General features: G+C 59.2%; 58 protein-coding genes and 1 tRNA gene (1 of these 59 only partly in view). 29 read left to right on the top strand and 30 right to left on the bottom strand.

Annotation, left to right across the window (positions count from 1 at the left end; translation table 11 throughout):
- From ACSMDR_RS08590 to pepA, 3 genes are all read right to left on the bottom strand, one after another.
- Positions 1-1,522: the 5' portion of a valine--tRNA ligase gene (locus ACSMDR_RS08590; protein ID WP_436467929.1), read on the bottom strand. The gene continues 1,343 nt to the left of window position 1, outside the view; only the first 1,522 of its 2,865 coding nucleotides appear in the window; the start codon lies at positions 1,520-1,522; its stop codon lies off the left edge, out of view.
- A gap of 47 nt (positions 1,523-1,569) precedes the next feature.
- The gene (locus tag ACSMDR_RS08585) at positions 1,570-2,025 is read right to left on the bottom strand and encodes a DNA polymerase III subunit chi (RefSeq protein WP_436467928.1); all 456 of its coding nucleotides are present in this window, start codon (positions 2,023-2,025) and stop codon (positions 1,570-1,572) included.
- Between the two features lie 260 nt (positions 2,026-2,285).
- Complete coding sequence (pepA, locus tag ACSMDR_RS08580; RefSeq protein WP_005906556.1) at positions 2,286-3,794, bottom strand: leucyl aminopeptidase; 1,509 nt, start codon at positions 3,792-3,794, stop codon at positions 2,286-2,288.
- 171 nt (positions 3,795-3,965) lie between these two features.
- Between pepA and lptF the strand changes: the two genes are divergently transcribed.
- Both lptF and lptG read left to right on the top strand, forming a co-directional pair.
- Positions 3,966-5,078: an LPS export ABC transporter permease LptF gene (lptF, locus tag ACSMDR_RS08575; RefSeq protein ID WP_005906554.1), complete on the top strand. Its 1,113-nt coding sequence runs from the start codon at positions 3,966-3,968 to the stop codon at positions 5,076-5,078.
- A gap of 138 nt (positions 5,079-5,216) precedes the next feature.
- On the top strand, positions 5,217-6,287 hold the full coding sequence (gene lptG, locus ACSMDR_RS08570; RefSeq protein ID WP_436467927.1) for an LPS export ABC transporter permease LptG: 1,071 nt from the start codon (positions 5,217-5,219) through the stop codon (positions 6,285-6,287).
- A gap of 64 nt (positions 6,288-6,351) precedes the next feature.
- Here the strand turns inward: lptG and ACSMDR_RS08565 are convergent, their stop codons facing one another.
- Positions 6,352-6,873, bottom strand: a complete 522-nt coding sequence (locus tag ACSMDR_RS08565; protein WP_436467926.1) for an RDD family protein — start codon at positions 6,871-6,873, stop codon at positions 6,352-6,354.
- Between the two features lie 143 nt (positions 6,874-7,016).
- On the opposite strand from ACSMDR_RS08565, the gene ACSMDR_RS08560 reads away from it, so the two are divergent.
- Positions 7,017-7,101 (top strand) — tRNA-Leu (locus tag ACSMDR_RS08560).
- Between the two features lie 282 nt (positions 7,102-7,383).
- On the opposite strand, the gene ACSMDR_RS08555 is transcribed toward ACSMDR_RS08560, so the two are convergent.
- Positions 7,384-7,941, bottom strand: a complete 558-nt coding sequence (locus ACSMDR_RS08555; RefSeq protein WP_005907254.1) for a dihydrofolate reductase family protein — start codon at positions 7,939-7,941, stop codon at positions 7,384-7,386.
- Between the two features lie 54 nt (positions 7,942-7,995).
- Between ACSMDR_RS08555 and ACSMDR_RS08550 the strand changes: the two genes are divergently transcribed.
- The 13 genes from ACSMDR_RS08550 (at position 7,996) to ACSMDR_RS08490 (ending at position 20,685) form a co-directional block, all read left to right on the top strand.
- On the top strand, positions 7,996-8,352 hold the full coding sequence (locus ACSMDR_RS08550) for a hypothetical protein (RefSeq protein ID WP_436467925.1): 357 nt from the start codon (positions 7,996-7,998) through the stop codon (positions 8,350-8,352).
- Between the two features lie 141 nt (positions 8,353-8,493).
- Positions 8,494-9,912, top strand: coding sequence for an ammonium transporter (gene amt / locus ACSMDR_RS08545; RefSeq protein WP_436467924.1), 1,419 nt, complete (start codon positions 8,494-8,496; stop codon positions 9,910-9,912).
- A 212-nt stretch (positions 9,913-10,124) separates the two neighbouring features.
- Positions 10,125-11,474 (top strand): 23S rRNA (uracil(1939)-C(5))-methyltransferase RlmD, encoded by a 1,350-nt coding sequence (gene rlmD / locus ACSMDR_RS08540; RefSeq protein WP_436467923.1) that lies wholly within the window; start codon positions 10,125-10,127, stop codon positions 11,472-11,474.
- A gap of 156 nt (positions 11,475-11,630) precedes the next feature.
- Positions 11,631-12,104 carry a GNAT family N-acetyltransferase gene (locus ACSMDR_RS08535; RefSeq protein ID WP_436468229.1) on the top strand — a complete coding sequence of 158 codons (474 nt, stop codon included), beginning with the start codon at positions 11,631-11,633 and terminating at the stop codon, positions 12,102-12,104.
- A gap of 78 nt (positions 12,105-12,182) precedes the next feature.
- The gene (locus tag ACSMDR_RS08530; RefSeq protein ID WP_436467922.1) at positions 12,183-12,347 is read left to right on the top strand and encodes a DUF5363 family protein; all 165 of its coding nucleotides are present in this window, start codon (positions 12,183-12,185) and stop codon (positions 12,345-12,347) included.
- 170 nt (positions 12,348-12,517) lie between these two features.
- Positions 12,518-13,291 carry a TatD family hydrolase gene (locus ACSMDR_RS08525; protein WP_436467921.1) on the top strand — a complete coding sequence of 258 codons (774 nt, stop codon included), beginning with the start codon at positions 12,518-12,520 and terminating at the stop codon, positions 13,289-13,291.
- A 225-nt stretch (positions 13,292-13,516) separates the two neighbouring features.
- Positions 13,517-14,791 (top strand): NupC/NupG family nucleoside CNT transporter, encoded by a 1,275-nt coding sequence (locus tag ACSMDR_RS08520; protein ID WP_005907221.1) that lies wholly within the window; start codon positions 13,517-13,519, stop codon positions 14,789-14,791.
- A gap of 122 nt (positions 14,792-14,913) precedes the next feature.
- On the top strand, positions 14,914-15,084 hold the full coding sequence (locus ACSMDR_RS08515) for a XapX domain-containing protein (RefSeq protein WP_005907220.1): 171 nt from the start codon (positions 14,914-14,916) through the stop codon (positions 15,082-15,084).
- Between the two features lie 387 nt (positions 15,085-15,471).
- Positions 15,472-16,245 (top strand): deoxyribose-phosphate aldolase, encoded by a 774-nt coding sequence (gene deoC / locus ACSMDR_RS08510; protein ID WP_436467920.1) that lies wholly within the window; start codon positions 15,472-15,474, stop codon positions 16,243-16,245.
- Between the two features lie 105 nt (positions 16,246-16,350).
- Complete coding sequence (gene deoA / locus ACSMDR_RS08505) at positions 16,351-17,682, top strand: thymidine phosphorylase (protein ID WP_436467919.1); 1,332 nt, start codon at positions 16,351-16,353, stop codon at positions 17,680-17,682.
- 14 nt (positions 17,683-17,696) lie between these two features.
- Positions 17,697-18,905 (top strand): phosphopentomutase, encoded by a 1,209-nt coding sequence (locus tag ACSMDR_RS08500; protein WP_436467918.1) that lies wholly within the window; start codon positions 17,697-17,699, stop codon positions 18,903-18,905.
- A 148-nt stretch (positions 18,906-19,053) separates the two neighbouring features.
- Complete coding sequence (deoD, locus tag ACSMDR_RS08495; RefSeq protein ID WP_436467917.1) at positions 19,054-19,767, top strand: purine-nucleoside phosphorylase; 714 nt, start codon at positions 19,054-19,056, stop codon at positions 19,765-19,767.
- A gap of 132 nt (positions 19,768-19,899) precedes the next feature.
- Positions 19,900-20,685, top strand: coding sequence for an RT0821/Lpp0805 family surface protein (locus tag ACSMDR_RS08490; RefSeq protein ID WP_436467916.1), 786 nt, complete (start codon positions 19,900-19,902; stop codon positions 20,683-20,685).
- Between the two features lie 3 nt (positions 20,686-20,688).
- On the opposite strand, the gene ACSMDR_RS08485 is transcribed toward ACSMDR_RS08490, so the two are convergent.
- Positions 20,689-21,327, bottom strand: coding sequence for a YtjB family periplasmic protein (locus ACSMDR_RS08485; protein ID WP_040318873.1), 639 nt, complete (start codon positions 21,325-21,327; stop codon positions 20,689-20,691).
- Between the two features lie 117 nt (positions 21,328-21,444).
- Between ACSMDR_RS08485 and serB the strand changes: the two genes are divergently transcribed.
- Both serB and ACSMDR_RS08475 read left to right on the top strand, forming a co-directional pair.
- A complete protein-coding gene (gene serB, locus ACSMDR_RS08480) occupies positions 21,445-22,470 on the top strand; it encodes a phosphoserine phosphatase SerB (protein ID WP_436467915.1) in 1,026 nt (341 codons plus the stop codon).
- Positions 22,470-23,381, top strand: coding sequence for an alpha/beta fold hydrolase (locus ACSMDR_RS08475; protein ID WP_436467914.1), 912 nt, complete (start codon positions 22,470-22,472; stop codon positions 23,379-23,381). Before serB ends, ACSMDR_RS08475 begins: the two co-directional genes overlap by 1 nt.
- A gap of 97 nt (positions 23,382-23,478) precedes the next feature.
- Here the strand turns inward: ACSMDR_RS08475 and ACSMDR_RS08470 are convergent, their stop codons facing one another.
- Positions 23,479-25,893, bottom strand: a complete 2,415-nt coding sequence (locus ACSMDR_RS08470; protein WP_436467913.1) for a PilZ domain-containing protein — start codon at positions 25,891-25,893, stop codon at positions 23,479-23,481.
- Between the two features lie 100 nt (positions 25,894-25,993).
- Between ACSMDR_RS08470 and radA the strand changes: the two genes are divergently transcribed.
- On the top strand, positions 25,994-27,358 hold the full coding sequence (gene radA, locus ACSMDR_RS08465) for a DNA repair protein RadA (RefSeq protein ID WP_436467912.1): 1,365 nt from the start codon (positions 25,994-25,996) through the stop codon (positions 27,356-27,358).
- A gap of 70 nt (positions 27,359-27,428) precedes the next feature.
- Here the strand turns inward: radA and ACSMDR_RS08460 are convergent, their stop codons facing one another.
- Together ACSMDR_RS08460 and ACSMDR_RS08455 are read right to left on the bottom strand one after the other, a co-directional pair.
- Entirely contained in the window at positions 27,429-27,809 is a 381-nt protein-coding gene (locus ACSMDR_RS08460; protein WP_005893704.1) for a PilZ domain-containing protein, read from the bottom strand.
- Between the two features lie 85 nt (positions 27,810-27,894).
- Complete coding sequence (locus ACSMDR_RS08455; RefSeq protein ID WP_005893701.1) at positions 27,895-28,380, bottom strand: Rsd/AlgQ family anti-sigma factor; 486 nt, start codon at positions 28,378-28,380, stop codon at positions 27,895-27,897.
- A gap of 337 nt (positions 28,381-28,717) precedes the next feature.
- On the opposite strand from ACSMDR_RS08455, the gene hupA reads away from it, so the two are divergent.
- Positions 28,718-28,990, top strand: coding sequence for a nucleoid-associated protein HU-alpha (hupA, locus tag ACSMDR_RS08450; protein ID WP_005305063.1), 273 nt, complete (start codon positions 28,718-28,720; stop codon positions 28,988-28,990).
- Between the two features lie 102 nt (positions 28,991-29,092).
- Entirely contained in the window at positions 29,093-29,518 is a 426-nt protein-coding gene (locus tag ACSMDR_RS08445; protein WP_436467911.1) for a hypothetical protein, read from the top strand.
- A 71-nt stretch (positions 29,519-29,589) separates the two neighbouring features.
- Here ACSMDR_RS08445 and ACSMDR_RS08440 read toward each other — a convergent pair whose 3' ends face one another.
- The 5 genes from ACSMDR_RS08440 to ACSMDR_RS08420 all read right to left on the bottom strand — a co-directional run bounded on the left by ACSMDR_RS08440 (position 29,590) and on the right by ACSMDR_RS08420 (position 32,530).
- The gene (locus ACSMDR_RS08440; protein WP_436467910.1) at positions 29,590-30,006 is read right to left on the bottom strand and encodes a DUF4426 domain-containing protein; all 417 of its coding nucleotides are present in this window, start codon (positions 30,004-30,006) and stop codon (positions 29,590-29,592) included.
- A 21-nt stretch (positions 30,007-30,027) separates the two neighbouring features.
- Entirely contained in the window at positions 30,028-30,330 is a 303-nt protein-coding gene (gene yggU / locus ACSMDR_RS08435; RefSeq protein WP_436467909.1) for a DUF167 family protein YggU, read from the bottom strand.
- Entirely contained in the window at positions 30,330-30,881 is a 552-nt protein-coding gene (locus ACSMDR_RS08430) for a YggT family protein (RefSeq protein WP_005893683.1), read from the bottom strand. Before ACSMDR_RS08430 ends, yggU begins: the two co-directional genes overlap by 1 nt.
- A 13-nt stretch (positions 30,882-30,894) precedes the next feature.
- Complete coding sequence (gene proC, locus ACSMDR_RS08425) at positions 30,895-31,719, bottom strand: pyrroline-5-carboxylate reductase (protein WP_436467908.1); 825 nt, start codon at positions 31,717-31,719, stop codon at positions 30,895-30,897.
- 109 nt (positions 31,720-31,828) lie between these two features.
- A complete protein-coding gene (locus ACSMDR_RS08420; RefSeq protein ID WP_436467907.1) occupies positions 31,829-32,530 on the bottom strand; it encodes a YggS family pyridoxal phosphate-dependent enzyme in 702 nt (233 codons plus the stop codon).
- A 39-nt stretch (positions 32,531-32,569) separates the two neighbouring features.
- On the opposite strand from ACSMDR_RS08420, the gene tapT reads away from it, so the two are divergent.
- From tapT to yaaA, 3 genes are read left to right on the top strand one after another with little or no spacing between them, the layout of a single operon-like run.
- On the top strand, positions 32,570-33,604 hold the full coding sequence (gene tapT / locus ACSMDR_RS08415) for a type IVa pilus ATPase TapT (RefSeq protein ID WP_005893678.1): 1,035 nt from the start codon (positions 32,570-32,572) through the stop codon (positions 33,602-33,604).
- A gap of 8 nt (positions 33,605-33,612) precedes the next feature.
- Positions 33,613-34,722, top strand: a complete 1,110-nt coding sequence (locus tag ACSMDR_RS08410) for a PilT/PilU family type 4a pilus ATPase (protein ID WP_436467906.1) — start codon at positions 33,613-33,615, stop codon at positions 34,720-34,722.
- Positions 34,723-34,755: 33 nt separating this feature from the next.
- Positions 34,756-35,529: a peroxide stress protein YaaA gene (gene yaaA / locus ACSMDR_RS08405; RefSeq protein WP_436467905.1), complete on the top strand. Its 774-nt coding sequence runs from the start codon at positions 34,756-34,758 to the stop codon at positions 35,527-35,529.
- A gap of 222 nt (positions 35,530-35,751) precedes the next feature.
- Here yaaA and srmB read toward each other — a convergent pair whose 3' ends face one another.
- Positions 35,752-36,975, bottom strand: a complete 1,224-nt coding sequence (gene srmB / locus ACSMDR_RS08400) for an ATP-dependent RNA helicase SrmB (RefSeq protein ID WP_005893674.1) — start codon at positions 36,973-36,975, stop codon at positions 35,752-35,754.
- Positions 36,976-37,094: 119 nt separating this feature from the next.
- Here srmB and ACSMDR_RS08395 point away from each other — a divergent pair, with 119 nt between their 5' ends.
- Both ACSMDR_RS08395 and brnQ read left to right on the top strand, forming a co-directional pair.
- Positions 37,095-37,805, top strand: a complete 711-nt coding sequence (locus ACSMDR_RS08395) for a tRNA1(Val) (adenine(37)-N6)-methyltransferase (RefSeq protein WP_436467904.1) — start codon at positions 37,095-37,097, stop codon at positions 37,803-37,805.
- Positions 37,806-37,996: 191 nt separating this feature from the next.
- Complete coding sequence (gene brnQ, locus ACSMDR_RS08390) at positions 37,997-39,307, top strand: branched-chain amino acid transport system II carrier protein (protein ID WP_436467903.1); 1,311 nt, start codon at positions 37,997-37,999, stop codon at positions 39,305-39,307.
- Between the two features lie 94 nt (positions 39,308-39,401).
- Here brnQ and ACSMDR_RS08385 read toward each other — a convergent pair whose 3' ends face one another.
- The 10 genes from ACSMDR_RS08385 to ytfQ all read right to left on the bottom strand — a co-directional run bounded on the left by ACSMDR_RS08385 (position 39,402) and on the right by ytfQ (position 47,065).
- Positions 39,402-39,749 (bottom strand): AzlD domain-containing protein, encoded by a 348-nt coding sequence (locus ACSMDR_RS08385; protein WP_436467902.1) that lies wholly within the window; start codon positions 39,747-39,749, stop codon positions 39,402-39,404.
- A complete protein-coding gene (locus ACSMDR_RS08380; protein ID WP_005893666.1) occupies positions 39,742-40,473 on the bottom strand; it encodes an AzlC family ABC transporter permease in 732 nt (243 codons plus the stop codon). The genes ACSMDR_RS08385 and ACSMDR_RS08380 overlap by 8 nt, the downstream gene beginning before the upstream one ends.
- On the bottom strand, positions 40,470-41,000 hold the full coding sequence (locus ACSMDR_RS08375; RefSeq protein WP_005893665.1) for a helix-turn-helix domain-containing protein: 531 nt from the start codon (positions 40,998-41,000) through the stop codon (positions 40,470-40,472). Before ACSMDR_RS08375 ends, ACSMDR_RS08380 begins: the two co-directional genes overlap by 4 nt.
- 176 nt (positions 41,001-41,176) lie before the next feature.
- Positions 41,177-41,401, bottom strand: coding sequence for a hypothetical protein (locus tag ACSMDR_RS08370; RefSeq protein ID WP_436467901.1), 225 nt, complete (start codon positions 41,399-41,401; stop codon positions 41,177-41,179).
- Positions 41,402-41,406: 5 nt separating this feature from the next.
- Positions 41,407-41,868: a chemotaxis protein CheX gene (locus tag ACSMDR_RS08365; RefSeq protein WP_436467900.1), complete on the bottom strand. Its 462-nt coding sequence runs from the start codon at positions 41,866-41,868 to the stop codon at positions 41,407-41,409.
- A complete protein-coding gene (gene zur, locus ACSMDR_RS08360) occupies positions 41,858-42,316 on the bottom strand; it encodes a zinc uptake transcriptional repressor Zur (RefSeq protein ID WP_005893662.1) in 459 nt (152 codons plus the stop codon). Before zur ends, ACSMDR_RS08365 begins: the two co-directional genes overlap by 11 nt.
- 165 nt (positions 42,317-42,481) lie before the next feature.
- Positions 42,482-43,495 (bottom strand): galactofuranose ABC transporter, permease protein YjfF, encoded by a 1,014-nt coding sequence (yjfF, locus tag ACSMDR_RS08355; protein WP_005893660.1) that lies wholly within the window; start codon positions 43,493-43,495, stop codon positions 42,482-42,484.
- A complete protein-coding gene (gene ytfT / locus ACSMDR_RS08350) occupies positions 43,488-44,504 on the bottom strand; it encodes a galactofuranose ABC transporter, ATP-binding protein YtfT (RefSeq protein WP_005893657.1) in 1,017 nt (338 codons plus the stop codon). Before ytfT ends, yjfF begins: the two co-directional genes overlap by 8 nt.
- An 8-nt stretch (positions 44,505-44,512) precedes the next feature.
- Positions 44,513-46,015: a sugar ABC transporter ATP-binding protein gene (locus ACSMDR_RS08345; RefSeq protein ID WP_005893655.1), complete on the bottom strand. Its 1,503-nt coding sequence runs from the start codon at positions 46,013-46,015 to the stop codon at positions 44,513-44,515.
- A 90-nt stretch (positions 46,016-46,105) separates the two neighbouring features.
- Positions 46,106-47,065 carry a galactofuranose ABC transporter, galactofuranose-binding protein YtfQ gene (ytfQ, locus tag ACSMDR_RS08340; RefSeq protein ID WP_436467899.1) on the bottom strand — a complete coding sequence of 320 codons (960 nt, stop codon included), beginning with the start codon at positions 47,063-47,065 and terminating at the stop codon, positions 46,106-46,108.
- 552 nt (positions 47,066-47,617) lie between these two features.
- On the opposite strand from ytfQ, the gene dusA reads away from it, so the two are divergent.
- A complete protein-coding gene (dusA, locus tag ACSMDR_RS08335) occupies positions 47,618-48,601 on the top strand; it encodes a tRNA dihydrouridine(20/20a) synthase DusA (RefSeq protein ID WP_436468228.1) in 984 nt (327 codons plus the stop codon).
- A 2-nt stretch (positions 48,602-48,603) separates the two neighbouring features.
- Positions 48,604-48,759, top strand: coding sequence for a hypothetical protein (locus ACSMDR_RS08330; protein ID WP_005893651.1), 156 nt, complete (start codon positions 48,604-48,606; stop codon positions 48,757-48,759).
- Positions 48,760-48,883: 124 nt separating this feature from the next.
- Here the strand turns inward: ACSMDR_RS08330 and ACSMDR_RS08325 are convergent, their stop codons facing one another.
- Positions 48,884-49,210 (bottom strand): hypothetical protein, encoded by a 327-nt coding sequence (locus tag ACSMDR_RS08325; RefSeq protein WP_436467898.1) that lies wholly within the window; start codon positions 49,208-49,210, stop codon positions 48,884-48,886.
- 147 nt (positions 49,211-49,357) lie between these two features.
- A complete protein-coding gene (locus ACSMDR_RS08320; protein ID WP_436467897.1) occupies positions 49,358-50,962 on the bottom strand; it encodes a peptide ABC transporter substrate-binding protein in 1,605 nt (534 codons plus the stop codon).
- Positions 50,963-51,125: 163 nt separating this feature from the next.
- On the opposite strand from ACSMDR_RS08320, the gene ACSMDR_RS08315 reads away from it, so the two are divergent.
- Positions 51,126-51,827 (top strand): ParB-like protein, encoded by a 702-nt coding sequence (locus ACSMDR_RS08315; RefSeq protein ID WP_436467896.1) that lies wholly within the window; start codon positions 51,126-51,128, stop codon positions 51,825-51,827.
- Positions 51,828-51,918: 91 nt separating this feature from the next.
- Here the strand turns inward: ACSMDR_RS08315 and ACSMDR_RS08310 are convergent, their stop codons facing one another.
- The 3 genes from ACSMDR_RS08310 to ACSMDR_RS08300 are packed head-to-tail and all read right to left on the bottom strand — an operon-like array spanning position 51,919 to position 54,907.
- Positions 51,919-53,322, bottom strand: coding sequence for a TRAP transporter large permease (locus ACSMDR_RS08310; RefSeq protein ID WP_436467895.1), 1,404 nt, complete (start codon positions 53,320-53,322; stop codon positions 51,919-51,921).
- Between the two features lie 5 nt (positions 53,323-53,327).
- Entirely contained in the window at positions 53,328-53,864 is a 537-nt protein-coding gene (locus ACSMDR_RS08305) for a TRAP transporter small permease (protein WP_005893642.1), read from the bottom strand.
- 56 nt (positions 53,865-53,920) lie between these two features.
- Entirely contained in the window at positions 53,921-54,907 is a 987-nt protein-coding gene (locus ACSMDR_RS08300) for a TRAP transporter substrate-binding protein (RefSeq protein WP_436467894.1), read from the bottom strand.
- Between the last annotated feature and the right edge of the window lie 114 nt (positions 54,908-55,021).

Below are 55,021 nucleotides of genomic sequence, written 5' to 3'. Positions count from 1 at the left end.
CGCTCATCAGCACGTCGGTCGGGTGGAAGGTCTTGAGCGCCTCGGTGTTGTTCGGCCAGCCCAGGGTGGAGAAGGTCCACAGGGCGGAACTGAACCAGGTGTCGAGCACGTCTTCATCCTGACGCAGCACGGTCACGGACGGAATATTGTGTTTGGCGCGCACTTCGGCCTCGTCACGGCCGACATAGACCTTGCCGGCCTCGTCATACCAGGCCGGGATGCGGTGACCCCACCACAGCTGGCGGGAGACGCACCAGTCCTGAATGTCGCGCATCCAGGAGAAGTACATGTTCTCGTACTGCTTGGGAACGAACTGGATGCGGCCATCTTCTACCGCGGCGATGGCGTCCTTGGCCATGGGGGCCACCCGCACATACCACTGGTCGGTCAGCATCGGCTCGATGGGCACGCCGCCACGATCGCCGTAGGGCTGTTGCAGCACGTGATCCTTGATCTCGTCCAGCAGACCCAGTTCATCCAGCTTGGCCACAATCGCCTTGCGGGCAGCGAAGCGCTCCAGGCCAGCGAATTCGCTCGGCAGGGCGGCATCATAGGCGGTGCTGGGGTTGCCGTTGCCATCAACGACTTCCGCCTCGGCACGCACATGGGCATCCAGGGTGAAGATGTTGATCATCGGCAGGTTGTGGCGCTTGCCCACTTCGTTATCGTTGAAGTCGTGGGCCGGGGTGATCTTCACGCAACCGGTGCCCTTCTCCATGTCGGCGTGTTCGTCGGCGACGATGGGGATCAGACGATTCACCAGCGGCAGCAGAATGTGTTGTCCGATCAACGCTTTGTAACGGGGGTCTTCCGGGTTCACGGCAACGGCGGTATCACCCAGCATGGTTTCCGGGCGAGTGGTGGCGACGATCAGGTGATCCTGGCCATCGCTGGTTTTTGCGCCGTTCGCCAGCGGGTAGCGCAGGTGCCACATGTGGCCCTTGATCTCGCGGTTTTCCACTTCCAGATCGGAGATGGCGGTGTTGAGCTTGGGATCCCAGTTGACCAGGCGTTTGCCACGGTACATCAGGCCATCTTCGTAGAGGCGCACGAACACTTCCTGTACGGCTTCGGAGAGACCCTCATCCATGGTGAAGCGCTCGCGCTCCCAATCCACGGAGTCGCCCAGACGACGCATCTGGCGAGAGATGGTGCCGCCGGACTCTTCTTTCCACTGCCAGATCTTGTCGATGAAGGCATCACGGCCGTAGTCGTGGCGGGTCTTACCCTCTTCGGCGGCTATCTTGCGTTCAACCACCATCTGGGTGGCGATACCGGCGTGGTCACAACCTGCCTGCCACAGGGTGTTCTTGCCCTGCATGCGGTTGTAGCGGATCAGGGTGTCCATCAGAGTCTGTTGGAAGGCGTGACCCATGTGCAGGCTGCCGGTGACGTTCGGCGGCGGGATCATGATGCAGAAGGAGTCTTTGCTGGTGTCACCGTGGGGCTTGAAGTAACCCTGGGATTCCCAGTGCTGATAGAGCGCCTGTTCGATGGCATTGTGATTAAAAGTCTTTTCCATGGTCTCGCCGTATGCTGATAGGTTCTGATGGATAAAAATGGGGGCAGTCAGGGCTGCGCCGGATTGTGTGCTGCAAGTGCGGGCTGGTCTCTCATCTCGAGAGCATGGCCTGCCTGGCGATAGTGCTTGTAGCGCTCGCGGGCTTGCTGCTTCTGCGTGTCGTCAGTGGGGACAAAATCTACCACTTGAGGGAAGTTCCCTGCAAACAAAGGTACCTCCCAGGCCAGATTGATGAGCCGGGCGTAGCGCCGTTTGGGGGGCTGATGGCCAATTTCTACCGGGGCTTGGCCCGCTTCGCCCTGTAGCTGATGGGGCACGAAGCGATCCGGCGGCAGCTGCCAGAGCAGCTCGTCGAGTCGCTCGGCCTGAGCCTGGTCTGCACAATGCACATAGAGGTGACCGCTGCTCCAGCTCTCGGCCGCCAACTGGCAGGCGAGCCGCTCGCAGGCGCTGGCTCCGGTCTCATCCGGTTCGCTCATCAGGTAGAAGGTCACTTGGCTCATCAGGTTCGATCCCGTGTGGCGGTGACGGCGCTTGGCGCAAGCTGGGCTGCGCGCCGCAGATTTGTCGGCGGGAGCGCAGCGGTTGCCCTGCCCGTCAGTTCTGTAATGAAACAAGGAAGAGGCGAGCCTCTTCCTTGTGCGTTAAGGGTAACAGGAGGGCCAGGGCATGGGTAGCACAGGCCCACCGGGTGTCACTCCTTCTCTTTGATGTCCATGCTAGTCCTGTTGAGCAAGATCGAGATCAGCAGGCTGGCGGATGGTCACTCTTTTTCTTCAATGTCCACACCGGCCCGGTTGAGCAGGAACTGGGTCAGCAGAGGCACCGGACGACCAGTGGCGCCCTTGTCCTTGCCGCTCTTCCAGGCGGTACCCGCTATGTCCAGGTGAGCCCAGTTGTACTTTTTGGTGAAGCGCGACAGGAAGGCGGCAGCCGTGATGGTTCCGGCCGGACGGCCGCCAATGTTGGCCATGTCGGCAAAGGGGCTCTCCAGCTGTTCCTGGTACTCGTCGAACATCGGCAGGCGCCAGGCGCGATCGCCAGCCTGCTCCGAAGCGCCGAGCAGTTCATGGGCCAGCGGATTGTGATTGGCCAGCAGACCCGAGGTGTGATGGCCCAGGGCGATGATGCAGGCACCGGTCAGGGTGGCGACGTCAATCACTGTGTCCGGATCGAATCTGTCCACATAGGTAAGTGCATCACACAATACCAGGCGACCCTCGGCATCGGTGTTCAGGACTTCGATGGTTTGACCGGACATGGAGGTGAGGATGTCCCCCGGGCGATAGGCATTGCCACCTGGCATGTTCTCGCAGCCCGCCAGCACGCCGATGACGTTGATGGGCAGCTGCAACTCGGCCAGGGCGTGCATGGTACCGAGCACGGAGGCGGCGCCACCCATGTCGTACTTCATCTCGTCCATGCCGTCGGCCGGCTTGATGGAGATGCCACCCGAATCGAAGGTGAGGCCCTTGCCGACCAGCACGATGGGCTTGGCTTCAGGGTGACCCTTGTACTCGATGATGGCCATCATGGCTTCGTTTTCGGAGCCGCGGGCCACTGCCAGGTAGGAGTTCATGCCGAGTTCGGCCATCTCCTGCTCGCCCACCACCTTGGTGGTGATATTGTCATACGAATCGGCCAGGCGACGGGCCTGGGAGGCGAGGTAAGCCGGATTGCAGACGTTGGGCGGCATGTTCGCCACGTCGCGGCAGACCCGAACCCCTTTCGCCACGGCCAGGCCGTGGGAGATGGCTTTCTCGCCTATGGTCAGTTCCCGACGTGTCGGCACGTTGAATACCAGCTTGCGCAGCGGGCGACGTGGTTCGGCTTTATTGGTCTTGAACTGATCGAAGCTGTAGAGGCCAGCCTTGGTACTTTCTACCGCCTGGCGGACCTTCCAGTAGGTGTCACGACCCTTGACGTGCAACTCGGTCAGGAAGCAGACGGCTTCCATGGATCCGGTTTCGTTGAGGGTGGTGATGGTCTTGTTGATGATCTGTTTGTACTGGCGTTCATCGAGCTCCCGCTCCTTGCCGCAGCCCACCAGCAGGACACGCTCGCTCAGCACACCCGGTACTTGATGAAGCAGCAGCATCTGGCCTGGTTTCCCTTCCAGGTCACCACGGCGCAGCAGCGAGCTCAGGTAGCCATCGCTGATCTTGTCCAGTTGTTCGGCCACCGGAGAGAGGCGGCGGGGTTCAAATACACCCACCACGACGCAGGCGCTGCGTTGCTTCTCAGGACTGCCACTCTTTACACTGAACTCCATGGAATCTCCTACATCCTAAAGACAAAAGGCACCTTTTATTGAATAATGCAGTGCTTGTTGGGTATCAGAGGCGGAGCGAACAGCCACAGGCTCCGCAGTTCAAACTGGTAAAAATCCAATATAGGGCCCTATTTTTCAGGCATTCGACTAAAAACACAAGTTTACTTGGGAATGACTGTGATCGTTTTCCGATATTTGTTCAGGGAAACCCTGAAAACCCAGCTGGCAGTGTTGTTCGTGCTGCTGCTTATCTTCGTCAGCCAACAGTTCATCAAGATCATTGGCGATGCCGCCGATGGTGAGGTGCCCACGCGCCTCATATCGACTTTGATGCTGCTCAACTTGCCCAATATGGCGCTGTTGATGCTGCCTATCAGTCTGTTTTTGGCCATCTTGTTTGCTCACGGCCGTCTCTATGCCGAAAGTGAGATGACAGTGATGCATGCGGTGGGGGTGAGTCCGCGTCGGGTCATGGTGACCACCATGATATTGGCGCTCTTGACCGCCATGGTGGCAGCCTTCAACACCGGTTGGGTCGCGCCTCTTGCCAAGGAGCGCGAGTATCAGGTGATCGACGAGTTCAAGGCCGATCCGGGCATCTCCTTCCTGCAGGCGGGCCGCTTCATGGAGCTCGATGGCGGCAAGTTGGTGGCCTATATCCAGGATCTCAATGACAAGGGCTCAGTGTTGCATAATATCTTCGTGTTGCAGCGCGCTCAGGGCACGACGCCGCCGTCCGTGGTGATTGCGACCGAAGGCCAGGTGACCGTGGATGAGAATGGTCTGCAGTGGCTGACTCTGAAGGATGGTTCCCGCTATGAGGGACACTTCAATGGCAAGCAGTTTCAGAACTCAGATTTTCGCGAGTACAGCCTGGTCATCCGTCAGCAAGAGGCCGAGCACTCCAATCGCAAATCGGCAGCCAAGCCAACCATGGAATTGTTCGGTACCCAGGATAACCAGCTGATGGCCGAGTTGCAGTGGCGTATCTCACTGCCGCTCTCCATCCCTGTGCTCACCTTCCTGGTGGTTCCCCTGGCCCGGGTCAATCCCCGTCAGGGACGCTACGCCAAGCTGCTGCCGGCTATCTTGCTCTATCTTTCCTACTTCCTGTTGCTGTCGGCGGCACGTTCGGCCATCGACAGTGGTCGTCTCCCGCACTGGCCAGGCATGTTCTGGGTACCGATAGCTTATTTGCTGTTGATCGGGGTGCCACTCAACCTGCAGGGCACCGCCTGGTGGAATGGGGTCAAAGGGCGACTCTTCAATTCGGGGTCACATTGATGCTGCCACATAGGGATTTCTACTGATGTCTGGCATGCTCGATAGGCATATCAATCGGGTCGTCTTTAGGGCAAACCCGTTCTGCGCTCGGTATTCCAAGAGAAAACGCATGATGCTGCAATATAGGAACCTCTGCTGATGTTTGGCATTCTCGATAGATATATCGGCCGGGTCATTTTCATGTCGATCCTGCTGTGTGAGGTGACCCTGGTCGGCCTCTCTGCGCTCATCAAGTATGTGGAGCAGCTCAAGTCGGTCGGCGATGGCAACTATGACATGGTCAACGCCTTCTATTTCGTCATGCTCTCCATGCCCAAGGAGGCGGTACTCTTCTTCCCCCTTGCGGCACTGTTGGGGGGGCTGATCGGTCTGGGCCAGCTGGCAAGCAGTTCCGAGCTTGTGGTGATGCAGGCCGCCGGTCGCTCAAAGCTCAGCATAGTGGTGGCGGCGCTCAAGACGGCCATCCCGCTGATGCTGGTGTTCAGTCTGGTGGGTGAGTATGTGGCGCCCATCGCCAAGCGTACCGCAGACGATATCAAGGCCGGTGCCATGTCCGAAGGGCGACTGACCGTATCGGCTTCCGGGGTCTGGGCCCGGGATGGCCACAATTTCGTCAACATCAACGGGGTGCGCAATGATGGCGCCCTGATGGGCATTACCCTCTATCGCTTCACGCCGGAGCGCAAGTTGATCGATGTGGTACAGGCGAAGGAGGGGATGTTCGAGCAGCACCACTGGTTGCTTAAATCTGTCCATGCAACCCGCTTTGACGATCCGACCCGTATCCTCAGCGAGGATCTCCCCCAGATGACCTGGACGTCAGATCTCACCCCCAAACAGCTCGGTGTGGTCAGCATAGATCCGGAGAATCTCTCCATCTCCGGCTTGCGCGACTATGTCGGTTATCTGGATGCCAACAAACAGGACGCGGGGCGCTACAAACTGGAGCTATGGCGCAAGCTGCTGGCGCCGCTGTCGGTAGTCGCCATGATACTGCTCGCTTCCTCTTTCATCTTCGGGCCGCTGCGCTCGGTGAGCATGGGGGCACGCATGCTGATGGGGATCATGACCGGCTTCGTGGTCTATGTGAGTGACCGCGTGTTTGGTCCGGTCAGTCTGGTCTATGCGGTGCCACCCATTATCGCGGCCGTTGCGCCCAGTCTGCTGTTTGGCGGCATATCCCTCTATATCCTCAGTCGCAGACGCTAATGGAGTCATAGTGGCTAGAGACAAGAAAGGGCACCGGCGGTGCCCTTTCTTCATCTCCCCATTCCTATTTATTGAGCATGTTCAGGTTCTCTTGCTTGCTCAGTACTATCACCTCGCACTCAGCCCAGATGTCCTGGAATGCCTTGGGACGCTGGCGATCGAACAGGCACATCAGATTGCCGAGTCCAAAGGCTGCCGTGGCCAGCCGAATGATGGCCTGGGTGATGCGAATATTGCTGCCGTCCACATTCTGAATGCGCAGTCGCCAGGCGCGCATGCCAATGGTCTGGCCGGCCCGGGTCCAGAACCAGATATAAAAGCCAAAGATCACCAGCGCCAGCCAGGCACTGTAGAGCGGGCCGGTCAGCAGCCAGCTGACATCTTTCCCTTCGGGAAGGGTCACCAGACCGGTCACAAGCAGCAGTTGGGCAATGCCCATGCCGATGAAGCCAGCGATCACCAGCAGCGAGATAACCACCAGGTAGTCATAGAGCAGGGCTCCGAGGCGGCGCAGTAGCCCGGCGGAAGGGTGCGAATGAACAGGGGGTGTGACCTGGAAAGGTTGGACTGTCTTGCGCTTGGCCATGGGTAGGTTTCCATTAAAAAGTTGAGGGCATTCTAAGTAACTGGGCAATCAACGGCAAGGCGTTGAATAAATGAGCAAACGAGAGGTCGTGCGCGAAAAACCCCTTGCATGCCGAAGCGCCATTCGTATAATCCCTCGCAGTTGCCCGGGTGGCGAAATCGGTAGACGCAGCGGATTCAAAATCCGCCGTTGAAAGACGTGTCGGTTCGAGTCCGACCCCGGGCACCATTCTAGAATTCAATGACAAAAGGCCATCCATGCGGATGGCCTTTTGTTTTTCTGTACTCGCCCACGCGGGCAAGTGGCGAGCACAACAGACAACGGGATGCAGGAGGTCGTGTAGCCCGGGACACCGTGCTGATGCGCAGTACCCCGACGTTAGGCTGCCAACCCTGCCGCAACAAGAGGGCCCGGCCTGCGGTCTGCTTGTTGGATACGTGCACTGAGGCTTCACATCCTGGCGGCGGGTGCCCCTGGCTTGTTAGACCCCTCTAATCTTGCGTTATTCTCTCAAACCGGCCTGGCTATCTCATAGCGCAGCTCGACCATGCTGCTTCCCATCTGACGAACGTCGGTCAGCGTCAGCACAGGGCTAAGTACCCGGCGGGGAAACAGAGGCTTGCCTTGACCTAGCGTAACGGAGCCCACCTGGAGGATAAGCTCGTCCAGCAAACCAGCATCATGAAACTGGCCGGCGAGATCGCCACCCCCCACGATCCAGATGTTGGTCTTCCCGGCCACCGCCCGCATTTCGGGGTGAATATGGCGTGGCTCATCATTGACGAAACGGATGTCCGCACCCGGTATGCTTGGCAGGGGACGGCTAGAGAACACCCAAGTGGGTTGGTGATAGGGCCAGGCGGAGCCTGTCTCGGCGGTGACGCGCTCGGCGTGGCGCAACATCCACTCATAGGTGGCCGAGCCCATCGCCAGGGCGCCCACATTGGCGATGAACTCCGGGTAGCTGGATTCGGCTACGTTGCCGAGGGGGAAGAGCCAGTCAAGTGAGTCATCTTCGGTGGCGATGAAGCCATCCAAGCTGGTTGCTGCAAAATACTGCGTCTTCATCTTTTATACCTCTGCTGGTGGTACGCCCGGACATCACGTCTGGGGCGGCGCTCCTTGCCAGTCAATGTCGCCATCCATTCAACAAGCCTGATAGAGCCGCCATTTCCGCTCAGTGTCCCGCAGCTTGCTGAGTTGGCTGCCAATCCAGCCGATAGCGGAACTATCCCCGCGGCCAGTGCGGCTGGCTTCCCGTCAGCACAGGCTCGCCCAGCAACCCGCTACTGGCAGCCAGGCGTTGCGCCATTCAGGTGCATCGCCGGGCGCTGCCCGGTCGCGGTGCAGCATGGCATGGATTGGCGCATTGATTGCACTATTATGGTGCTGCTTCGTGCTTTTACCTTTCAATTTGCTGATAGAAAAGAGTTTTTTAACTGGCCTGTTTTATGCTTCAACCTCATCAGCTTGCCATGATGGCGCACCAATAAGGGCACATCAGCCAAGACGGTGATGGAAGAGATGGTCGGGAATGTTTTATATGAGCCACCGAATTCACATTTTCATAAGCAAATAAAACAGATCCGTTGCCGGAAATACAGGGAAGGAGATGATGACATGCGCAAGAGACTCATGATGACAGGCTCGGTGGCGCTGACCACCTTGCTGGCGGCCCCAAGCTGGGCACAGGATGTGGTCGCAGCCACCGAGCCCGTCGCTGCCGTGACTATCAACAAAGGGGATAATGTCTGGATGCTGCTGTCGGCGGCGCTGGTGATCCTGATGTCGATCCCGGGTCTGGCACTGTTTTACGGTGGACTGGTGCGCAGCAAGAACATGTTGAGCGTGCTGATGCAGGTGTTCAGCCTGTTTTCACTCATCTGCGTGCTGTGGGTGGTCTATGGCTACTCGCTCGCCTTTACCGAAGGCAACAGCTTCTATGGTTCCTTCGACAAGTTGCTGCTCAAAGGGGTAACCTCTGATTCCATCGCAGCCACCTTCAGCAAGGGAGTGGGTATCAGCGAATTCATCTATGTCGTGTTCCAGGGGGCCTTCGCGGCCATCACTTGCGGCCTGATCGTGGGCGCCTTCGCCGAGCGCATCAAGTTTGCCGCCGTGCTGCTGTTCTCCGTGCTCTGGTTCACCTTCTCCTACATCCCGCTGGCGCACATGGTGTGGTACTGGGCAGGGCCTGACGCTTATACCAGTCTTGAGGCCGCAACGGCCGCCACCGCCACCGCCGGTTATCTGTTCCAGCATGGGGATCTCGATTTTGCGGGCGGTACCGTAGTTCACATCAATGCGGCCGTGGCCGGGCTGGTGGGGGCTTATCTGGTCGGCAAGCGTCTTGGTTATGGCCGTGATGCCATGACACCCCACAGCCTGACCATGACCATGATTGGGGCCTCCTTGCTCTGGTTCGGCTGGTTTGGTTTCAACGCAGGTTCGGCCCTGGAGGCGAATGGCACGGCCGCGCTGGCCTTTATCAACACCTGGTTGGCTCCGGCTGCGGCTGCGCTCTCCTGGACACTGGCCGAGTGGCTGATGAAGGGGAGGCCCTCCTTGCTGGGAGCGGCTTCTGGAGCCGTGGCTGGGCTGGTCGTGATCACCCCGGCCGCCGGTTTTGTCGGTGTGGGCGGGGGGCTCATCATGGGGCTGCTAAGCGGGGTGGCGGGCCTCTGGGGTGTGCATGGCCTCAAGCGACTGCTAGGCGCCGATGACAGTCTGGATGTGTTCGGCCTGCACGGGGTGTGCGGCATCCTGGGCGCGCTCCTGACCGGCGTGTTCGCCAGCCCGGATCTGGGGGGGACTGGGGTATGGGATTATGTCACCAACCAGGTGGCGCCAGATTACTCCATCCTGGCCCAGGTCAAGATCCAGGCCATAGGTGTGGGCGTGACCGTTCTCTGGTCCGGTGTGGTTGCCTTTCTGGCATACAAGCTGGTGGATATGCTCATCGGGTTGCGGGTCAAGGAGGATGCGGAGCGCGAAGGCCTGGACGTTACCAGTCATGGGGAGAAGGCCTACAGCCAGTAAAGGCGCAGACCACTTGCCAATCACGCCGCCGGTCATATCCGGTGGCTTTTTTATACCTGGCGGTATGGCCGGTTCGTCCCCTGGCTGTTTTCTTCTGGCGATGTTTTATACCTGCAATTTGGCCGGATCTCCGCTAAACTCTGCCACCCTTTATTTGGGGTAGCCGGGTCAGCCCTGCTTTCACCCTTTCATCAATGCCTTCGGAGCCGCTCATGCCGTTAGTGGGACACCAACATCAGATCGATATCCTAGAACTGACCGACAAAGGGGATGGCAAGGGTCGCCTGTTCGATCGCCCCCTGTTTGTCGAGGGCCTCTTGCCCGGCGAGCAAGCCCTGGTCGAGCTGACCGAAGTCAAACCCAATTACCTGCACGGCAAGCTGGTGGAGTTGACCCAGCCGTCCGCGGATCGGGTGGCCGACTTTTGCCCCAATACCGAGTGCGGCGGTTGCCAGGTACGGCCGCTGGCCTATCCGGCCCAGCTCAGGTTGAAGCAGGCACTGGTACAGAGTGCGCTGGATCAAGCCGGCTTGGCGACTCAGGTCAATCCTATCATCGGCATGGATAGCCCCTTCGCCTATCGCAACAAAGCACAGTATGCGGTGCGGAGAACTGAGGCCGGGGCCGAAATTGGCTTCTATCGCAAGCACTCTCACACACTCATCACCGCCGACGATTGCGCGGTGCAGGACTCCCTGCATGTGGAGCTCAACGCCCGGGTTCGCGGCTGGATGCGCGAGCACGACATCGCGGCCTATGATGAGGTCAACCACAGTGGCTGCGTACGTAACCTGATGACCCGCAAGGGCTTCAAGAGCGGTGAGTTGATGGTGGTGCTGGTGACCCTGGGTGAGACCCTGCCGTTTGAAGCCGAGCTGCTGGCTGCGCTGGCGGATCTGCCCATCACTACCCTGGTACAGAATATCAATGACGAGCGTACCAACCGCATTCTGGGCGCAAGCAACCGGGTGCTGCTGGGGGAAGGGGTCATTCGCGACAAGATCCACGAACTCGAATTCGAGATCTCGCCACTCTCCTTCTTCCAGAACAACCCGAGCCAGACCGATGTGCTCTACTCCAAGGCCCTCGAATACAGTGAGCTGACTGGCAGCGAGACGGTGTTCGACATCTATTGCGGCATCGGCACCATCTCCCTGTTCCTGGCAGCCAAGGCAGCCAAGGTGGTGGGAATAGAGTCGGTCGAGAGCGCCATTTCCGATGCCCGCCGCAACGCGGCCCTGAACGGCATAGAGCACACCGAATTCCACGTGGGCAAGGCCGAACAGCTGATGCCAGAGCTGCATGCCCAGGGCGTGAGCGCCGACGTGGTGGTGATGGATCCGCCCCGCAAGGGCTGCGACAAGGCTGTGCTGCAGACCCTAGTCGCCATGGCGCCGCGCCGTCTGGTCTACGTTTCCTGCAACCCGCAGACCCTGGCCCGGGATCTGGCCTATCTGGTCAAGCAGGGCTTCGTGCTGGACGAGGTGCAGCCGGTGGACATGTTCCCGCACTCCATGCACGTAGAAGCCGTTGCCCGCCTGAGCCTGCCAGCCAAAAGCTGATAATCGCCTTGTTGGCGAAGCCGTGGCTTGTGTGGGCATGCCGAACAAGAGCTGATTTGAATTAGCCAGATGGCTCTGATAAAAACGACTCCAAATGGAGTCGTTTTTTTTGGGGCTGTAGACAGGCGTAACAACCAGGCAGGGAGAGCAGGGGTGATGATTCGTTTGGCGAGTGTGGAGGATGCTGCGGCGCTGGATCACTTCTTTGGGCAACTGGATCGGGAGACCCGTTTCATGCTGTTCGAGGCGGGGGAGCGTTCATCCGATATCGAGGGGCAGCGTCAGCGTCAGCGTCTGGCCGCCATGCATGCCAGTGCCAATCAGCGTATGTGGCTGTTGACCCAGGCCTGCGAGGTGCAAGGGTTCGCGGTGATGATCGGGGGTGGCTTGCGGCGCAATCGCCACTGCGCCCAGGTGGTGATGGGGTTGCGCCAGGGGGCCCGGAGTCAGGGCTGGGGCGAGCTCAAGCGCCTGGAGCTGGGGGTGATGGCCCATAACCTGGCGGCACATGGGCTCTATCGAAAATGTGGGTTTATTGATGAAGGTACCCGGCGCAACGCCTATTGGCTGGATACTCGCCATGTCGACGAAATCATCATGGGTCTGTTATTGCCGCTCGACATGCCATAACGCCGTCTGTCCGGCCCTACTAGGCGAGCCAAGCGCACGGTCGTAGAGTGTTCAATGGATAGATACAAGGAGTCGACCATGAAAGCTATCTTGTTACGCTGGCTTGCCCGTTACGATGCCTGGAGTCAGCGCTGGGGCCTTGCCCCTGAGTATCGACGCTGCTGCACACCTCAGCGCAGGGAGGCCAAGGCTGACAATCCCAAGTCGGTGTCGCCCCCCGCTGAAAAGCAGTCAGCACCATGAATGATCCCGGTTGACCCGTTTGAGTTTGTTGCTCTGAGTCCTGGGGCATGCCCCTTGCGACTTGTCGGCCCGGGACTGGACCGGGCGGGCTAAACTCGGGTTAAGGGGGTCCGCTCCTTCACTCGGTAGCCTGCATATCCTCTTCTCTTTGATATAGCGAGCCCTGTTCTATGAGGTTGTTTGACAGCCACTGCCACCTCGATTTCCCCGAGTTCGATCCGGATCGCGCTGCACTGCTGGCCGAATGCCGCCTGCGTGGTATTGCGGGCTTCATCATCCCCACTATCGGCGCCAGCAATTGGCGGCGGGTGATGGCGCTGGCGGCTAGCGAGCCCGATCTCTTCTTTGCTCTGGGCGTGCATCCATGCTTCGTGGCTGATCAACCAGAGGATGTGATGGCGCAGCTCGAGACCTTGTCTGCCGAACGTCCGGCGGGCTTGGTTGCTATCGGGGAGTGCGGTCTGGATGGTCGCTCCCATCTTGTCCAGGAGGGGCAGTTAGCTCTGTTTGAGGCACAAGTGAGGTTGGCCATGGAGATGGACCTTCCGCTCATCGTGCATTCGGTGCGAGCCAACGACGATGTGCTCAAGATATTGCGCCGCAACAAGCCCGCCAGGGGAGGGGTCATTCACGCCTTCAGCGGCTCTTTGCATCAGGCCGAGCGTTTCTGGCAGCTGGGCTTCAAGCTGGGGATCGGCGGCACCATCACCTATGAGCGGGCCAACAAAACCAGAGAAGCGGTGGCGGCCATGCCGCTCGAGTCTCTTTTGCTGGAAACCGATTCGCCTGACATGCCCCTCTCGGGGGCGCAAGGGCAGCGTAATTCGCCACTCTCTTTATTAAAGGTGCTTGATGAACTGGCAAGTGTAAAACGTTTGCCTATCGAGCATGTTGCAAGGGTGTTGTGTGAATCCACATATCACAGTTTTCATCTCAACAAATAAAACACCAACATTTATTTAACTTCCAGATGGCCTTGGGTGAAAAAGCACGCGGATAAAAATCGTTTGCGGTCTAATTTAACGTCAGTTGGTCGATTTGATGCTTACAAAATGTGACCGCCCTTATACTTTGTCGCGAGCCAATTAGTATAATGCGCACCCTTGATTGATAAGTTTGGGACACAACTTATTAACAAGTTGGAAGGTGCTACTACGAGGAAGATAACAATGAGTTTGATCATGGGTCTGGTAGGGATGGCGACGCTTATCCTTATCGCGGTGCTGTTCTCCAGCAACCGCAAGGCAATCAACATCCGTACCGTGGCTGGTGCGTTTGTTATTCAAGCCAGTCTGGGGGCATTCGTTCTGTATGTTCCGGTTGGTCGCGATATTCTGGTCGGCGTATCCAGTGCCGTTTCCAGCGTCATTAGCTATGGCCAGGATGGTATTAATTTCCTGTTTGGTGGCCTGGTCAGCGATAAGATGTTTGAAGTATTTGGTGGTGGTGGCTTTGTATTTGCCTTCCGTGTTCTGCCAGTCATCATCTTCTTCTCCTCACTGATTGCCGTTTTGTATTACCTCGGCATCATGCAACTTGTTATCAAGCTGCTCGGTGGCGCGCTGCAAAAAGTCCTGGGTACCTCCCGTACTGAGTCCCTGTCTGCAACAGCCAACATCTTCGTCGGTCAGACCGAGGCCCCGCTGGTGGTGCGTCCCTTCATCGGCAAGATGACTGACTCCGAGCTGTTTGCCGTCATGTGTGGTGGCCTGGCTTCCGTTGCCGGTTCCGTACTTGCCGGTTATGCCGCCATGGGCGTCAAGATGGAATACCTGATCGCCGCCTCCTTCATGGCAGCTCCCGGTGGTCTGTTGTTCGCCAAGCTGCTCGTGCCTGAGACCCAGAGCCCGAACTATGACGAAAATAGCGCCGATGGCGACCTGGATGACAAGCCAGCCAACGTGATCGATGCTGCCGCCGCCGGCGCTTCCTCCGGTATGCAACTGGCCCTGAACGTCGGCGCCATGCTGCTGGCCTTCATCGGTTTGATCGCCATGATCAACGGTATCTTCTCCGGGATTGGTGGCTGGTTCGGCTATCCCCAGCTCTCTCTGGAGCTGCTGTTGGGCTGGTTATTCTCCCCGCTGGCCTTCCTGATTGGTGTACCTTGGAGCGAGGCGACCGTCGCAGGTTCCTTCATCGGTCAGAAGCTGGTGGTGAACGAGTTCGTGGCTTACCTGAACTTTGCTCCATATCTGAAAGATGAGTTGTTGATCAACGGCGTGGTCATGTCCGACCACACCAAGGCGATCATCTCCTTCGCCCTGTGCGGCTTTGCCAACCTATCCTCCGTCGCTATCTTGCTGGGTGGTCTGGGTTCCATGGCACCGAACCGTCGTGGTGACATTGCGCGCTTTGGTCTGAAAGCTGTGTTGGCAGGCTCCCTGTCCAACCTGATGTCTGCCACCATTGCAGGCTTCTTCCTGGCTCTGTCCGCGATGTAAGTGCGGCTGACAAGCCTTAAGCCGAACGCCACAGCAAATGCTGTGGCGTTCGCATTTGGGGAGCTGACAACCGTTTTCCTCCCTAAACTGATAATAAAGAAGTGAGTCAAACCGGAGGTTCTATGAACGAAGTGTTACTGGCCATGGTTGCCGGCTTCATCGTCGGCCTGTTGTTTTCTTTCCTCAAATTGCCGATCCCGGCACCACCGGTATTATCCGGAGTGATGGGTATCGTAGGAGTCTACCTTGGTGGTGTCGCCTACTCTTGGATATTGACTCGTTTCTTCTCCTGACAAGGGAGTAATGGTGGATTTGCCCGGTGTGAGATACCTCTGGAATTGGCAAATCCGGCTTGCAAACAGGGGGTATCTCGGCTGAAATAGGCATTGCCAGCAGGCTGCTGGCATTGACTAATGCCCGATGGGATCGGGTGTTGGCGGTCAAATGGAATTGATTGGGAATCAGGGTCTGATGTGCATGACCTTTCTCAAGTCTTCATGGAACCAAGTCCGCACTTTTGTAAGAAAGTGACAGGGCTCTTGCCTTATTTACAGTCTATTGCCCGTGCAGTCGCACTGTATTTCCATGCCCGCATGCTGGGTGGAACCTGTCGGCCAACTGCCTCTGCGCAGCTGACTCGTCTGCCTCATGGGGCCAAATCAAAGACTTTGGAGAATTTCATGACCGATCTGAAACTGGCCGCCCAACGCGCCCTGAACCTGATGGACCTGACCACCCTGAACGATGATGACACCGATCAGAAGGTGATCGACCTGTGCCACAAGGCCAAGTCTCCGGCTGGCCTCACCGCCGCCGTCTGTATCTATCCCCGTTTCATCCCCATCGCGCGCAAAACCCTGCGTGACATCGGCGCTGCCGACGTGCGCATCGCCACCGTGACCAACTTCCCCCATGGCAACGACGACATCGAGATCGCCGTGGCCGAAACCCGCGCCGCCGTGGCGTACGGTGCCGATGAAGTGGACGTGGTCTTCCCGTACCGCGCCTTCATGGCTGGCAATGAACAGGTTGGTTTCGATCTGGTCAAAGCTTGTAAGGAAGTCTGTGGCGACAAGGCGCTGCTGAAGGTGATCATCGAGACCGGCGAGTTGAAAGAAGAAGCGCTGATCCGTCGCGCTTCCGAGATCTGCATCGATGCCGGTGCCGACTTCATCAAGACCTCCACCGGCAAGGTGCCTGTCAATGCGACCCCGATCGCCGCCCGCATCATGATGGAAGTGATCAAGGCCAAGAACCCGAGCGTCGGCTTCAAGCCTGCCGGTGGCGTGAAAGATGCCGCCGTTGCTGGCCAGTACCTGGCCATGGCCGAAGAGATCCTTGGCAAGGAGTGGGTCTCCCCGCGCACCTTCCGCTTCGGCGCCTCCAGCCTGCTCGCCAGCCTGCTGGCGACCTTGGGTCATGGCGACAAGCCTGCCAACACCAGCGGTTACTAAGTTGATAAGGGGCGAGCCTGGCTCGCCCTGTTATGCCCCCGCCAGATGGCGTACGGGCAGGGATAACAACTTATGTAACGCCAGCAATGGCGGAGGGAATGAAAGATGTTTTTGCCTCAAGAAATTATTCGAAAGAAGCGCAACGGTGAAGCGCTCAGTACCCAAGAGATTCAATTTTTCGTCCAGGGCATTACCAACAACAGCATCGGCGAGGGGCAGATAGCGGCGCTGGCCATGGCTGTCTACTTCAAGGACATGACCATGGATGAGCGGGTTGCCCTGACCTGCGCCATGCGCGACTCCGGCATGGTATTGAACTGGGATCACCTCAACCTGGGTGGCCCCATCGTCGACAAGCACTCCACCGGCGGCGTGGGTGACGTCGTCTCCCTAATGCTGGGCCCCATGGTCGCCGCCTGCGGCGGTTTCGTGCCCATGATCTCCGGTCGTGGCCTGGGTCACACCGGCGGTACCCTGGACAAGCTGGATGCCATTCCGGGCTACCAGACCTCGGTCGACAACGATCGCTTCCTGAAGGTGGTGAAAGAGGCGGGTGTCGCCATCATCGGCCAGACCGGCGATCTGGCCCCTGCCGACAAGCGTATCTATGCGGTGCGTGACATCACCGCCACCGTCGAGTCCATCGCCATGATCACCGGCTCCATCCTCTCCAAGAAGCTCGCCTCCGGGCTCGAAGCCCTGGTGATGGATGTGAAAGTGGGCTCAGGTGCCTTTATGCCGACCTTTGAAGCGTCCGAAGAGCTGGCCAAGAGCATAGTGGCCGTGGCCAACGGTGCCGGTTGCCGCACCTCTGCCCTGCTGACCGACATGAACCAGGTGCTGGCCTCCAGCGCCGGCAACGCCGTGGAAGTGCGCGAGGCGGTACGCTATCTGACCGGTGAATATCGCAATCCGCGCATCCATGAAGTGACCCTGGCCCTGTGCGCCGAGATGCTCATCTCCGCCAACCTGGCGAGTGACGAGCAGGATGCCCGTGCCAAGCTGCAGGCGGTGTTGGACAACGGCAAGGCCGCCGAGATCTTCGGTCGCATGGTGACCGGCCTCGGTGGCCCGGCGGACTTCATGGAGCGCTACGATGCTTACCTGCCCAAGACAGCCATCGTTCGCCCCGTGTATGCGGCGCAGAGCGGTTTCGTGACCGCCATGGATACCCGCGAACTGGGCCTGGCCGTGGTCGCCATGGGCGGTGGTCGCCGCGCCGCCGGGGACAAACTCGATTATGCGGTCGGTCTGACCGACTTTATCCGTCTGGGCCAGTGCGTCGAGGCTGACAAGCCGCTCGCCCTGATCCACGCTCAAACAGAAGCTCAATTTGCCGAGGCTGCCCGCATGGTGCAGGCTGCCATCAGGATCGGCGACACCCAGCCAGAGGCGCTGCCCGAGGTTTACCGTCGTATCGGTCTGACCGATTTGTAACAGGGGGAACTCCCATGAAACGTACCTTTATTCTGATGATGGACTCTTTCGGTATTGGCGCCGCTGCCGATGCCGACAAATTCGGAGATATAGGCGCCAACACCCTTGGCCATATCGCCAAGGCGTGCGCGGCGGGTGACATTGAAGGCCGTGGTGCCCTCAATCTGCCAAACCTCAACAAGCTGGGTCTGGGCCACGCAGGGGAGCTGGCCTCCGGCTACTTCCCGGCAGGGTTGAAGAAGGATATCGAGGTAGTCGGTGCCTACGGTTTCGCCCAGGAGCTCTCCTCCGGCAAGGACACTCCGTCCGGCCACTGGGAGATTGCAGGTGTGCCCGTGCTGTTCGAGTGGGGTTACTTCAAGGATCACCACAACAGCTTCCCCCAGGAGCTGCTGGACGCCATCGTCGAGAAGGCTGGGCTGTCGGGTTACCTCGGCAACTGCCATGCCTCCGGTACTCAGGTGCTGGATGATCTGGGCGAAGAGCACATGCGCAGCGGCAAGCCGATCCTCTACACCTCTGCCGACTCCGTGTTCCAGATCGCCTGTCACGAAGAGACCTATGGCCTCGAGAAGCTCTATGAGCTGTGCCACATAGTGCGCGAGCTGCTGGAACCCTACAACATAGGCCGCGTCATCGCGCGTCCGTTCGTGGGCAGCGGCAAGGGCAATTTCAAGCGTACCGGCAACCGTCACGACTACTCTGTGCTGCCGCCGGCGCCGACCGTGCTGGATTACATGAAAGAAGCGGGTGGCCAGGTGGTCTCCATCGGCAAGATCGCCGACATCTATGCCAACCAGGGCATCACCAAGCAGGTGAAGGGTACAGGTCTGACCGAGCTGTGGGACAGAACCCTGGAAGAGGTGAAAGCGGCCGGTGACAACACCATCGTCTTCACCAACTTTGTCGACTTCGACTCCTCCTACGGTCACCGTCGTGACGTCAAGGGCTACGCCGATGCGCTGGAGTACTTCGACTCCCGTCTGCCGGAGCTGTTCGAGATACTGCAGGACGGCGATGTGGTGGTGCTGACCGCCGACCACGGCTGCGATCCGACCTGGGGTGGCACGGATCACACCCGTGAATACATCCCCGTGCTGTTCTTCGGCAAGCCGGTCAAGGCGGGTTCCGTCGGTCGTCGCGAGACCTTCGCCGACATCGGCCAGAGCATAGCGGCCTACCACGGTTTGCCGAAATTGGAATACGGTACCAGTTTCCTCTGATGCCGGCCTTGGGCAGTGCGGCTCTCAGGCGCGGTCTGCCCAGGTTGCAGCAGGGTATCTGCTTCCTGTAATTTACCCGCCCGCCACCTCGGTGGCGGGCAACCAATAAAGACAATAAAACTCAACCTAGTGTGAAGGAATCAAGAGAATGGCAACTCCTCATATCAATGCGAAAGATGGCGCCTTTGCTGACACCGTACTGATGCCGGGTGACCCCCTGCGCGCCAAATACATCGCCGAGACCTTCCTGGAGAACGTCGAGCAGGTGTGTGACGTGCGCAGCATGCTCGGCTTCACCGGCACCTACAAGGGTCGTCGCATCTCCGTCATGGGCCACGGCATGGGCATCCCGTCCTGCTCCATCTACGCCACCGAGCTCATCAAGGACTATGGCGTGAAGACCCTGATCCGCGTGGGCTCCTGCGGCGCCGTGCGTGAAGACGTGAAACTGCGCGACGTGGTGATCGGAATGGGTGCCTGCACCGACTCCAAGGTCAACCGCCTGCGCTTCAAGGATCACGACTTCGCGGCCATCGCCGACTTCGGTCTGGTGGCCAATGCCGTGCAAGCCGCCAAGAACAAGGGCGTGCCGGTGCGCGTGGGCAACATCTTCTCCGCCGACCTGTTCTACACCCCGGATCCCTCCATGTTCGACGTGATGGAAAAATACGGCATCCTGGGTGTCGAGATGGAAGCCGCCGGTATCTACGGCGTGGCCGCCGAGTACGGTGCCAAGGCACTGACCATCTGCACCGTTTCCGATCACATCCGTACCGGTGAGCAGACCACCTCCGAAGAGCGTCAGCTGACCTTCAACGACATGATCGAAATCGCACTGGACTCCGTGCTGCTGGGTGACTGATCCACGGCTTCGGTTTCATGCAAAACGGCGACCATCAGGTCGCCGTTTTTTATGGTCTCGATGGGCTGAGAAGAGGCAGGGTCGCTAGGGAGCTGTCTATACTTCCGGGCAAGTCCCCTTGAGGTTAAGAGCATGAAACGAATGAATATCCTTACTCCGCCGCTTCTCGCCTTGACATTGCTGACCCCGATGCTCTGGCAGGATGTACTGGCTGCGGATGGCAGACACCAGCCGAGAGCACAGCAACACCGGCCAGCGCATCATCCGGTGACGAAACCGCACGCGGTGCAGCGCAAGGCGGCAGTGCCTCACAAGGCCCAGCACAGGGAAGCGGTAAAATTCAATGAGGGTTGGGGCAGCGTCAGAGCGAGAGACAAGGCTGGACGCCCAGTGAACACCCATGTGCAGGATCACCCGCTCGACGGTAACCACAAGGTCAACAATCGCCACGTCGACAACCGCCGCGACATCAAAGGCAACAATGTGGTCATCAACAACAATCACAATCACATAGTGGTGCCACCCAATAGACGCAGGGTCTATCACGATGTGGTGGTGGTGCGCCCCTATGGTCACTGGTATGGCGGTTATGGCAGCTACTATGACGACAATGATGCCTGGAAATGGCTGGCCTTCACTGCCATCACATTGAAAATACTCGATAACATCAATGAGGAGCAGCAGCGGGAACACGAGGCGGCCCAAGTCAAGGCGACCACAGCTCCCCTGAACCAGCCCATCACCTGGAATGATGGCGACGCCTCAGGCTCGGTGACAGCAGTGCGGGACGGCACCAGCAACAATGGTCGCTACTGCCGCGAGTTCCAGCAGAGCATCACTGTGGGCGGCAAGAAAGAAGATGCGTTTGGCACGGCATGCCAGAATCCGGATGGAGCCTGGGAAATAGTGTCAGACTGATCGTCAACTTAGCCCGGGAGGGGGATCGTTGGCACCGGGAGCGCTCACAGGGGCGCTCTTCTTTTTGTGCTTTCGTACCCGCATATAGTTGCGCCGTACCCCGTAGGAGATGAGCAATCCCGCCATCAGCATCACCAGCAGCATCAGCCGCTGCTTCTCCTGATTGACCTTGAGCTGGTTGTCTTGCTTGGCCAGCATCTGCTGCTCTTCCAGCGTGATCCTCAGATAGCCGAGGGTCTTGTCACCGTCGAGGATCTCTTCGACATAGGGCAGGCGTCCCTTGCCCTGGTTCGGTGGCGTGGCGTTATCCGTGCCGATGGGGAGCAGGCTGTCGATAGGAAGCGCATTGTCCGATTGGGCCAAGGGGACGCCACGGGCATCATAGAGGGTGACATCGAGGATCTCGGGGGATTGAGCCAGCTCCTGGGCGAGGCGTTCCAGCTCATTCTCGTTGTCCTCCTTCAGCCAGCGGCGCATGTCGCGGCTGGCATAGCTGACCAGAGCCTGGGCCCGGGTGCGCGCCTCATCATGCAAGGCCGCCTGACTGGCACTTTGCATGTGGATCAGCAAAGCCAGGACCCAGGCGCCGAGGGCGACTCCGGCGCCGAGACTCAGCAGACGTTTGACAGGCATATGACGCAAGGGACTCTCCTGATTGCGGGTGCTGGCGGGATCTTGGCGCTTGCCTGTATAAAAAGCAATAAGCTACTCTGGCCCGCACTGCTTATCCCCCCGACATCCAAGGAAGGTTCTTCGCTCATGTTGTTGTCCAACTTACCTCAAGCCCCCACCGATTGGGCCGCCCAGCTCGCCTCGTTTCCCCTGTGGGATCTGCGTCTCGATAGCCTGCATGGCACCACCCGTCCCTTAACGGGGGGCTGGCTGGTACTGTTCGGCCATGACCTTGGCGCCCGGCACCTGCAACAACTGGCACCGCTGTTGGCGCTGGAGGGGATACCGGCCTGCCTCTATCCTGTGGCCCGTATTGCCGGTGTGCCCTTGTTGCTGATAGGTACCGACAGCTTTTCCACCGTCCTGGCCGATATCATCCGAAGTGAAACCTGGACCATAGACATCTGTCATCTGGCAGCCTTGCCTAGCCTCACCGAGCCGGGTCTGCTGGTGATGGACATGGATTCCACCGCCATACAGATGGAGTGTATCGACGAGATTGCCCGCCTGGCCGGGGTGGGGGAGCAGGTGGCTGCCGTCACCGCCGCCGCCATGCAGGGCAAGCTGGAGTTTGCCGACAGCCTGCGCAGCCGGGTGGCGCTGCTGGCCGGGGCCCCGGTCAGCATACTGGATGAGGTCGCCGTGAACATGCCCTGGATGCCGGGGCTCAAGTTGATGGTTGATACTCTCAAGCAGGCAGGCTGGACGCTGGTCATCGCATCGGGCGGCTTCACTCGTTTCGCCGGTGAGTTGCAAGGGGCCCTGGGCCTGGATGCGATCTTTGCCAACGAGCTGGCAGTCGCGGATGGCAAGCTGACCGGTCAAGTGGCCGGGGCAATCGTGGATGCGCAGGCCAAGGCACGGGTGCTCAGCCAGCTTGCTACCGAGTGCGGGATCGCCCCCTCCCAGACGGTAGCTGTGGGGGATGGCGCCAACGATCTCAAGATGATGGCGGTAGCCGGGCTCGGGATTGCCATTCACGCCAAGCCGCTTGTGCGCGCCCAGGCGAGTGCCTGTCTGGATCATCACGATCTGGAGGGGGTCATCTGTCTGCTGGGGGCACGTGCCTGTGCCGACACTCGCTGGAATGGCTCCACACCAAGGCTGTCATGATGGAACTGCTCCAACACTCTCACTTCGTCTCTTGCGGAGAGCACAAGCTGCACCTGCGCCAGATAGGCCCCACGCTGGTCACCCAGGCCGAGCCTGTGCTCATGGTACATGGGGCCATCGAGAATGGCCGTATTTTTTACACCGAGTCGGGCAAGGGGCTGGCCTGCTTCCTGGCCCGGCATGGGTATCAGGTCTACGTGGCCGATTTTCGCGGCCGTGGTCGGAGTGAGCCCAGTATCGCCAAGGTCCAGGATCATGGTCAGCATGAACTTATCACCGAGGACTTGCCTGCCTTGCAGGCCTGGATAAGGGCCCGTCACCCCGGTCACAAGGTACACTGGGTGGCGCACTCCTGGGGCGGGGTCCTGATGGCCTCGACCCTGGTCCGTTTTCCCGAGCTGGCGGCGGGGGTTGCGAGCCTGCTGTTCTTTGGCTGCAAGCGCGGCATCTCTGTCCATAGTCCGGAGCGCTGGTTCAAGGTCGATCTTATCTGGAATCGGCTGGCCCCCTGGCTGGCTCGACGCCGTGGTTTTCTGGCGGCGCGCCGCTTGAAGATAGGTGCCGACGATGAGCCGCTGCGCTATCTGGAGGAGACGATCCCCTGGGTCAAGTGTGGCCCCTGGCAGGATCCCTATGATGGCTTTGCCTATGATGAGGCGGCCGAGCGGGTCCCTTGGCCACCCCTCTGGTTCATCTCGGCCAAGGCGGACCGGGTGCTGGGTCATCCCGAGGACGTGTATCGTTTCGGTGCAGAATTGGGGATCCGAGCCCAGCCCCGTCACACCCGGCTTGGCCGGGACAGGGGAAATCGGCTCGATTACGACCACATCAACATGCTGACGGCGCCCCAGGCCATCGAGGATCACTTTCCCGAGGTGCTCCGTTGGCTGGATCACCCGCCTGCCGGCTGAGCGGCGTGTTTACGCGGACAATGGGATGCAGATAAGAAAGAACGCCCCAAACATAAAACGCGGATCAGTGAGCTGATCCGCGTTCTCTTATCTCATCTTAACGCGGGCGCCTGGGCCCCGCACTATCATGCTGACCAGGATCCAGCCCCAGACGCAGCAAGGTGGCCTGGGTGGTGTCGGTCAGCTCGCCGACCCCGACCACGCTCCACAGCTCGTCCTCCAGCCGCTTGGCCTTATGAATGGCGAACTTGGCGATGTAATCCAGTTCGCTGGCGATGAAGTTGGTGTCCGGTCGGCCGGTGCGCGACAGCCCCATCTGCACCGAGTAGAACTCTCCCTTGAGCCTGGCATGGCGAATAAAGTCACGCTTGGCCCCAATGTCGACCAGGGTGCTGGCCGCCACACTGTGGAACTGGGGGGCGCCATTGGCCAGCCGCTGCCAGCTGATATAGATCTCGACCTCCCTGGGTAAATCTTCCCGCGCCATGGCGCGCAGGGGATCCAGCATCAGCTGGCGCAGCAGATCGCCCTGGAGCAGGGGGTAGAGATTGCCCTGCTCGGGGGCCTCGGCGCAGGCTTGCAGCAGGCGAGCCAGGGAGCGGGGCCGAGGGGCCAGCGCCAGGGTCGCGGGTTTGATGCTGTTTTTGCCCTTGTTGATATAGATGGGGTTGCTGAACACGTGGTGGCTGTAAATGTTGCGCAGGGCCCGGGCCAGGCCACGATACCGACGCAGCCCCTGTGCGGTTTTCAGCTTGGTGCGGTTGCTCTCGATCAGCAGGCTGAAAAACTGGCGACCACTGTGGCGCTCCGGCTCTCCCTCGATGCAGAGATGCAGCACAGTTCGGCTCTGATTGAGGTTGACCAGTCGATAGCGCAAGGTCTGCAGATCCAGCTGCTTGGTGAGGGGTTGCAGCCTGGGCAGGGAAACCGTGACCAGATCGCCCTTGCTGCCGGGGAAGGGGCTTTCTAGTTCGACTTGCATGCCGTGGGCTGAGATGTCACGGGTCCAGCCGACACAGGCTTGTTCGTCCAGACGCAGGGCGACCGCAGTCTTGTGCAGGTAGCGGGCCTCGCGCCTGAGCTGGACATAGTGCAGCGTTTCTACTTCGAAGAGGGGAGGGGTTGCCTCGTGGCCGAAGCGCTGCAAGGCATTGGCATTGTGTTGCCCCTGGGGTTGGGCCAGGTATTCATCCCGCACCGATTCGCTCGGGATCTCCTGCAACAGCCCGACATAGCCGAGTCGCTCCAGCCTGGCATGCAGCAGTTTGTCCTGGCTCAAGGGGAGCTCCTGGGTCGGCAGACTACTGATGTCTGCCTCGGTCAGGGTGCAGGGGTCGAGGGAGAGCTTGTAAACCCGGAAACTGGGCCTCTTGGCGGCCACCTGAAAGAAGAGGTCGCGCAGTCTGCTTTCGACCAGTTCCTCGGCGGTGGCAGAGAAGAAATAGAGGTGGCTGCGTACCGCGTGGGTGAAGCTGTAGATCAGGGTCTCGCGGCACTCATCACCACTGGGCAGCAGAGCGCTCAAGCGACGGGGTGGGAAAAGGCCCGCCAGGGTCCCTTGATTCTTCTCGTCGCGCCAATATTCGAGCAGGTGCAGGTTGTTCTCGCTCTTGAGCACCACCTCGAGCCTGGGCGGCTCCCCCGGACTCTCTTTGCTGAAAAAGAGTGGCAAGCCACTCATCCGTGGCAGGAAGAACTGCTCGTAACCCTTGATGATGGCCGCCGACAGCAGGTGATCCACGCTGACTCTATAACGGCCCTTGTTGTTGTCGATAAAGCGGGCCAGGTACTCATCGAAGGGGGCATTCTCCTCCTCACGTACCAGACGCAGCCAATACCTCTCATCACGGCTCTCCTGACCCAGGATGCGATAACCTATCCCTGTGGCGAGGCAGGGGTGCGGGGACTCCTTGTCCAGGCCATGGAAGTACACCAGCACCTTATCCCCGGACTCGAAACGTGGCAAATAGGGCACCGAGACCCGGATACCGCCGATGGAGAGGTCCGAACTCTTTGCGCTGAGCCGCTCACCGCTGACCAGCGCCAGCTCAAGGGGAGAGCTGAAGTGCATCCTGTCCTGGCTGCGGCCCACATAGCTGGCGAAGGTGATGAGATTGACATCGAGTTGACGCAGCTGGCCCGGCTGATGCTGGCTTGGCGGCAGGCTCCGGCTGTGGGCCTTGCGCTGCCACTCCTGCATCGCCTCGTAGACCCCCAGGGTATAGCGATCCCGGTAGAGATAGCAGTGGGACTGGAACTGGGCGATCGCCTCATCCGGCATGAAGTGGGTGACACCGGCAAACTCAAACACCCGGCAGGCCTGCGGCCAGTCGCTGCGCATGTCGAGCACCCGGCGGCTGTCGGCGCCACGCCGATTGAGTTCCATCTTCAGTAGAAAGCGGGTGTTGCTGCTCTGTTCCGCAGTGAGACGCAAGAAGAGCTCTTCAAAATCGGCTTCCCGCTGCAGGGTAATGAGTTGATCTATCAGTGGTTGCTGTTGGGCTAGGTCCATGTGTTCCTGCTACGGAAAGTCAATTTTCCGGTTCCGGGTTTGATCTGTCGGGCTGAACCGAGTATATCAAGCAGGCATTCATCCTGTCCCCGAGTTATCCATGGCCAAAAATAAAACAGCTTACGTCTGCTCCGAGTGTGGCGCCGCCTTCAGCCGCTGGCAGGGCCAGTGCGGCGAGTGCAAGGAGTGGAATACCATCACAGAGGTGCGTCTTGGCACCGCGACCCCGGGCACGGGGGCCCGCTACGGCGGCTATGCCGGTGCCGTCGGCAGCAAGGTACAGACCCTGGCCGAGATCGCCACCACCGAGATCCCCCGTTTTAGCTCGGGTTTCAAGGAGCTGGATCGGGTATTGGGGGGCGGCGTAGTGCCGGGATCGGCGGTATTGATCGGTGGCAGTCCTGGGGCGGGCAAGTCGACCCTGCTGCTGCAAACCATGTGCGGTCTGGCGGAGCGGATGAAGACCCTCTATGTCACAGGGGAAGAGTCCTTGCAGCAGGTAGCGATGCGGGCCAACCGCCTCGGCCTGCCCACCGACAAGCTGCGTATGCTGTCCGAGACCAGCGTTGAGCAGATCTGCCTCATCGCCCAGCAGGAGCAGCCTCAGTTGATGGTGATCGACTCCATCCAGGTGATGCATGTGGCGGACGTGCAGTCCGCACCGGGATCTGTCTCTCAGGTACGAGAGTCTGCCGCGCTCCTGACCCGCTATGCCAAGCAGAACCATGTGGCCATCTTCATGGTGGGTCACGTCACCAAAGATGGCACCCTGGCGGGCCCCAAGGTGCTCGAACACTGCATCGACTGCTCCATCATGCTCGATGGCGGCCATGACTCGCGTTTTCGCACCCTGCGCTCCCACAAGAACCGCTTCGGCGCCGTCAATGAACTCGGTGTGTTCGCCATGACGGGGCAGGGAATGAGGGAAGTAAGCAACCCTTCCGCCATCTTCCTGAACCGGGGGGAAGAACAGGCCCCTGGTTCTATCGTCATGGTTATCTGGGAGGGAACAAGGCCGTTGCTGGTGGAGCTGCAGGCGCTGGTGGATTACTCCCAGCTCTCCAACCCGCGTCGGGTAGCCGTCGGCATGGATCACAACCGCCTTGCCATGTTGCTGGCCGTGCTGCACCGTCATGGCGGGTTGCAGATGGCGGATCAGGATGTCTTCATCAACGTGGTGGGCGGCGTCAAGGTCGAGGAGACCAGTGCGGATCTGGCCCTGCTGCTGGCCATGGTGTCGAGTTTTCGCGATCAGGCCCTTCCCAAGGATCTGGTGGTGTTCGGCGAGGTGGGACTCTCTGGCGAGATCCGGCCAGTCCCCTCAGGTCAGGAGCGGCTGCAAGAGGCGGTCAAGCACGGTTTTCGCCGTGCCATAGTGCCCTTTGCCAATGCCCCCAAACACCCTATCGAGGGGATGGAAGTGGTGCCGGTCAAGAAGCTGGCGGATGCGTTGGAAGCGCTCTGAGCGAAGAGATGAAAAGAGGGCACCTGATGCCCTCTTTTCATCTGTGCAGCTGCACCTTGACTCTTGGGGGTCAGGGGTGGGGGTGGGCCAGGTGTTCGGCCAGCAACTGCTCCAGCTCCCGGTGCAGCAGGGCCTCATCGCCGACATTGAGTTCGATCATGCGCTTGAGGTGGCTGGCGCTGTCGATGTCGATGTGATGGCAGTAAAACCCAAGTCGCTGGTCATCCTCATGACTCAGTTCTACAGCCATGGTCAGCACTATGTCACTGTCGGCCAAGGAAAAACTCAGTTGATAGTCCCGATCCTGGCCTGGATGCCAGTTGGCGGGACGATCCAGCAGGGCCCCCTGCAAGGAGACATCGACCAGCTGGGTCGTCCAAGTGTGTGAGCCCTGACTCAGGTTGGCCTGGGCTGCATAGAGTACGCGTGAGAAGCGGCGACGCTCTGTCATTATCAATTCCTGCCTTGTGGTATCCCGCGCCTGAGTGTAATCCACTCTACCTGTCTTGAATTTGCGCTGGCTCCGATATTGCTACTCAGCCTGGCTGAGAGCTCAGGGTTTCGACCACGTGCAAGGCGGTGATCAATCTGTCTTCGTACTTGAACCTGTCTTCCAGTACCGGCCCCAGCTTGTTGAGGTCTTCATCCAGACTCAAGAGCTGGGCTTCGTCGGCATCGCTGTACTTGTCGTTGAACTCGAGGGCAAACTCGGTGCAACTGCGAATATGGGGATAGATGCGTTTGGCTAACTCCAGGCTGTCGCCGCTGGCTTGCTCGAAGGCGTTGACGACATGGTGATAGATCTCGAAGTGGCCGGCACTGACATAGTCGACGAGCTGTTCGCAAAATTGCTGCAGTTCGGGACAACCGGGTAGGCAGCGCTGTTGTTTGCTGCGTGAGGGGCTGAGCCCGGCAAGACGGATATATTCAACCAGCAGGGCTTGCCTCGCCTCGAGCCAGTCATCGATCGCCTTGTGCTTTCCTGCCAGCGCGTCTTTGGTCTTTTCCAGTTCAGTTAACATAGTCCCTCCATGGGGCATTAGCTGGGAGCACTCTGGCTCCGGCCTCCTGAGTGACGACAGCAACGGCCATCAGGAAAGTAGATCTAAGCTCAACCTCAATGTAAGGATATTGTTACCTCATCCGGGGGGACTGTGACAAGCACCTTCCATGGTCTGCTCATCTTTGGTGCTGCTGTGGTCAGAATAAGCCGTACCCTGACTGGTTCTGTGACTTTTTTCGCACTTCTTGATGAAAAGCCCAGCATTTGAGTCCAGCGTCGGGATAAAGCCTTTGCCTGAGTCTTTTTTTTTGCATAGAGTGACCAAGTGCTAAATGCCCGATCATAAAGGAAATGTTATGAACAAAGCTCAACTTGTCGATGCAATTGCCGCCAAAGCGGATCTGAGCAAAGCTCAGGCTAAAGTGGCCCTGGAAGAGATCATCAACGGTATCACCCAGAGCCTGAAAGAAGGTGATGCAGTCCAGTTGGTAGGTTTTGGTACCTTCAAGGTGAACCATCGCGCTGGCCGTACCGGTCGCAACCCGCAAACCGGTAAAGAGATCCAGATTGCTGCCGCGAATGTGCCCTCCTTTGTGGCTGGCAAGGCGCTCAAAGACGCCGTCAAGTAATCTCCCAAAACCCGGCGCTCGCCGGGTTTTTTCTTCCCGCTGTCACCGCTTTTCGTTTCGGATACACTCAAGTTATACAGTTCGCTGTAGTGGAGGTAGACGATGGAACAGAAAAACGCCATTCGGCAGGTCGCCGTCCCCTGGGCTCCGTCCCGTCAACTTCCCCCGGGTCTTGTCGTCGCCGAACTGCATCAGGATATCTGGGGTGACTCATTGACCGTGGTGCTTGGTCGCGCCCGCAGCATCGACTTGCCTCCTCTGGCCCTGTGTCGCGTGCACTTTCGCCATATCCTGGCGGTGCGGGTGATGGAAGATTGCGATCTGGCAGAGGGAAAAGAGAGTCATAGCATCGAGGAGCAGATCCAGCTCATCACGCCGTCGCGCTTTGCCAGCTGGTTTCATCAAGAGTCCGATGGTCTGCATCTGGATGACGACATTCAGCACTACCGAATCTCGACCTGGGACTATTGCGCCGATGTACTCACCTCACATTCCCCCGAGTTGCAGTTCGTCGATCCCGAGCCTTGATGGCAGGAGCTCGATAGAAAAAGGGGCATCAACGGATGCCCCTTTTTTGTCTGTGATGTGCAACCAGCCGGTCAGTCTACGTAGAAGGTCTGCTGGAACTTGAGGATCTCGTGCCGACCGTCCGCCATGATGTTGATGGTGAACTGGTAGGTATCTTCATTGCGATAAGGCAGTACCGCCAGATAGTAGATGGCTTCCCCCTCCTTCACTTGCTGGAAGTTGAGGGTGCGAATGGTGCCGATCAGGTTCTTGGCCTCACCGGTCAGACCCGCCGTCAGCGCCTTGCCGTTCTTGTCCTGCACCGCAACGTTGATAATGCCGTTGTAACGGCTGCGCTCCAGTCCGTAAGCCTTGGCGACCTCAGGGGTCAGGAAACTGGAGTTGAAGGCGTTGTAGTGAACCTGCCAAGGGCCGAGCGCCTGCATTTGCTCCGCATGCAGCGGTAGCGACATCAGGAGGGCCAGCAGGCAACCCCATGCTGTTTTCATCGTGTCATCCTTCTCATCGAATTAGCTTGGGATCGCAGGGAGCAGGGCGGCTATCTCGGCCGGGATCTGCCTGGGCGTATCGATCGCCACCGTCTTGTGTCGACCCAGTTCGCCCCGCAGCAGTTGTACCTGCCCCCTTGCGACCCTGAATTGCTTGGCCAGAAACTTGATGAGATGGGCATTGGCCTGCCCATCGACCGGCGGTGCCGTAATGGCCACTTTCAGCTCCTCACCATGCAGACCCACTATCTGATCCCGGCTCGCCTTGGGTTGAATGACCAGGTGCAGCACCAGGGCGTCATCCTGCCAGGCGACGGCAGGCATTAGATCATCCACCACAGCTGACCAAACAGATCACCTAACAGATAGTTTATGGCCTGCAGGCCAATAAAGGCGACCAGTACGGAGAGATCCAGGCCGCCGAGTGCTGGCAAGATGCGGCGAATGGGGGCCAGGAAGGGTTCGGTGAGCTGATGCATCACGTATTCGATGGGGTTGCGACCCTGGCTGACCCAACTCAGGATGGCGCGGATCAACAGGATCCAGAAGATCATGGAGCCTGCTTTCTTCAGCACGGTCAGCAAGGCAAACAGGCCCAGGGTCAGCCAATCGGCGACCATGACGTTCATGGTCTTGAGCAGGGCCAGCTTGGCGAAGGCTATCAGCAGTGCCAATACCACCGAGGCGAGATCCAGGCTACCCAGGCTCGGGATGAGCCGGCGCATGGGCACGACCAGCGGGTTGGTCAGCTTGACTACCATCTGGCTCATGGGGTTGTAGAAGTCGGCCCGCGCCCACTGCAGCCAGACGCGCAGCAGTACCACCATGAGGTAGAGATCGAAGACGGTGTTAATCAAAAAGTAAGCAGTGTTCATCTGGACTCCTGGTTTAGAAGAGGTTTTCCATCTCGGCGGCGCGGGTAACGGCGGCCTGCATGGCGTTGGCGGTGAGCGGCAGCAAGCCTTGCTCCTGGAAAGTGCGTACGGCCTCGGCCGTTGTACCACCTTTGCTGGTCACCTGTTCACGCAGGCTTTGCAGCGACAGCTGAGGATTCTGCTCCACCATGGCTGCGGCACCAAGGGCTGTCTGCTGCACCAGCAAACGAGCCTGCTCTGGACTAAAGCCCATGGCCTCGGCCTGTTCGGCAATGGCCTGCATAAACAGGAAGAAGTAGGCAGGGGCACTGCCGGCGGCGGCGATGATGCCATTGATACCAGACTCCTGTTCGACCCAGAGGGTCTTGCCGACCGCTTGCATCAACTGCTCGGCATAGTGGCGATCCTCTGCGTCTATGCCAGCCGGGGCATAGAGGCCCGTCATACCCAGCCCCAACAGAGAAGGGGTGTTGGGCATGGTGCGGATGATTCGGGTATGACCGCCGGCCATTTCGCTCAGGCGCTCGACTCGGATGCCGGCCGCGATGGAGATGAGCAGCTTGCCGTCCAATGAGCCCAATTCGCTGACCAGACCCGCCAGCATGGCAGCCATCAGTTGCGGCTTGACCGCCAGTACTATGACGTCACTCATTCTGGCGACCTCGGCGTTATCCTGGCTGATGCCGATCCCAAATTGTTGGGCCAGCGCATCGAGTTTGGGGCGACTGGGGTTGGCGGCCAGGATCCTATCTGCCGGATAACCCGATTGATGGAGCCCGGCAATGATACTGCGGCTCATGTTGCCCGCCCCGATAAAAGCGATGGTTCTGTGTTGCATCAAGCTCTCCTGCTGATGATGTCTGTGGGCCTGCCGCAGCAATGAGCCCCATTTTGGCTCATGTGACCAGGCGCCAGGCCCTCTTGCGAGTGATGTGCCAGGGCGCCTGTCAGGGGTAATCGCGGGCACCGAAGATGGCGGTACCAACCCTCACCATGGTACTGCCGTGCAAGATGGCGAGATCCAAATCTTCCGTCATGCCCATCGAGAGGGTATCTACAGTGGGGTATTGTTGCGCAAGCCGGGTGAACAGAGCCTGCATACGCAGCATCTGCTGCGCCAATATGTCGTGATCTTGAGTGTGCTGTGGAATGGCCATCAGACCACGCAACACCAGACGTTCTGATTGATTGACCAGCTGAGCCAGCCGGAAAATCTCTTGCTCTGACGTACCGGATTTGCTGCTCTCTCCGCTAATATTGATTTGCAGACAGATATTTAGCGGCGCAAGCTGCGCCGGTCGCTGTCGGGAGAGCCGCTCGATCAGCTTGTCGCGATCAATGCTTTGAACCCAATCGAAACGCTCTGCCACCTGCTTGGACTTGTTCGACTGCAAGGGGCCGATAAAGTGCCATTCTATATCGGCATAGCCCGTCTGGTCGCGCAGGGAGTCTATCTTGGTGCAGGCTTCCTGGGCGTAGGATTCACCGAAGCAGCGCTGTCCGGCATCATAGGCATCCTGGATGGCCGCGAGGGGTTTGGTCTTGCTGACGGCGAGCAGGCGGATCAGGTTCGGATCCCGTCCGGCCGAGTCGGCGGCCAGCTGAATGCGTTTCCTGACCTGGATAAGCTGTTGGGAAATCTGGCTCATATTTCGTTAACGATCTTGTGATGGGAGAATGACAAGTCTATGGATATCACAGAGTTATTGGCCTTTAGTGTAAAACATAATGCCTCGGATCTACATCTCTCGGCCGGGGTCCCACCGATGATCAGGGTTGATGGCGAGGTGCGCAAGATCAATTTGCCAGCCCTGGATCAGCGGGAAGTACACGCCCTTATCTATGACATCATGAACGACCATCAACGCAAGGAGCTGGAAGAGCATTTCGAGGTCGATTTCTCGTTTGAAGTGCCCAACATGGCGCGTTTTCGGGTCAACGCCTTCCAGCAATCCCGTGGCGCTGGCGCCGTATTCCGCACCATCCCCAGTACAGTGTTGAGTCTGGAAGAGCTCGATGCCCCCGATATTTTCCAGAAGATAGCTGAGTATCCGCGCGGTCTGGTGCTGGTGACTGGGCCAACCGGTTCGGGCAAGTCCACCACGCTGGCGGCGATGGTCAATTACATCAACGAGAACTTCCATCACCATATCCTCACCATCGAAGACCCCATCGAATTCGTCCATGAGAACAAACGCTGCCTGGTCAACCAGCGTGAGGTGCACCGGGATACCAAGAGCTTCTCCAACGCCTTGCGCTCGGCACTGCGGGAAGATCCGGACATCATTCTGGTGGGGGAGATGCGCGACCTCGAGACCATTCGCCTAGCCATGACGGCAGCCGAGACAGGTCATCTGGTGTTCGGCACCTTGCATACCTCGTCGGCGGCCAAGACCATAGACCGCATAATTGACGTCTTTCCCGGCGCGGAAAAAGACATGGTGCGATCCATGCTGTCCGAATCCCTGCGGGCCGTCATCTCCCAGACGCTGCTCAAGCGGATCGGCGGCGGGCGGGTGGCGGCTCACGAGATCATGCTGGGCATACCTGCGGTGCGGAATCTCATCCGTGAAGACAAGGTGGCCCAGCTCTACTCCGTGATCCAGACCGGCATGATACACGGCATGCAAACCATGGATCAGAGCCTCAAGCAGCTGGTGAGCCGCGGCACAGTGGCCTCCCTGGATGCCAAGGCCAAGGCGGTGGACCCCAACTCTATCTAGGAGTGATTATGAAACTCGAGGCGTTGTTGGCACATCTGGTGGAACGACAAGGTTCGGATCTGTTCGTCACAGTGGGCAGTCGCCCCATCGTCAAGGTGGATGGACGCCTCTTTCCGGTGGAGGAGACTGTGCTCGATGAGGCGCAGACTCTGGCACTGATCCGGGAGACGCTGAGCCCGGAGCGCCTTGAGCATTTCATGATGACCCAGGAGGCGAACTACGCCATTCACAGGCCGGACCTTGGCCGTTTTCGGGTCAGTGCCTTCTGGCAGCAGGCCTTGCCCGGCATGGTATTACGGCGTATCGAGACGCGGATCCCGACCTTCGAGGAGCTGGGGCTTCCCGACATCCTCAAAGAGATCGGCATGGCCAAGCGGGGGCTGGTGCTGTTTGTCGGGGCGACGGGGACCGGCAAGACGACCACCCAGGCGGCCATGATAGGATTTCGCAACCAGCACAGCGCTGGCCACATCTTGACGGTGGAAGACCCGGTGGAGTTCGTGCATCAGCATGGCCACTGCCTCATCACCCAGCGGGAGGTGGGCATAGATACCGCTTCGTTCGATGCCGCGCTCAAGAGTTCGCTGCGCCAGGCTCCGGACGTGATCCTGATCGGCGAGATCCGCAGTTCAGAGACCATGGAGTTCGCACTGCAGTTTGCCGAGACGGGTCATCTCTGCCTCGCCACCCTGCACGCCAACAACGCCAACCAGGCCATAGACCGTATCTTGCACCTGGTGCCGACCGAGAAGCACCGCCAGCTGCTGTTTGATCTCTCCTTCAACCTGCGCGGCATCATAGCCCAGCAGCTGCTGCCGGCCCTCGACGGTCAGCGGCGTTGCCCTGTGTTCGAGGTGATGCTCAATACCCCCATCATCACCGACATCATCCGCAAGGGGGAGTTGCACAGGCTCAAGGAGGTGATGACCAAATCGACCGAGCTGGGCATGCAGACCTTTGATCAGGGGTTGTTTCAGCTGTTCATGGCCGGTCGCATCGGCTTTGACGAGGCGCTGGCCCATGCGGATTCCGCCAACGATCTGCGCCTGCAGATCAAGTTGTCGGGCAAGGGTGACCGGGATTCTGGTACGCTGGAGGGCGTGACTGTGGATGAATAGGGGCCAGGGCCCCTCCCTTGAGATAGGACCGTTATGCTGATTGTGGTTTCCCCGGCCAAGACGCTGGATTTCGAGTCGCCGCTGGCGACCCCCCGTTTTACCCAACCCGAATTGCTGGATCACTCCGCCCGCCTTATCGAGCGGGCCCGGCAACTGAGCCCGGACCAGATAGCGAGCCTGATGAAGATCAGCGACAAGCTCTCCGGCCTCAATGCCGCCCGCTTTGCCGACTGGCAACCCCATTTCACTCCGGCCAATGCGCGCCAGGCCATTCTGGCATTCAAGGGCGATGTGTATACCGGTCTGGCAGCAGAAGATTTCGAGGAGGGGGACTTCGAGTTTGCACAAGCGCATTTACGCATGCTGTCCGGTCTGTACGGCGTACTGCGCCCCCTGGATCTGATGATGGCGTATCGCCTCGAAATGGGGATCCGGCTAGACAACGAGCGGGGCAAGGATCTTTATCAGTTCTGGGGAGAGATCATCACCAAGCAGCTCAATGGTGCCTTGGCCGCGCAGGGGGATAACGTGCTCATCAACCTGGCGTCTGACGAGTACTTCAAGTCGGTGCGTCCCCAGGTGCTCAATGGCCAGATAGTGACACCCGTCTTCAAGGATGAGAAGAACGGCCAGTTCAAGATCATCAGCTTCTATGCCAAGAAGGCGCGAGGCATGATGGCCCGCTACATCATCAAGCACCGCCTGACCCGGGTCGAACAGCTGACCGGTTTCGATAGCAATGGCTACCGCTTCGTGGCCGATGAGTCGGACGAACGCACCCTGATGTTCAAACGTTCGGAAAATTAATTGAATTAAGGGGGGAACCAATCATTAGACCCCGGGTCTTAATATGTGAATCCTCTGTTGTAAGCACTTTTTATTAGCCGACGTCTATGCGTCGGCTTTTTTCTTGTCTGTGGGTCACCCATCGCGTATGTGGCTGGATCTGAACCGGCAATATCCCCAGCCACCGGTAAGCGGATAGACAAGCGGCCATCCGAAGATGGCCGCTGGGAAGCTGGCGCTGGATTATTTCTTTTTCTTCTTCGCCGACTTCTTCTTGGCATCCTTGGGCTTTTTCTTCTTCACTGGCACCCGAGCTTCTTTGTGCTTGGGGCGCAGTTCGTCGATCACCCGGCGCTTGAGGCGCTCTTCGGTGTAGCGTTCAATTTTGGCGACGATGGCCATGTCATGGGCTTCAACCAGACTGATGGCGCAACCACGGTTGCCCGCGCGGCCGGTACGGCCGATACGGTGTACATAGACGTCGGTGCCGTAGGGCATGTCGTAGTTGATGACATGGCTGACGTTGGGCAAGTCTATGCCGCGGGCGGCGACGTCGGTGGCGATGAGGAAGGGGACTTCTCCCGCGTGGAATTTGCGGATCGACTCGATGCGCTTGCTCTGTTCCATCTCGCCACGGATCCAGGCACAGGAAATGCCGGCCGCCTGCAACTGGCCAGAGAGTTCGGCCAGGCGCTCGCGGGTGCGCACGAAGACGATGGCCTTCTGGGTTTCCGGATCTTTTAGAATGTGGATCAGCAGCGCCAGCTTGTGGTTGGCGTCATCGGCCAGATGCACCCACTGGGTGATGGGACGGCGCTCGCTGCGCGGCGGCTCGGCATGCAGCTCGACCGGATCCTTGAGGATCTCGTTGGCAAACTTGGTGAGACCGGCCCCTTCCAGAGTGGCGGAGAAGAGCATGCTGTGCTTGCGATAGCGCGCCTCTTCGACGATGCGATTTACATCCTTGATGAAGCCCATGTCCAGCATGCGATCTGCTTCATCGAGCACCAGGATCTCGATGTCGTGCCCCTCGAACTCTTCCCGCTCAATGTATTCGAGCAGGCGTCCCGGGGTGGCGACCACGATGTCGGTGGTCTTGGTCAGGGCAGGCAGCTGCTCGTCATGACTGACACCACCGATGATGGTCTCGATACTGATGTGAGTGTGCACCGCCAGGGCCTTGGCGTGGGCCGTGATCTGCAACGCCAGCTCGCGAGTCGGGGTGAGGATCAGCATGCGGCAGGGGCCCGGCTTGCGGCGCGGGAAGTCGAGCAGGTGCTGCAGGGCTGGCAGCAGGAATGCGGCAGTCTTGCCGGTACCGGTCGGTGCCGAGGCCAGGATGTCACGACCCTCCAGTGCGGGTTCCAGCACCATCTGCTGAATGGTGGTTGGACGGGTAAACCCCATCTCGGCCAGGGCCCGGTTGAGGGCGGGATTCAGGTCGAAATCATCAAAGGATTGGCTCATGGCAATGCTCGGTCATTAAGGAAACGGCAGATTATAGGCGATTATGTCGTCGTCTCCTATGGCTGGCGGCGGGAACTGGCTATAATCGCCGACCCTTTTTTCCCAGAGCAGGGGGCCATATGGTCCGGAGCCGTGGTTTTACCTTCAAACAGTTTCATATCGACCATGACCGCTGCGCCATGAAGGTGGGCACGGATGGCATATTGCTCGGTGCCTGGGCTCCGCTCGACGGGGTGCGGCGGGTGCTGGATATCGGCAGTGGTAGCGGCCTTATCGCCCTGATGCTGGCCCAGCGCAGTGGCCCTGATTGCGAGATAACTGGGGTAGAGCTCGACAGGGAGGCCGTGACTCAGGCGCGGCATAATGTACTGTCCTCGCCCTGGTCTGCCCGGGTGCGGATGGAGGAAGGCGCCATACAGCTGCATGAAGCGCAGCCCTATGACCTCATCGTCTCGAACCCCCCCTATTTTGGGGCCGGCCAGACGTTTGCGGATCCCGCCAGGGCTCAGGCCAGGCACAGGGGAGCGCTCGATAGTCAGGACCTGCTCGATAGCTGTGCTCGTCTGCTTGCACCCCGGGGACGGGTTGCACTGGTGCTGCCGACGGCGTTGGCTGATGAAATAATATCCATTTTGCCGAACTATGATCTGCATGAACTTTGTTATGTAGCTGTTATCACCAAAGAGGGAAAAGCGGCAAATCGTGTTTTACTGCTGCTAAGCAGAGAATTAAACAGGTATGAGCGGGATGAAATTGTGATCCATTCTGCTGATGGAGGCTATTCCAACAGATATGTCCAACTGACGGCTGCCTTCTATTTGAAGATGTAAATTTCGTCTTGAACTATTTTTCCACATCATTATGCTGACACTTAAATGAGCACCCGCGCCAGACCAGCTAAAACCACTGGTTATGATGAAAAAACAGGCGGGGCTCCTTTTTTTTGCCTAGGGAAAACCCAGGCAATGACCAATAGAAAAACTATAACAAGCAATAGTTTACAAGACAGACGAGGTTGAACTTGACGAAATCACTGACATTGTCCGATGTACTCGGATTAGGCTTTATGACCTTCGCCTTCTATCTGGGCGCCGGTAACATCATCTTCCCGCCCCTGGCGGGCTTCCTCGCTGGCGAGAACATGACCCTGGCCATGTTTGGCTTCCTGGTCACCGCCGTTGGCTTGCCGCTGATCACCATCCTGGCCGTTGCCAAGGCCGGTAACGGCTGGGCTGGCATGACCAAGTTGCTGCCAGCCGGCATTGCCACTGCGCTGGCGGTTGCCATCTACATCATCATAGGCCCGGCTTTTGCCGCTCCCCGTACTGGTCTGGTTGCATACGAGATGGGCCTCAAGCCTTTCTTGGGTGAGATGGGCGCGCAAGGGTTGATGGTCTATACCATCATCTTCTTCGGTGTTGCCATCCTGGTCTCCCTCAACCAGGGTCGGTTGATGGATGCCATCGGCAAGTTCCTGACCCCGCTGCTGATGCTGTTGCTGATCGTCTTGGCGGTCGGAGTATTTGTGGCGCCCCAAGGCACCATGCCGAGCGCCGTTGCCGACTACCAGCAAGATGCCTTCGTCAAGGGGATCCTGGAGGGTTACAACACCATGGATACCCTGGCATCGCTGATGTTTGGCGCCTTGATCGTCGATATTCTGCGCAAGAAGGGCATTCATGATTACCAGAGCCAGTTCAAGTATCTGGCCATCGCTGGCATCATCTCTGCCATCGGTCTGTCCGTGGTCTATATCTCCTTGTTCCAACTGGGTAATACAGCAGGCGGTGTCGCCATGGATGCCAGCAACGGTGGCGCCATTGTCAGTGCCTATGTGCTGAGCCTGTTTGGCCACCCTGGGCAGTTCATCCTGGCTGGCATCATTACTCTGGCCTGCTTCACCACGGCAGTGGGTCTGATCTCCGCCTGTGCCGACTTCTTCCACAACCTCACCGGCATGAGCTACCGCAAGCTGGTGGTCATTCTGGGAGCGGCCTGCGCCCTGGTGGCCAACGTGGGTCTGGCCCAGCTGATCAGCCTTTCCATCCCTGTGCTGGTGGCTATCTACCCGGTCGCGGTTGCCCTGGTGCTGGTGACCTTCCTGAAGAGTTACTTCGGTCGTCCGCGTCTGACATTCCGTCTGGTGCTGACCGTGGCCTTTGTGTTCGGTTGCCTGGATGGTCTGGGCGCTGCCGGCATGAAGATGGATGCCTTCGCCTTCCTGCCGCTGTTTGACAAGGGTTTGGCCTGGTTGTTGCCAACCCTGGTTGCCTGTGGCCTGGGCGTCATGGTGCGCGGCAACGCGGGCCAGGTGAGCGACGCGACTGCCTGATCCCGACCCGCTTCCCCAATAAAAAAAGAGCCAGCATTCACTGCTGGCTCTTTTTTTTGGGTGATCTGGTCAGGGGCTCTGTTGCACCTTTCTGCTATCGAGTGAGGCTGGCGACTATCTCGACGACGCCGTACATGGCCACGCCGGCAAACACGGGCCAGCCCAGGGAGCGGGTGCGATACCAGACAGCCAGGGTCAGTGCCCCGCCGAGCAGGGTAGCCAGCCAGGAGGTGAAGGTGAGGGTGGCCGGGACCACGGAGACGCCGAACATGGCCGCTATCATGGCCGGGCCCAGCACCCTGAGCCAGATCGGCATGGATTCGACGCTCTCCTGATTGTCGCGGCGATCCAGGTGTCGCTGCATCCAGAGCAGGGGCAGCATTCGCAGCAAGAAGGTGCCTGCCGCCGCGGCGAGCATTGCGAGCCAGAGGGCGCTATCCATGTTGTGTTTCTCCCGTCTTCGAGTTGGCTTCCATCAGGTAGAAGAGGATGGCGCCGCAGATGGCCGCCAGGGGAATGGCCGCGTTGGCAAAGCCCATCATCTTGAGCAGCATGGCCCCCAGGATGGCGCTACCCAGGGTCAGTGACCACTGGCGTGAGGTAAAGCGTGGCGCCAGCAGCACCAGGAACAGGGCAGGGAGTGCGAAGGGCATCACCTCGCCGAGCAGGGGCCAGCGCGCTGTCAGTTGACCGCCCGCGATGGCCCCGAGAGCCGTGCCCCCAATCCAGCTGGCCCAGGCGAGCAGCATGGCCCCCGTGAACCAGCCCAGGCGCTCTGCCGGTGCCAGCTGCGGCAGGCGAGTGTGGGCCAGGGCGAAGATCTGATCCGTCAGGCCGTGCATCAGCCATGGCCACCACCGGCTGCGGGGCAGATAGGGGGCCAGATTCGGTCCATAGACCAAGTGGCGGGCATTGATCAGCAGGGTCATGACCACCACCAGCCAGAGCGGCGCCCCCGAGGCCACCATGGCCACGAACAGGAACTGCGATGCCCCTGCATAGATGAGGGTGGAGACGATCACGGCTTCCCATGGGCTGAAGCTGGCCTGGATGGCGATCAGGCCGAAGGAGATGGCGACCGGGATATAGCCTCCCAGCAGGGGTACTGCCTCGAGCAGCCCCCTGACGAAGGGGCGCTTGTCGCGAGTCTTGATTTCCTGGGTCATTTGGCGTTCCCCTTGCTTGCGTAGACGATGGTGACCAGCAGGGTGACCCAGGTCTCCCCGGCGCGATAGAGATGGGGCTGATCGGCGGGGAAGGTGTGGCTCTCCCCCGGTTTCAGCAGCCTGATGTTCCCTTCCGTGCCCACCTCAAGCTGGCCGCTGATGATGGTGATGGATTCGGACGACCCTGGTGAGTGAGGCTCGGCGCGTCGCTGTGCGTGGGGGGCGCAGGACATCCAGTAGACATCCACATGGGGGTCATCCGTGCCCTGATCGATCAGCCTGACCTGCATGCCGTCGTCGAAGACGGGGGCGCAGATGGGGGCTACCAGGTTACCGAACGGCACATTGAGCTGAATGGCGATGCGCCAGACGGTATCCAGGGTGGGGTTGCCGCACCCCTGCTCCAGGCGCGACAGATTTGACTTGGCGATGCCGGCATCCTGGGCCAGTTGGGAGAGAGACAGGCCCCGGGCCAGCCGCAACGCCTGGAGGTGGCGTCCCAGGGTATCGAGAAGGGGTTTATCCATGACAGGTTCCTGTTCGTTATATAGAACGTTCCATATATTGAACGTTTTATATAACGAACGATAAGATGTCAAATGCTTTGGCGCGGCCATCCCCATCAGGGAGAGGCAAGGGGGCGGGGGCTTTCGAAATGAGAGAGACCGGCATGGGCCGGCCTCTTTTTGTCAGCGGTACGCGTTCAGAGCGGGTCGGTGGCGGGCTTGCCCGCCAGACCATACCAGTGGAACTGAGTCTCACCGGCGTGCCAGGAGAAAGTGGCCCAAGGGTGCTTGTTCTCCCAGCGTGGGAAGCTGATGTCCACCTTGTTATCCTGGTAGCGATAGATGGAGGTGCTGAGCTCGATATCCGAGAGGATCAGCAGCAGGATCCAACCGATAAAAAACCACTTCAACAGTGTCCACATGGTCGTTACTCGAAGCAGATTTCGATGGTGGCTCGGCCATACTCGGACTCGAAAGGCATCATTATCTTGCTGCCATCCGCCTTGTGAGTGATGGTGTGATTCGGGCCTGAAACGATCACCGGGGTGGCCATGTCGAACTCATAGCCCTTCTCCCCCAGCATGCGCTTGGCGCCGCCGGTGACCATGTTGGTGATCTCCCCCACCATGTCGGTGACCTCCTCGTTGATGGTGGTCGGCGCCTCCCCCAGCATGCGGCGCATGATCTCCAGTGCCAGCCCCTTCTCGAAGCTGATGGAGAGTGACCCCCGAGTCTGGGGACCTACCATGCCGATGAGGCCTGAGACATCACCGCGGGCCAGCTCATCAGTCTTGCGCTTGGGTTTACCCGGAGTCAGCTCGAGCTGGGCCATGGTAGAGAGCACATTGAGCAGGGAAATCAGGAACGGATTGACAAAATCAGCCTTCATGTTGACTTCCTACAGGAGGCGCGCAGCGAACGCATTGCCCGTGGGCCTCGATGGTTTTGTTGGTAATAATAAAGCCGTGCTGACGAGCCTGCTCGGAGAATGCATGGTCGATGGCATCATCATGCAACTCGACCACATCACCGCAGCGATCGCAGATCAGCAGCTGCATGGGGTGGGCATGGCCGAAATGGCAACAGAAGATGAAGGCATTGAGGGACTCCACCTTGTGGGCAAATCCCTGCTCGAGCAGGAAATCCAGGGCTCGGTAGACGGTTGGCGGCTTGGCATTGGCTTCAGTTTTTTGCAACTGGGCCAGCAGGTCATAGGCGCTGATGGCGTTGCCATGGGCGGCCAGCAGACGAAATACCTGGCGTCGGGTCGGAGTAAAGCGGATGCCCCGTTGTTGGCAGAGACGCTCGGCTGCTTGTAGGAGTTGGTCTTGATTCATGATCACGTTAATGCCCTGTATCGTCTGCGGATACTAACATAGGGGCTCTTGGCGCGTGGCGTCAAAATTGATTTTGTGATGGCTGCCACGTCCTGACGCTGACACTGCCAGCGCCACACTGATGACCTGTGGCAGATTCAACTGGCGCAGGTCATCAGGGGGTCATCAGTCACTGGCGTCGGCAGCAGGGGCTTTTCGGGTGAACGGACTCGGTTTGTTGGCTTTCCGGTGCTCCGAAAACAGGATCAACATGCGTTGCAAGCCAATGAAGCTGAACAGCAATACCCCGATGATGATCTTGGTCCACCAGGAGCTGAGGGTGCCGTCGAAGTTGATATAGGTCTGGATCAGGCCCTGGATAAGGACGCCAAACAGCGAGCCAAACACGGTGCCCACACCGCCACTGAGCAGGGTGCCGCCTATCACCACGGCGGCGATGGCATCGAGCTCGACGCCGACGGCTGCCAGTGGATAGCCTGCCGAGGTGTAGAGCGCAAAGACTATGCCCGCCAGGGTGGCCAGGGTGGTGGAGAGCAGATAAATGCGGATCGTGGTCTGGCGCACCGGGATCCCCATCAGGGCCGCCGAGGCTGCATTGCCGCCGATGGCATAGACATTGTTGCCAAAGCGGGTGCGGTGGGCGAGCAACATGCCAAGCAAGACCACGGCCAGCATGATCAGGGCGAGCAGGCTCAAGCGTCCGCCGCCGGCCAGCTTCCATGAGAGACCGGACAGATAGGTGAAGGTCGGGTGATCGATGGGCAGGGACTGCTCCGAGATGAGAAAGCTGGCCCCTCGCAGAAAGAACATGCCCGCCAGGGTGATGATGAAGGCGGGGATCTTGAGGGTATCAATCAGCCAGCCCATACAGGCACCAAAAGCGGCGCCCAGCAGCAGGATCAGGGGAATGGCCAGATAAGGGCTGACCCCCAGATCGCCGATGAGCTTGGCCAGCAAGACCCCGGTGAAGGCGATCACGGCGCCGACCGAGAGGTCTATGCCGCCAGAGAGGATGACGAAGGTCATGCCTACCGCCACTATCCCGAGAAAGGCATTGTCCGTCAGTATGTTGCAGATGATGCGAGTGGACAGAAAGGCGGGGAAGGCGAGCAGACACACCAGATAGCCCACCACAAATACCAGGATGGTCACCATCAGGGGGAGGTTGCGTTTAAACATGGCGAGGCCCTCGCTGGAACAGGTGGCCGAGGGAGGGGGATTGCATGATGAGCACGGTCAGCACCACGATGGCTTTGACGATCTGATTCCACTGCGGCTGATAGCCGGAGAGCAGGATCCCCGTGTTGACTCCCTGAATGATTAAGATGCCCACTAGGGAAAGGGCGAGATTGAAGCGCCCGCCCATCAGCGAAGTACCCCCAATCACCACCGCCAGTATGGCGTCCATTTCCAGCCAGAGGCCGGCATTGTTGGCATCTGCCCCCTTGATGTCTGCCGCGACTATCATGCCGGCAACGGCAGCCAGCATGCCGCTGACGAGATAGGTGGATATCACCACCATGGCCGTGTTCAGGCCCGCATTCTTGGCTGCCTTGATGTTGATCCCCACTGCCTCGATGAAGAGCCCGAGGGCGGTGCGTTTGGTCAGCAACCAGATCAGCAGCGCCGCCATCAGAGTGATGACCACGGGGGTGGGCAGATAGCCGAAGGAGCCGCTGCCGAGCCAGGCCAGGGCCTCGTTGTTGAAGGTGATGATCTGCCCCTCGGTGATGAGTTGGGCAATGCCACGGCCCGCCACCATCAGGATCAGGGTTGCGACTATGGGCTGGATCTGGAAGATGGCCACCAGAATGCCATTCCACAGGCCGCACAGCAGACCGACGCCGATCACGGAGCAGAGAATGACGGGGATGCTGTGACCGCTGGCGGCCATGCTCGCCATGGTTGCTCCACTGATTGCCATCACGGCCCCGACGGAGAGGTCGATGCCGCCCGTGGCAATGACCAGGGTCATGCCAAGGGAGAGCAGGGCAACCGGGGCGCAGCGGTTGAGGATGTCGATCAGGCTGCCAAAGAGGCGCCCATCCTGAATGTGGACGTTAAAAAAGTTGTCGGCGACCAGGGCATTGATCAGCAGCACGCAGAGCAGGGCGCCGCATTGGGCCGTGCCGGTTGGCAGGCGCTTGTGCGTTCTCTTGCTGGGCAGCGGGAGTATGGATGACGTCATATCGAGCCTCACATGGCGATGGCGGTCATGATGGCGGGCACGGAGAGTTGATCCGTCGCCAGTTCTGCCACCTGCTTTCTGTCTCGTAATACGATCACCCTATCGGCATACCCCACCAACTCCTCCAGCTCGGACGAGATGACCAGCAGGGCCAGGCCATTGGCGCAGAGTGACTCAATCAGGCGGATTATCTCGGCATGGGCCCCCACATCTATGCCCCGGGTGGGCTCGTCCAGGATCAGAAATTGCGGCTTGGTCAGCAGCCAGCGGGCCAGCAGCACCTTCTGCTGATTGCCCCCGGACAGATACTGAATGGGCTGCTCCGGCCCCGGGGTCTTGATCGCCAGCTGCTCTATGAAGCGTGCCGTGATATCGTCCTGCTCCTTGCGAGAGAGGGGGCGCAGCCAGCCGCGCTGGGCTTGCAGGGCCAGCACTATGTTTTCTCGCACCGAGGCCGAGGCGATGATGCCGGCGTTTTTGCGATCCTCCGGGCAAAAGCCAAACCCATGGGCGGAAGCGCTGCGAGCGGAGCGGATCGAGACGACCTTATCCCGCACCCTGCACTCGCCACTGTCTGTTGCCTGAATGCCAAAGAGCAGCTCTGCGGTTTCGGTGCGACCGGATCCGAGCAGACCGGCCAAGCCGACTATCTCCCCCGGCATCACTGCCAGGTCGAAGGGAGCCACCACCCCCTTCTTGCCATAATTTTTGAATGAAACCATAGGCTTGTTGCTACGCAGAGTCTTGCCGGCACGCTGGAGAGCGTTGTCTGCCAGCTCGTGGCCCAGCATCATCTTGACCAGTTCCAGTTGTGGCAGCGCGGCGGTCGGATGTGTCCCGACCAATTCGCCATTGCGCAGCACTGTGATGCGGTCGCTGACCTCATACACCTGATCGAGAAAATGGGTAATGAAAATCAGGCTGACCCCTCTCTCCCTGAGGTCGCGCATGATGGCAAACAGCATCTGCACCTCACTGGTATCCAGGCTTGCCGTCGGCTCATCGAGGATCAGGATCTTGACCGATTGGGAGATGGCTCGCGCGATGGCGACAATCTGCTGCATGGCAACCGAGTAGTGCCCCAGCGGCAGTGAGACATCCATCTCGAAGCCGTAGCTGGCCATGATGGCGCTGGCTTGCCTGGCCATGGTGGCACGGTCGATGAGGCCGAACCGCCGGGGTTCGTGACCGATGAACAGATTGTCGGTCACCGACATGTTGGGCAGCAGATTGACCTCCTGGTAGACGGTGCCAATCCCCAGGCGCTGGGCGTGGGCCGTGTCCGTGGGGATTATCTGGTGGCCATCGAGCAGGATGCGTCCGGCATCGAGTGGATAGACGCCGGTGAGGGCCTTGACCAGGGTCGATTTGCCCGCCCCATTCTCGCCAAGCAGGGCCATTATCTCCCCTCGTCTGAGGGAGAAATCGACCTTGTGCAGTGCCCTGACTCCCGGAAAGGCTTTGCAAATTCCGATGGCGTTCAATACTGCGGTGTCATTGTTCTCTGGCATGGAAATATGTGCTCCAACATAAAACGCCATATAAGGTGCGATGCTTATATGGCGCCCTATAAAAATAACCACATCATCATGCTGGTCGTATTAATAACCCATGCTCTTTTTCATCTCGAGCTGAGCCTGTGCGCTGTCAGGTTGGAACAGAATTGATTTGGTCTTGATGTTCTTTGGCGGCACGCTGCCATCTTTTTTATAGGCGAGCAGTGCATCAAAGGCGGGGCCAGCCATATTTGGGGTCAATTCAACCGAAGCATTGGTTTCGCCAGCTATCATGGCCTTGAATATATCTGGTACGCCATCGATGGAAACAATTTTGATATCTTTACCCGGTTTCAGTCCGGCCTCTTTAATGGCCTGAATGGCGCCTATCGCCATGTCGTCATTATGGGCATAGACGGCGCAGATATTCTTGCCATTGCTCTCGGCTTTGATGAAGCTCTCCATGACCTCTTTACCCTTGCTGCGGGTAAAGTCGCCGGACTGGGTGCGGATGATCTTGATGGTCGGCACCGCCGCTACCGCATCGAGGAAACCTTTCTTCCTGTCCAGGGCCACGCTGGCACCGACAGTGCCTTGCAATTCAACGACATTGCAGGCCTGGCCATTGAGCTGCTTGATAAGCCACTCGGCCGCTACGGCCCCTTCATGCACGCTGTCTGCCGCCACGCCCGTCATGAAGAGGGAGTTGTCCTTGGTCGTGATATTTCTATCAAGCAAAAAGACGGGGATCTCTGCCTCTTTCGCCTCCTGAAGAACAGGGTCCCAGCCGGTCTGGACGACGGGGGCAATAAAAATGGCATCCACACCCTGTGCAATAAAAGAGCGAATTGCCTTGATCTGGTTCTCTTGTTTTTGCTGGGCATCGGCAATTTTCAGTGTAATGCCACGTTTTTCTGCTTCACTCTTGGCGACGGAGGTTTCTGCCGCGCGCCAGCCTGATTCGGATCCAATTTGTGAAAACCCCACCGTCATGTTGGCAGAATACACAGTACCCGAGAGTAGAATGGCACTAATGACCCCAGCCAGCTTTATCTTCTTATACATATGACACTCCTTTGCTATGCGCTATGAAATAAACAGGGTTGGGTTATTTGTTATTGTGAAACTCAAGGGTAGAGACTCCCTGAATTGGTGACGGGAGGTGGCTCACAGAAAATTTTCAGCAGCATAATCCTTCATACAAACAGCAGGTAAGTTCATATATCCAGCAGGCCCCCCTTTGATTTGTTTGCATATTAATTCCAACCGCCGACCATGTTGTCCACACTGGGCCTGCCAGCATGACGACGGCAGGGAGAAGGGGCATCTGGGCTGGTCGCCTCTTCGATGCCCTTCTCCATCTGCCCAAAGCGGGCCTTCCCCTGTATACTCTCACCTCTTCAAGGCACCCAAGGGTGCGCCAAAAGAGTGCAAGCCAGCTTTTGCTGGCTTCGTTCGTTGCATGGATACGCCGTCTGTCGCGACGCCTGGCGCCTGAATCGCTCCTTTGGGTGAGCTGCAGATATAGATACATCACTGGATATGCCGTACATGACTCAGCAACAGCACAATGATCAACACCCTCGTTCAGCTAGCCTGGCAGAGCCTGCCAAGGCGCTGACAGCCCAACGGTTTTCCATTGCGCCCATGCTGGACTGGACCGACCGGCACTGCCGTTACTTTCACCGCCTGATGAGCCGCCAGACCCTGCTCTATACCGAGATGGTCACCACGGGGGCCATCATTCACGGCAAGGGTGATTATCTGGGTTATAGCGAGCAGGAGCATCCACTCTCCCTGCAACTGGGTGGCAGCAATCCGGTGGATCTGGCTCATTGCGCCAAGCTGGCCCAGGAGCGTGGTTATGACGAGATCAACCTGAATGTGGGTTGCCCCTCGGATCGGGTGCAGAACGGTCGCTTTGGGGCCTGCCTGATGGGTGAACCGGCCCTGGTGGCCGATTGCGTCAAGGCGATGCGCGACGTGGTGGACATTCCAGTGACGGTGAAGACCCGGATCGGCATCGACGATCAGGACTCTTACGAGTTTTTGCAGGCTTTCGTCGAGCAGGTGCGGGATGCCGGTTGCGATACCTTCATTGTCCATGCCCGCAAGGCTTGGCTGAGCGGTCTTAGCCCCCGCGAGAACCGCGAGATCCCGCCACTGGATTACGAACGGGTCTATCGGGTCAAACGGGATTATCCCGAACTGACCATCGCCCTCAACGGCGGCGTCACCACGCTGGAAGATAGCCTGAACCATCTGGCCCGGCTCGATGGGGTCATGATGGGTCGTGAGGCTTACCAGAATCCTTATATCCTGGCCGACGTTGACAGTCAGTTGTTTGGCCAGACGGGAGCCGTGCCTTCCCGTCATCAGGTGGTGCATATGATGTTGCCCTACATAGAGCAGGAGCTGGCCAAGGGCAACTATCTCTCCCATGTGACTCGCCATATGTTGGGGCTGTTCCAGAATATGCCGGGCGCCCGCGCCTGGCGTCGCCACCTGAGCGAGAATGCCTGCAAGCAGGGGGCCGGTATCCAGGTCGTGCTGGATGCCATGGCCAAGGTACCGGAATATCGCGCCGAAGGGGTGGTGTGAGCATGGGTCGCCCACGCTTTACCGGATCCTGGCTGCACAAGGCGCTGGTCCGCCTCTGTGTCGGCATGCTGGCTATTCTCGGCATCAAGCTGAGTGCCCTCTACCTGCTAGGCGCCGCGCTGGTATTTGGCTTGCACCGGGATCACTTCTTCGATTAAGTGCCAGCACGCAGACAAACCCCGCCTTGAGCGGGGTTTTTTATTGCCGCCAACCACCAATTATCCCAGCGGAGCTGGGGTTGAGTCTATGCGGCATGGGGGACGGGGCGACAGCGAGAGGGGATCAGCCTTGATCGGGTATGAAGTCGTGGACTTCGCCGCGTCTGGGTTTGAAGCGGGGATCGGTTCCATTGCTCTGTTTGGCCAAGTCCATGCTCTGGCAGAAGCTTTCGCCTTTCTCATATTCGGCGCGCACCAGATCGATGGCACGCTCCGCCTGGCGGCGATCTTGCTTGCTCGCCTTGCGATTGCTGAACACCTGCTGTTGATCCAGCATCCAGTGCTGGAAGGCCTGGCGACACTCGTCCTCGTTATTATTTTGAGGCGCGCCATGGGTGACAGCCTGAGCGAAGGGGCTGAGCAGGGATAAGAGCAGGAGAATACGTGGCATGTTGGCTGAGTAAGTTATCACTAAGTTGCTGATTAACGGCTATTTTATGAGGTAATTTTGCCTGGGTACAGGACAAAGACAGCAAGAGGCTGGCTGATGTCTGTCCAACGGGGTGGCCGCGCAGTGGCGGCCACCGGGCCGGGCTGCTTAGTGGGCAAGCAGATAGAGCTGGCGACTGTAGGCCACATCTTCCGGGTTGTTGATGGGGTACCCCTTGAGCCAGGGTTTGATCAGCCTGGCATTGGTGTACTGGTAGATGGGAGCTATGGGGGCCTGCTCCTGCAACAGGGTTTCGGCTTTGTCGAATAGCTTGCTGCGGCTGGCCTGATCCCTGCTGTGTGATGCCTGATCCAGCAAGGCGTCGTAGTCCGGGCTGGCGAAGCGGGCCATGTTGCCGCTGTTACTGCTGCGCCACAACTCGAGGAAGGCGGAGGGGTCGTTGTAGTCGGCGACCCAGGAGGAGCGGATCACCTGGAACTGGCCGCTTTGACGGCTGTCGAGATAGCTTTTCCACTCTTGATTGGTGAGTTGCACCTTGGCGCCGAGTTTCTGCTTCCACATGCTGGCAACGGCCAGTGCCAGCTTCTTGTGCACCTCGGCCGTGTTATAGAGCAGGGTCAGCTCCAGGGGATGGGCCGGGCCATAGCCTGCTTCGGCCAATAGCCGTTTGGCCTGGGCATCGAGCTCGTCCTGGCTCAGGGTCGAGAGCGGATTTGGCTTGGGGCTGAAGTGGGCAGTCACATCCGGGGTGAAGTGATAGGCCGGCTTCTCCCCTGTGCCCAGTACCTTGCTGGCGATGAGCTGCCTGTCGATGGCATAGGAGAGCGCCTTGCGCACTCGCACATCATCGAGGGGAGCCTGGCGGGTATTGAAGGCGTAGTAGTAGGTGCCGAGCTGCTCCGGTGTGTAAACCTCGGCCGGGATCTCCTTGATAAGCTTGGCGTAGCGCTCCTTGGGGAACGACTCTGTGATGTCGATGTCCCCGGCCAGGTAGCGTTGGGTCGCCGCGCTCTCCTGATTGATTGGCAAGAAAGTCACCTTGGTCAGCACAGTGTGGGCGTTGTCCCAGTAGTGGGGATTGGGCCGCAGCTCGAGCCGCTCGTTGACCACGCGCTCAGCCAGCACGAAGGCGCCATTGCCGACCAGCTTGCCGGGCTGGGTCCAGGCGCTGCCTTCGCTCACTATGCTGGCCTCATGCAGGGGGGAGAGGCTGGGGTGGGTCAGCAGATTGAGGAAATAGGGCACAGGTTGCGAGAGGGTCACCTTGAGTGTGTGATCATCGACGGCCTCGACCCCGAGCCGGTCCGGGTTCAGTTCACCGGCCACTATCTTGTCCACGTTGTCGAAATGGGCGAGCTGGGCAAACCAGGCGAAGGTCGCGGCCTCCTTGGGATCGACCAGCCGGCGCCAGCTGTAGACAAAATCGCTGGCGGTGACCGGATCTCCGTTTGACCAGGCGGCGTCCTTGCGCAGCTCGAACAGGAAGTGCTGGTTGTCATCGCTGCGCCAGTGCTGGGCTACCCCGGGCTGGACGCTGCCGTCAGCCCCCTGGGTCAGCAATCCTTCGAACAGATCCCGCACGACCTGCAATTCGGGCAGGCCGACCAGTTTGAGGGGGCTCAGGCTGCTGGGTTCATCCTTGAGATGGCGCACCAGACTCTGATCGGCGGCGAGTTTGGTATCGGATGGGATATCGGCGGCCTGGGCCGAGCCCATGGCCAGCAGTAACAGCAAGGGGCGCCATCCTGTCATGGTCGGATCCTTAAATGTGAAGCGGGGAGAAAAGTCGGCGATAAATGCTCGCCTGTTGCTGGGGAAACATGATATCCCCAATGCTGGTCAGACCGCCAGCGGTCGGCAAGGCGCTTATGGACCCTTTTTATCGGGTGTGAACAGGATCGGGTGAGGGAAGAGGATGAGACTAGGGTGGTTGTTACTGGGGTTGCTGAGTCAGGGCGCCTGGGCACTGGATACCTGTCAGTCGAGCAGCCCGGTGGGAAGCTGGTGTCAGGTGAGCATAGCCAAGCTGCACCCGACCCAAGCGGGCGTAGGCCAGTTGCAGGTGGACGAGACAGCGCGCGAACTGGTGGGCAAGTCTGCCAAGCAGCTCGACAAGTTGATGAAGAAGAAGGAGATCCCCATCGTCATAGCCCCGGATGGCGGCTATTGGCTGGTGGACCGTCATCACCTCACCACGGCACTCTGGCAATCGGGCATCAAGGAAGCCCGGGTCAAGGTGATAGCCCGGCTGCAAGACAAGGGCTCATTCTGGAGTCAGATGCAGAACAATCATTGGGCCTGGCTCAAGAATGAGCAGGGCCAGCCCATCACTCCCCAGCAGTTGCCGACCCGTATAGGTACTCTGCCTGACTATCCTTATCGTACCCTGGCGGGGCTGCTGCAGGACGCCGGTTACTTCCAGAAGAACAAGCGGGTCTACTTCGTCGAGTTTGCCTGGGCGAGCTGGCTGGGTCAGCAGATGCAATGGCAGCCCGTCACGCAAACCAACTTGGCCGCCAGTCTGCAGCAGGCCAAGCGGCTTGCCTGCAGTCGCGGCGCCGATGCGTTGCCCGGCTATCCTGGCAAGCAGTGCAGCACCAATCCACCGCGCAGCTGAACTGCCCTGACTGGTCGCCCTCGGGCGGTTTTGCCTTGAAAAAAAGCGCCACCCCTGGGGTGGCGCTTGGCATTGGTGGCATGGGTGCCTGTCAGGGCGCCGGCAGACTGGGGCCATCCAGATATTCGGGCAGGAACAGGGTGATCTGCGGCACATAGGTGATCAGCATGAGGAACAGCAGCAGGAAACCGACCCAGGGCAGGCAGGCGCGGATCACCCACCCCATGCTCTGCCCCGTGATCCCCGCGGTCACGAACAGGTTGAGCCCCACAGGGGGCGTCAGCATCCCTATCTCCATGTTGATCACCATGATGATCCCCAGATGGATGGGGTCTATGCCCAGCTGCATGGCGATGGGGAACAGGATGGGCGCCATGATCAGCACGATGGCCGAGGGCTCCATAAAGTTACCCGCCAGCAGCAGCAAGATGTTGACCACGATGAGGAAGCCCCAGGCAGGCAGACCCCAGGCGATGATGGTCTCGGCGATGGCATGGGGGATCCGCTCGGAGGTGAGCACGTGGGCGAACAGCATGGCGTTGCTGATGATGAACAGCAGCATGATGCTCACCTTGGCGGCATCGCGCACCACATGACCCACTTCCCCGTTGAAGGGGGACTTGAGCAGGGAGATCGGCAGCAGCACCAGGTTGCGCAGGCTGGCGGCGACCAGGGATTCCCCCTCGTTGCGCCAGGCCACCCCCTTGAGCGGACCTATGTCGCGATAGCCATAGACGGCAATGAAGAAGGCGTAGACTGCCGCCACAGCGGCGGCCTCGGTCGGGCTGGCGATGCCTCCGTAGATGGAGCCCAGCACCAGTATGATGAGGAAGAGACCGCCGAGGGCCTTGCCACCGCTGCCAAGCAGGGTGATGAGCCCCGGGAAGGGCTGGCTCGGCAAGCCTTTGATGCGGGCCACTACATAGATGACCACCATGATGAGCCCCCCCATCATGAGCCCGGGCAGGAAGCCCGCCATAAACATGCGCGATGCCGATACTTCGGTCGCCGCGGCATAGACCAGCATGACGATGGAGGGAGGGATCAGTATCCCCAAGGTGCCAGCGTTGGCGATCACTCCGGCGGCAAAGGCCTGGGGGTAACCGGAGCGGACCATGCCCGCGATGACGATGCTGCCGATGGCGGCCACGGTCGCAGGGCTCGAGCCGCACACGGCGGCGAACAGCATGCAGGCCATGACGGAGGCCATGGCGAGGCCACCACGGATATGGCCGACGGAGTCCATGGCGAAGTTGATGATCCGCTTGGCCACGCCACCGGTCGACAAGAAGGCTGACGACAGCACGAAGAAGGGAATGGCCAGCAGGGTGTAGTGCTCCGAGGTCGCCTCGAACAACTTGAGCGCCAGGGAGGCGAGGGAGTCGTTGGAAAAGAGCAGTATGGTAGTGACGCTGGAGAGGCCGAGGGCCACCGCGATGGGCATGCCGAGCAACATGGTGAGGATCAGCAGGGTAAACAGGGTCAGGGTTGCCATTGTGCTTATACCTTCTGATTCGGGTCATTGTCGATGAGGTGCATGCTCTCGCGCGCCTCATCGGCCAGGGCGAAGCCCTGCATCTGGCCGCGCCATACCATGACACCGACCCCGAAGAAGCGGAAAAACAGCAGCGCCAGACCGATGGGCAGAATGCTCATGGCCTGCCAGCGCAGAATGGGCAGATCCTCCATCTCGATGCCGATCATCTTGAGTTTGGTCAGGTAGACCCAGGCGCCGTAGAAGTAGAAACCGCAGTAGAGCAGGCAGAGGCCAACGGCCAACAGGGTGAGGCGGCGTTGCCAATGGCTGGGGAGCACCTTGATGAAGGCATCCACCCCGATATGAGCCCCGACTCGCACTCCCCATGAGGCGCCAAACAGCACCATCCATGCACAGAGGTTGAGGGTCAGCTCCTGTGCCCAGAGCAGGCCGGTGTCGAAGAAGAAGCGCAGCACCACTTCGATGAAGACCAGCAGTGTTGTGCTGACCAGGAGCAGACCTATGATGGTCTCCTCCAGCTGATAAATGAGTTTTTTCATAGGATAATTCCTGAGAGAGCCCCCGCCTTTGGTGGCAGGGGCCTTCTGGTTCCTGACTACTGATTGGCGGCGACGGCGGCGTCGATGAGTTCCTTGCCGATGGCCCCTTCAAACTGCTTCCAGACCGGCTTCATGGCCTCCACCCACTGGTTGCGTTCGGCATCGGTCAGGGTGATCAGCTGGCTCTTGCCGGAGGCGAAGATGGCCGCCTTGTCTTCACTGTCTTTCTCGGCGGCAATCTTGTTGCCGAAGGTGACGGATTCATCCAGCGCTTTTTTGAGCTCGCTACGCACATTGTCTGGCAGGCCGTTCCAGAACTCGGCGTTGGTGACTATCAGGTAATCCAGCACCCCGTGGTTGGTCTCGGTGATATAGGGCTGCACCTCGAAGAACTTCTGGGAGTAAATGTTGGACCAGGTGTTCTCCTGGCCATCGATGGCCTTGGTTTGCAGCAGGGTGAACACCTCGGCGAAGGGCTTTTTCACCGGCACGGCATGGATGGCTTCAAACTGGGCGGCCAGCACGTCCGAGGTCTGGATGCGGAACTTCTTGCCCTTGGCATCCGCCGGGGTCTTGAGGGGGTTGCTGGCGGAGATCTGCTTCATGCCGTTGTGCAGGTAGCCCAGACCCACCAGGCCATATTTTTCGAGGGAGCCCAGCATGGCCTGGCCCTCCTTGCCCTGCTGGAATCGGTCGACGGCGGCCATGTCGTTGAACAGGAAGGGCAGGTCGAAGATCTGCAGCTGATCCGTGTATTTCTGGAACTTGGAGAGGGAGGGGGCGATCATCTGCACGTCACCGAGCAGCATGGCTTCGAGCTCCTTGCCATCCCCGAACAACTGGGAACTGGGATAGACCTTGACCTCTACCTGTCCCTTGAGGCGCTCATCCACCAACTTCTTGAAGTGGTTTGCCATCTGGCCTTTGGGGGTGTTGTCTGCCACTACGTGGGAGAACTTGAGTTCTATGGGGGCGGCGATGGCCGAGGAGATGCCAAGCGCCAGGGTGAGGGCTGCGGTCAGGGCGCGGGTTCTGAAGGTCATTGTGGTCATCCTTGTGTGTGGGTTCAGGTCATTCCCATTAATCATGGCAACTTGCGTGCCAGAAGGATCAATTTAGCAACATTCCATTAACCGCGGGCCGTGGCTGGTCATGGC

The sequence above is a fragment of the Aeromonas molluscorum genome (genome assembly GCF_051376105.1).
In the GTDB taxonomy this organism is placed as follows: Bacteria; Pseudomonadota; Gammaproteobacteria; order Enterobacterales; family Aeromonadaceae; genus Aeromonas; species Aeromonas molluscorum.
Note: the sequence above shows the minus strand (reverse complement) of the source record. Positions and strands in the feature narration are given on the sequence as shown.

Excerpts from the sequence above, each read along its gene's own strand:
- yaaA (WP_436467905.1), top strand. The coding sequence starts at position 34,756 with ATGCTGATTGTGGTTTCCCCGGCCAAGACGCTGGATTTCGAGTCGCCG.
- ACSMDR_RS08500 (WP_436467918.1), top strand. The coding sequence starts at position 17,697 with ATGAAACGTACCTTTATTCTGATGATGGACTCTTTCGGTATTGGCGCC.
- ACSMDR_RS08445 (WP_436467911.1), top strand. The coding sequence starts at position 29,093 with ATGGAACAGAAAAACGCCATTCGGCAGGTCGCCGTCCCCTGGGCTCCG.
- tapT (WP_005893678.1), top strand. The coding sequence starts at position 32,570 with ATGGATATCACAGAGTTATTGGCCTTTAGTGTAAAACATAATGCCTCG.
- ACSMDR_RS08530 (WP_436467922.1), top strand. The coding sequence starts at position 12,183 with ATGAAAGCTATCTTGTTACGCTGGCTTGCCCGTTACGATGCCTGGAGT.
- ACSMDR_RS08325 (WP_436467898.1), bottom strand. The coding sequence starts at position 49,210 with ATGCCACGTATTCTCCTGCTCTTATCCCTGCTCAGCCCCTTCGCTCAG.
- ACSMDR_RS08310 (WP_436467895.1), bottom strand. The coding sequence starts at position 53,322 with ATGGCAACCCTGACCCTGTTTACCCTGCTGATCCTCACCATGTTGCTC.
- amt (WP_436467924.1), top strand. The coding sequence starts at position 8,494 with ATGCGCAAGAGACTCATGATGACAGGCTCGGTGGCGCTGACCACCTTG.
- ytfQ (WP_436467899.1), bottom strand. The coding sequence starts at position 47,065 with ATGTATAAGAAGATAAAGCTGGCTGGGGTCATTAGTGCCATTCTACTC.
- ACSMDR_RS08330 (WP_005893651.1), top strand. The coding sequence starts at position 48,604 with ATGGGTCGCCCACGCTTTACCGGATCCTGGCTGCACAAGGCGCTGGTC.
- ACSMDR_RS08555 (WP_005907254.1), bottom strand. The coding sequence starts at position 7,941 with ATGAAGACGCAGTATTTTGCAGCAACCAGCTTGGATGGCTTCATCGCC.
- serB (WP_436467915.1), top strand. The coding sequence starts at position 21,445 with ATGTTGTTGTCCAACTTACCTCAAGCCCCCACCGATTGGGCCGCCCAG.
- radA (WP_436467912.1), top strand. The coding sequence starts at position 25,994 with ATGGCCAAAAATAAAACAGCTTACGTCTGCTCCGAGTGTGGCGCCGCC.
- yjfF (WP_005893660.1), bottom strand. The coding sequence starts at position 43,495 with ATGTTTAAACGCAACCTCCCCCTGATGGTGACCATCCTGGTATTTGTG.
- lptG (WP_436467927.1), top strand. The coding sequence starts at position 5,217 with ATGTTTGGCATTCTCGATAGATATATCGGCCGGGTCATTTTCATGTCG.
- ACSMDR_RS08535 (WP_436468229.1), top strand. The coding sequence starts at position 11,631 with ATGATTCGTTTGGCGAGTGTGGAGGATGCTGCGGCGCTGGATCACTTC.
- srmB (WP_005893674.1), bottom strand. The coding sequence starts at position 36,975 with ATGAGCCAATCCTTTGATGATTTCGACCTGAATCCCGCCCTCAACCGG.
- ACSMDR_RS08585 (WP_436467928.1), bottom strand. The coding sequence starts at position 2,025 with ATGAGCCAAGTGACCTTCTACCTGATGAGCGAACCGGATGAGACCGGA.
- ACSMDR_RS08420 (WP_436467907.1), bottom strand. The coding sequence starts at position 32,530 with ATGAGCCAGATTTCCCAACAGCTTATCCAGGTCAGGAAACGCATTCAG.
- deoA (WP_436467919.1), top strand. The coding sequence starts at position 16,351 with ATGTTTTTGCCTCAAGAAATTATTCGAAAGAAGCGCAACGGTGAAGCG.
- ACSMDR_RS08525 (WP_436467921.1), top strand. The coding sequence starts at position 12,518 with ATGAGGTTGTTTGACAGCCACTGCCACCTCGATTTCCCCGAGTTCGAT.
- ACSMDR_RS08370 (WP_436467901.1), bottom strand. The coding sequence starts at position 41,401 with ATGTGGACACTGTTGAAGTGGTTTTTTATCGGTTGGATCCTGCTGCTG.
- ytfT (WP_005893657.1), bottom strand. The coding sequence starts at position 44,504 with ATGACGTCATCCATACTCCCGCTGCCCAGCAAGAGAACGCACAAGCGC.
- ACSMDR_RS08470 (WP_436467913.1), bottom strand. The coding sequence starts at position 25,893 with ATGGACCTAGCCCAACAGCAACCACTGATAGATCAACTCATTACCCTG.
- hupA (WP_005305063.1), top strand. The coding sequence starts at position 28,718 with ATGAACAAAGCTCAACTTGTCGATGCAATTGCCGCCAAAGCGGATCTG.
- ACSMDR_RS08565 (WP_436467926.1), bottom strand. The coding sequence starts at position 6,873 with ATGGCCAAGCGCAAGACAGTCCAACCTTTCCAGGTCACACCCCCTGTT.
- ACSMDR_RS08440 (WP_436467910.1), bottom strand. The coding sequence starts at position 30,006 with ATGAAAACAGCATGGGGTTGCCTGCTGGCCCTCCTGATGTCGCTACCG.
- ACSMDR_RS08430 (WP_005893683.1), bottom strand. The coding sequence starts at position 30,881 with ATGAACACTGCTTACTTTTTGATTAACACCGTCTTCGATCTCTACCTC.
- ACSMDR_RS08380 (WP_005893666.1), bottom strand. The coding sequence starts at position 40,473 with ATGACCCAGGAAATCAAGACTCGCGACAAGCGCCCCTTCGTCAGGGGG.
- pepA (WP_005906556.1), bottom strand. The coding sequence starts at position 3,794 with ATGGAGTTCAGTGTAAAGAGTGGCAGTCCTGAGAAGCAACGCAGCGCC.
- ACSMDR_RS08490 (WP_436467916.1), top strand. The coding sequence starts at position 19,900 with ATGAAACGAATGAATATCCTTACTCCGCCGCTTCTCGCCTTGACATTG.
- ACSMDR_RS08365 (WP_436467900.1), bottom strand. The coding sequence starts at position 41,868 with ATGAAGGCTGATTTTGTCAATCCGTTCCTGATTTCCCTGCTCAATGTG.
- ACSMDR_RS08460 (WP_005893704.1), bottom strand. The coding sequence starts at position 27,809 with ATGACAGAGCGTCGCCGCTTCTCACGCGTACTCTATGCAGCCCAGGCC.
- ACSMDR_RS08515 (WP_005907220.1), top strand. The coding sequence starts at position 14,914 with ATGAACGAAGTGTTACTGGCCATGGTTGCCGGCTTCATCGTCGGCCTG.
- lptF (WP_005906554.1), top strand. The coding sequence starts at position 3,966 with ATGACTGTGATCGTTTTCCGATATTTGTTCAGGGAAACCCTGAAAACC.
- ACSMDR_RS08320 (WP_436467897.1), bottom strand. The coding sequence starts at position 50,962 with ATGACAGGATGGCGCCCCTTGCTGTTACTGCTGGCCATGGGCTCGGCC.
- deoC (WP_436467920.1), top strand. The coding sequence starts at position 15,472 with ATGACCGATCTGAAACTGGCCGCCCAACGCGCCCTGAACCTGATGGAC.
- deoD (WP_436467917.1), top strand. The coding sequence starts at position 19,054 with ATGGCAACTCCTCATATCAATGCGAAAGATGGCGCCTTTGCTGACACC.
- ACSMDR_RS08395 (WP_436467904.1), top strand. The coding sequence starts at position 37,095 with ATGGTCCGGAGCCGTGGTTTTACCTTCAAACAGTTTCATATCGACCAT.
- ACSMDR_RS08410 (WP_436467906.1), top strand. The coding sequence starts at position 33,613 with ATGAAACTCGAGGCGTTGTTGGCACATCTGGTGGAACGACAAGGTTCG.
- ACSMDR_RS08375 (WP_005893665.1), bottom strand. The coding sequence starts at position 41,000 with ATGGATAAACCCCTTCTCGATACCCTGGGACGCCACCTCCAGGCGTTG.
- ACSMDR_RS08475 (WP_436467914.1), top strand. The coding sequence starts at position 22,470 with ATGGAACTGCTCCAACACTCTCACTTCGTCTCTTGCGGAGAGCACAAG.
- proC (WP_436467908.1), bottom strand. The coding sequence starts at position 31,719 with ATGCAACACAGAACCATCGCTTTTATCGGGGCGGGCAACATGAGCCGC.
- ACSMDR_RS08455 (WP_005893701.1), bottom strand. The coding sequence starts at position 28,380 with ATGTTAACTGAACTGGAAAAGACCAAAGACGCGCTGGCAGGAAAGCAC.
- ACSMDR_RS08520 (WP_005907221.1), top strand. The coding sequence starts at position 13,517 with ATGAGTTTGATCATGGGTCTGGTAGGGATGGCGACGCTTATCCTTATC.
- yggU (WP_436467909.1), bottom strand. The coding sequence starts at position 30,330 with ATGCCTGCCGTCGCCTGGCAGGATGACGCCCTGGTGCTGCACCTGGTC.
- ACSMDR_RS08315 (WP_436467896.1), top strand. The coding sequence starts at position 51,126 with ATGAGACTAGGGTGGTTGTTACTGGGGTTGCTGAGTCAGGGCGCCTGG.
- ACSMDR_RS08305 (WP_005893642.1), bottom strand. The coding sequence starts at position 53,864 with ATGAAAAAACTCATTTATCAGCTGGAGGAGACCATCATAGGTCTGCTC.
- ACSMDR_RS08300 (WP_436467894.1), bottom strand. The coding sequence starts at position 54,907 with ATGACCTTCAGAACCCGCGCCCTGACCGCAGCCCTCACCCTGGCGCTT.
- rlmD (WP_436467923.1), top strand. The coding sequence starts at position 10,125 with ATGCCGTTAGTGGGACACCAACATCAGATCGATATCCTAGAACTGACC.
- ACSMDR_RS08345 (WP_005893655.1), bottom strand. The coding sequence starts at position 46,015 with ATGCCAGAGAACAATGACACCGCAGTATTGAACGCCATCGGAATTTGC.
- zur (WP_005893662.1), bottom strand. The coding sequence starts at position 42,316 with ATGAATCAAGACCAACTCCTACAAGCAGCCGAGCGTCTCTGCCAACAA.
- ACSMDR_RS08385 (WP_436467902.1), bottom strand. The coding sequence starts at position 39,749 with ATGGATAGCGCCCTCTGGCTCGCAATGCTCGCCGCGGCGGCAGGCACC.